Origin of the sequence: Janthinobacterium sp. YR213, from assembly GCF_900099875.1 — a bacterium.
GTDB classification, from domain to species: domain Bacteria; phylum Pseudomonadota; class Gammaproteobacteria; order Burkholderiales; family Burkholderiaceae_D; genus Janthinobacterium; species Janthinobacterium lividum.
Window position 1 is genome coordinate 510,555 of sequence record NZ_FNDA01000001.1, and the last position, 56,821, is coordinate 567,375.

Below are 56,821 nucleotides of genomic sequence, written 5' to 3' on the forward strand. Positions count from 1 at the left end.
CCAGTTGTAGCCCTGATTCTCCCAATACCCTCCCGGATACGTATTCGTGACGAAAATGGCCTGGATGTGCTTGGGATTCTTGTAGCCCAGCTTGGTCGGCATGCGCAGTTTCATCGGGTAGCCGTACTTGGGCGGCAATTCCTGGCCGTCGTAGGTCAGGGCCATGATGGTTTGCGGATGCAGGGCCGTGGCCATGTCGATGCTGGTGAAATAATCGTCGGCGCACTTGAAGCCGATGTATTTCGCCGTCGTGTCGGCGCCGATCCGCTTCAGGAAGTGGGCAAACGGCACGCCGCCCCACTTGCCGATGGCGCTCCAGCCTTCCACGCAGATGTGGCGCGTGATCTGGGTTTCCTGCGGCAAGGCGCGCAATTGCGGCAAGCTCCACGGCTTCCTGTCGGCGATCAAGCCGCTCAATTCCAGGCGCCAGGCGTCGCCATCGACTTCTTCCACTTCATCTTCGCCGTAATACGCGTTGAAGGGAAACGGCCGCGTGATCATGGAGTCCGGGTAGGTCGGCGCCAGTTTGGTCGGGTCGAACAGCCAGCCCTGTACCCTGTCGTTGAAGCGCGACACGGCCGTCAAGGCTGTCTCGATACCGGACGCGTCGCTGACGTTGCAACCAGTCAACAAGGACAGGCCGCCCAGGGTCAGGCTGCGCTGCAGGAACAAACGGCGCGACGGCTGCTTGATCTGGCGCAAGGCGTCGTCCAGCATGGCCTGGCCCTCTTCTTGCACGAGGATGGTTTTTTTCATGATCGTCTCCTTCAGCGGCCGCGCAGCATGGCGACCAGGGTGCGCGGCACCAGCGCCACCATCAGCAGGTGAACGCCGACAAAGCCCGTCAGCAGCGCCATGGCGATGAAGTGGACCCTGCGCGCACTCTCATAGCCGCCCATCAGCTCGCGCAGGAGGGGAAATTGCACGGACTTCCACAGCACCAGGCCGGACAGCACCAGCACGATGCAGTCGAGCATGACGAACAGGTAGGCGGCGCGCTGCACCATGTTGTAGTGGCGCGGATCCGCATGGGCCAGCTTGCCTTTCAGGGCAGCCATGAAATCGGCCAGCAACAAGCGCGGCGTCAGGGGAAAGAATTGGCGCCGCAGCCGTCCCGAAACGATGTTAATCGCCAGATACAGCAAGCCATTGGCCACCAGCAACCACATGGCGGCGAAATGCCATTGCAGGGCACCACCCAGCCAGCCGCCCAGGGTCAGCGCGCGCGGCAGCTCGAAGGGGAAAAATGGCGCCGCGTTATAGATGCGCCAGCCGCTGGTGGCCAGCACCACGACAGCCACGGCATTGAGCCAGTGCGTCAGGCGCAGCCAGGCGGGGTGGATCACGCTCGCTTGTCCGTTCATCACATCACTCCCTTCGCGCAGGATGCCGTGCTGACGGCTTGCAGGATGGCGCTGCTGTCGGCCCGCTGCACGAAGGCGACCACTTGCAGCTGCTCCGGACGCCAGCTGGCGGGCAGGTTGACTGCGCGGCGCAGCTGGGCGCGGCCTTGCGCCAGAGACACCGGCCCCAGCCACAGGCGTACGGCTGCATCGTGATGCAGGGTGGCGCCGCGGTTTTCGCCGCGCAGCACTTTCGAGACGATGGCGCTTTCGCTGATGGCCACATACAGCTGGCCGCCCGTCTGTGCGTCCGGCGCGCTGGCATTGGCTTCAAGCAATAATTTTCCACCCGCCCCTGGCGTGGCGGACAGGCTGATACTGACGGGCGCGGCGGTCGCGTTGATGCGGCGGATGGCGGCCGGCAGCTGCGTATCCCAACTGCGCAATTCCGTGCCGCCCACGAAAAACTGCGGCGTGTAGGCCACGTGGCGCGGCTGGTGGCGCAGCAGTTCGGCCTGGCGCGCATCGAATTGCGCCTGCGCCAGCGGGTCCGTCCAGCCGATCTGGTCCCAATAGGTGACGTGCAGGGCCAGCGGCACGATCAGGCTGGCCGAGCCCGCTTCCTTGCGCAAGGCGCTAAGGCGCTGGTCGGCGGGCGGGCAGCTGGAGCAGCCTTCGCTGCTGTACAACTCCACCAGCGCCGCCGTCTGCGGCCCGCTTTGCACGGCGCAGCGCTGGCCGGCGGCCAGCTGCGCCATGGCCGGGGATGCCACGACCGTGCCCAGCACGGGGAAAAGCAGTGTTGCAAGGCGGTGCTTGATGTCCATGGTCTTTCACCGGTATATTGAATTAAGAAGCGTGCTTGCCAGTCAATTCGCTGCCGCAGGCCGATTGGTTACAGCCGCCAGCAAAATAATCCGGGATTTATTTTTTTCAATGCCTGTCACCAAAGGCCTGCATGCAACGAATACCTGTAAGCGAACACCTGCATGGCACGGAATTGCGGCTGCATGGCTTGATGCTGCGCGGGCTCGATGGCGATGCGGCGGCCTATCGCAGTTTCTTGCAAGCCACCAGCGGCCATTTGCGCGCGTTCCTGCGGCGCCGCCTGCAGCGCTGGCCGGACGAGGTGGAAGACCTGGTGCAGGAGTGTTTGCTGGCTATCCACAACCAGCGTCTGACGTACGATACGGGCGTGCCGCTGACGTCGTGGATCCATGCGATCGCGCGCTACAAATTGATCGACTGGCTGCGCCGGCATGCGCGGCGCGAGGCGCAGCACTTGCCGTATGACGAAGAAGATGGCGCGCAGGAACTGTTTTCCAGCGCCGACGCCGAGGCGGCCGAAGCGAGCCGCGACCTGGGCAAGCTGCTGGCCAGCTTGCCGGCGCAGCAGCGCGACGCCATCGTGCATACCAAGCTCGACGGCTGGTCCGTGCGCGACACGGCGGCGGCCATGCAGATTTCGGAAGCCAGCGTCAAAGTGGCCGTGCATCGCGGCTTGAAGGCACTGGCGGCCAATTTAAGAACAGGCAATGAAGGAATTGCATCATGAAAACCGATGACTTGATCGCCATGCTGGCCAGCGGCCCCGACGTGGCTGCCGCGCGGCCACCGGGCGCCCGCTGGCGTGCCGCAGGCACCTTGGGCGCCGGCCTGCTGGCCAGCGTGGCGCTGATGGCCATGCTGCTGGGCGTGCGGCCCAACCTGGAACAACTGGCCCAGCTGCCCGATTTCTGGATCAAGGTGGGCTTTGTCGTCTGCCTCTGCCTGGCGGCCTGGCATGTCAGCCGCCGCCTGTGCGTGCCGGGCGCCGCCACCCGCGCCCTGCCGCTGCTGCTCGCCATGCCCCTGCTGCTGATGTGGGCGCTGGGCGCCATCATCCTGCAGGAAGCCCCGCCCGAGCAACGTGCCGAGCTGTTCTGGGGCGCCACCTGGCGCAGCTGCCCCTTGCTGATCGCGCTGCTCTCGCTGCCCATCCTGGCCGCCGTGCTGCGCCTGATGCGCCAGCTGGCGCCCACGCGACTGCGCTTGGCGGGCGCCGCTGCCGGATTTGCCGCCGGCGGCATGGCCGCGCTCGTGTATTGCCTGCACTGCCCGGAGCTGGCGGCCAGCTTCGTCGGCTTCTGGTATGTACTGGGCATGCTGGTGCCGACCGCCATCGGCGCGGCCATAGGGCCGAAAGTGCTGGCCTGGTAAGCCAATGACATCCTTTTCCCAGGAGTGAATCCGTTTTCTTCTCCCGCACGTACAAGTGAGGCAGCCTGCAGTTTCTTGGACTTGTCTGTCAACGCTAACAAAAATCGGGAGAATCGAAATGTCTTTGTCACACTCGAAAACCGCACTGGGCGCCGCACTCCTGGGCAACCTGCTGGCCTTGGCGATCGCGCCAGCGGCCTATGCCTCCAGCCACCGCGAAGCGCCATTCATCACGCAAAACCCGAAAGTCGACGCCACCGACTTCTACATGTTCCGCAGCTATGAAGCGGGCCGCGGGGCCTACACCACGCTGGTGGCCGACTACATTCCCCTGCAGGACGCGTACGGCGGCCCGAACTACTTCGCCATGGACCCCGCCGCCCTGTACGAAATCCATATCGATAACAATGGCGATGGCAAGGAAGACCTCACCTTCCAGTTCCGCTTCACCAACACCATCAAGGATGGCCAGTTCACCGTGGGCGGCAAGAAAGTCTCGATTCCGCTCGTCATCAACGGCGGCGCCATCGATTCCGTCAACCCGGCCGGCCTGAACGTGCGCGAAACCTACAGCGTGACGGTGGTGCGAGGCGACCGCCGTACGGGCACGAGGAGCGCAGTCACCAACGCCAGCGGCGGCGGCACGACCTTCGACAAACCCGTCGACAATATCGGCAACAAAGCCATCCCCAACTACGCCGCGTATGCCGCGCAGCATGTGTACGCCGTCAACATTCCCGGCTGTGCCACGCCGGCGCGCCTGTTCGTCGGCCAGCGCAAGGACCCGTTCGTCGTGAACCTGGGCGAAACGTTCGACTTGATCAACATCAAGGCGCCCGCCACGGAGTTTGCCGCGAATGCGGAGTCGGCCGCCAAGGATGACCTGGCGCGCAAGAACGTCACGGCCATCGAGATGGAAGTACCGACCACCTGCCTGACGGCCGGCAGCGACCCCGTCATCGGCGGCTGGACCACGGCCAGCCTGCGCCAGGGACGTTTGCTGAACCCGGCGCCGGGCACGGCCACCACGGCGTCGAAGGAAGGCGGCGCATGGGTGCAAGTGTCGCGCCTGGGCATGCCGCTGGTAAATGAACTGGTCATCGGCCTGAAGGACAAGGACCGATTCAACGCCAGCAAGCCATCGGGCGATGCGCAGTTTGCCGACTACGTCACCAACCCCACGGCGCCGGCCCTGGTAGAAGTGCTGTTTGGCTCGGCAGGCGCCAAGGCGCCCACCAACTTCCCCCGCAACGACCTGGTGGCCACCTTTTTGACGGGCATCAAGGGCGTGAACCAGCCCGTCACCGTGACGGCGTCCGAAATGCTGCGCCTGAACACCTCGATCGCGGCCACCAACGTCGGCGCCCAAAACCGCCTCGGCGTCATCGGCGGCGATAACGCGGGCTTTCCGAACGGCCGCCGCCCCGGCGACGACGTGGTCGACGTGGTGCTGCGCGTGGCCATGGGCAAGCTGTGCACCCTGAACATCGGCTGCGCCCCGGCCGACGCCCCGGCTGGCGCCCTGCACTTCACGGATGGCGCCTTCCTCGACGAAACCGCGTTCACGGCAGGTTTCCCCTACCTGAAAAATCCCGTGGCCGGTTCGCCGCAGCTGTAACGAGGAGAATGCGATGAAAAAGCTCCATGCAATCAGCGCCCTGGCGCTCACGGCCATGCTGGCCGGCTGCGGTGGCGGCGGTAGCAGCCACGGCGGCGACAACGGTGGCACCACGCCGCCGCCCGTGGTCCTGCTCGACGCCTTCTATGTGGCCGTCAGCAACGTCATCCTGACCACCAGCGATGACAAGGACGGTGTCGCCATCGACGCCATCATGGCGACCTCTCCGGAAAATACGGAGCCGGTACCGCTGTAACGCGCAGTAAGCAAGCGCGGGCGCCGGAGACCATGTTCTCCGGCACCCCGCCCTTGCTGCCCCACTCCACCGTCGATGGCGTCCACGATGAAAACACCGATTGCCCTGCTGTGCGCCTGCCTGCCGATGCTGGCATGGGCTGCACCCTACACGCCGAAAGACGGCAGCGCCGTCATCGAGCAATTGCCGCGCCGCGCCGATGCCGCGCAGCTGGCCTTGCGCGGCCTGCGCCAGCAACTGAATGACACGCCGCGAGACCTGGCCCTGGCCACCAGCCTGGCCCAGCGCTACATCGCCCTGGCCCGCAGCGAAACGGACCCGCGCTACCTGGGCTATGCGCAAGCGGCGCTGGCGCCCTGGTGGCGGCAGGCTGCGCCGCCCGCCCCCGTGCGCCTGCTGCGCGCCACCATTTTGCAAAGCACCCACCATTTCGCTCCCGCCCTGCAAGACCTCGACGCCGTCGTCGCGCAGCAGCCGCAAAACGCCCAGGCCTGGCTGACGCGCGCCACCGTCCTCACCGTGCAGGGCGACTACACCCAGGCGACAGCCAGCTGCGCCCGGTTGTCGGCATTGACGACACAGCTAGCCACCGTCACCTGCCTTGCCAATATCGCCAGCGTCACGGGCCGCGCCGCCAGCAGCGAGCGCCTGCTGGAACTGACCCTGCAACGCAGCGCCGGCGCGGCACCCGAGCTCGATAGCTGGGCCTTGACCCTGCTGGCGGAAATGGCCACGCGGCGCGGAGAGTCCACGCTGGCCGAAGCGCGCTACACCAGGGCGCTGGCGCAGCAGCCGCGCGACAGCTATCTGCTGGGTGCCTACGCGGATTTCCTGCTCGACCGCCAGCGCCCGCAGGAAGTCGTCAAATTGCTCAAAGACCAGCAGCGCATCGACGCCCTGCTGCTGCGTTACGCACTGGCCCTGCAGTCGCTGCCCGGCCAGCAGACGGCCTTCCAGGCGGCAAAGGCGGAACTGGCGGCCCGCTTCAACGCCGCCATGCAACGGGGCGACACCGTGCACCAGCGCGAACAGGCCCGCTTCGCCCTGTTTTTGCAACAGGATGTGCCGGCCGCCCTGCAACTGGCGCAGAAGAACTGGGCCATCCAGAAGGAAGTGCCCGACATGCGCATCCTGCTGGAAGCGGCCCTGGCCGCGCGCAACTACGCCGCGGCGCAACCCGTGCTGGCCTGGGTGGCGGCCAATGGCGTGGAAGACGTGGCCCTGCAGCGGCTCGCCAGGCAGCTGGGGCCGCAGGATGCGCAGAAGCTTAGCGCCGCAAAGAAAGCAGGTGCGCTGTGAACGCCCGCATGCTCGCGTTGCTGCTCACCCTGTGCGCCTGGCTCGCCCCCGCGCAGGCGCACAAGCCCAGCGACAGTTATTTGAGCCTGGCCGTGCACGGCCAGCAGATCGACGGGCAATGGGATATCGCCCTGCGCGACCTCGATTTCGCCATCGGCCTCGACGGCAATGGCGACGGCGCCCTGACCTGGGATGAAATCCGCGCGCGCCACGACGCCATCGCCGCCTACGCCTTGCGGCGCCTGCAGCTGGCCAGCGACCAAGGCGTCTGCCCCTTGAAAGCCGTCGAACAGCTGATCGACAGCCACACGGACGGCGCCTACAGCGTGCTGCGCTTCCAAGCCGCCTGCCCCGGCGCCAAAGCGCCAGCGACATTAAGCATCGGCTACACGCTGTTTGCCGACCTCGACCCGCAGCACAAGGGTCTGTTCAAGATCGCCAGCGGCGGGGCCACGCAAACGGCCATCTTCGACCCGGACAACCCGCGCCAGAGCATTTCCCTGACCACGCCCAATCGCCTGGCGCAGTTCGGCGCCTATGTGAAACACGGCATCTGGCATATCTGGATCGGCTACGACCATATTTTGTTTTTGCTGTCCTTGCTGCTGCCGGCCGTGCTGCTGCCGGGCTTGCGCGAACAGCCGCAAGGCCTGAAAACGGCTTTTTATGACGTGCTGAAGGTCGTCACGGCATTTACGCTCGCCCATTCCATCACCCTGAGCCTGGCCAGCCTGTCGCTCGTCTCGCTGCCGTCGCGCTGGGTGGAATCGGCGATTGCCGCCTCGGTGATCCTGGCCGCGCTGAACAACCTGCTGCCCCTGTTCCACGGCAAGCGCCCCGTGGCCGCCTTCGCCTTTGGCCTGATCCACGGTTTCGGCTTTGCCAGCGTGCTGCGCGACCTGGGCTTGCCGCAGGGTTCCCTGCTGGCCAGCCTGCTGGGTTTCAACGTGGGTGTGGAACTGGGCCAGCTGGCCATCGTCGCCGCCTTCCTGCCGCTCGCCTGGCTGCTGCGCAAGACGTGGCTGTACCGGCAAGTGCTGACCGTCGGCTCGCTGGCCATCGCGCTGGTGGCTTGCGTGTGGCTGGTGGAGAGAATTGCCGATATCAAGCTGATCAGCGCATGAGCGGGGCGATTCATTAGCCTGACTAATAAGACCATGCCGATTCCAGCGGCTTATCAACGAGTGGCTGACGCCGTAAAGTAGCTCCTGTCAATGATTGAAGGAGCCAGCCATGAACCGCGTCACCCTGAATAACGGCATCAGCATGCCCGTCGCCGGCTACGGCGTCTTCCAGATTCCCGACCCCGCAGAATGCGAACGCAGCGTGATCGACGCCATCGCCGCCGGCTACCGCCTGATCGACACAGCCGCGTCCTATATGAACGAGGCGGCCGTCGGCAAGGGCATCGCCCACAGCGGCGTGGCGCGCGAAGAGCTGTTCGTCACCAGCAAGCTGTGGGTGCAGGACACGGGCTATGAACGTACGCGCGACGCCATCGAGCAGTCGCTGCAACGCTTGCGGCTCGATTATCTCGATTTATTCCTGATCCACCAGCCGTTTGGCGACGTGCACGGTTCCTGGCGCGCCATGCAGGACGCTTATCGCAGTGGCAAGCTGCGCGCCATTGGCGTGAGCAACTTCCAGCCCGACCGGCTGATGGACCTCATCGCCTTCAACGACATCGCGCCCGCCGTCAACCAGATCGAGATCAACCCCTTCCACCAGCAGGCGGACAGCGTGGCCTTCATGCTCGAGCACGGCGTGCAGCCGCAAGCGTGGGCGCCATTCGCCGAGGGCCGCAACAACCTTTTCCACAATGAGTTGCTGCTGGGCATCGCCGCCAGACACGGCAAGTCCGTGGGCCAAGTCGTCCTGCGCTGGCTCACGCACCGGGGCATCGCCGTGCTGGCCAAGACCGTGCGCCGCGAGCGCATGGCGGAAAACCTGGCCATCGACGATTTCGACCTCGACGAAGCGGACATGGCCGCCATCGCCACCCTGGAAACGGCTACCAGCAGCTTCTTTTCGCACCGCGACCCGGCCATTGTCCGGTGGATGGCCGAACGCACGCTCGATATTTAAGGGAAAGCACATATGCCAACAGAAGATACAAGCACGGGCCGCCGCGGCTTCCTGCTGGCGGCCGGCAGCCTGGCCGCCACGCCATTGATCAGCTCGGCGCAAGGCCAGTCGGTGCAAACGACAGTGGCCGGGCGCCGCAAGCTGGGCACGCTGGAAGTATCGAGCCTGGGCCTGGGCGTGCAAAACATGAGCCGTACCTACCAGACAACCGTGCCCAGCCGTCCAGAGATGCACAAGATTATCCGCACGGCATTCGAGCGCGGCGTCACCTTCTATGACGCCGCCGAGGCGTATGGTCCGCACGAGGTGGAACGCATCCTCGGCGAAGGCGTGGCTCCGTTTCGCAACGACATCGTCATCGCTACCAAGTTCGGCTGGAATATCGACCAGCAGACGGGCGAGCGCCGGCCCGGCCTGAACAGCCGCCCCGCGCACATCAAGCTCGTGGTCGAAGGCATGCTCAAACGCCTGCGTACGGACCGCATCGACTTGCTGTACCAGCACCGGGTCGACCCGCAAGTGCCGATCGAGGACGTGGCCGGCGCCGTGCAGGACCTCATGCAAGAAGGCAAGGTGCTGCACTGGGGCTTGTCGGAAATGGGCTTGAACACCTTGCGCCGCGCCCATGCGACCCTGCCCGTCAGTGCCGTGCAAAGCGAATACTCGATGCTGTGGCGGGGGCCGGAAGACGGCGTGCTGGCCCTGTGCCAGGAACTCGGCATCGGCTTCGTGCCGTGGAGCCCGCTGGGCGTGGGCTTCCTGGCGGGCGCCATCGACGCCCGGACGCGCTTTGCCGATGGCGACATCCGCAAGATCGAGTCGCGTTTTTCACCGGAAAACCTGCCGCACAACCTGGCGCTGGCGGCCCTGGTGAATAGCTGGGCCACGCGCAAGCAGGTGACACCGGCGCAGATCGCCCTGGCCTGGCTGATGGCGCAGCGGCCGTGGATCGTGCCGATTCCCGGCACCACGCAGATGGCGCACCTGCTGGACAATATCGGCGCGGCGGGTGTGCGCTTGACTTCCGGAGAAGTGGCCGAGCTGAACCAGGCTGTCGCGGCCATTGCTATCCGGGGCGCGCGCCTGCCCGACGCCGTGCTGGCCTATTCGGGCGTGGAAGCGCCCCTCAGGGAAAAGTGATGAAGGTCTGCGGCACGGCGTCAGTCAGCCACACGCCGTTGTCGGACACGTAGAACACGTGGCCCTGCGCCCGCATGGCGGCCGCATCCACGGTCAGCACGACGGGCTTGCCATGGCGCCCGCCCACGGCCACGGCCGTTTGGTGGTTGCTGGACAGGTGCACATGGTTGCGCGATCCCGGCAGCAGGCCGCCGGCGCGGATCGCCTCGACAAAACGGCTGGCCGTGCCGTGATACAGCATGGCGGGCGGCGTAGTGGGCGGCAAGGCGATATCGACGGCCGCCAGCGAATGTCCCTGATTGGCGCGGATGCGCAAGCCATCGGCACTGATGGCATAGCGCGTCTTGCTGTCGCGCGCCACCACGTCATCCAATTGTTCACGGGAAAGGCGGCGGCCATGTTGGGCCGCCAGCGCCAGCAGCTGGCCGATGTCGGCCCAGCCTTGGGGATCGAGCGCGAGGCCGATTTTTTCAGGAGCGTGGCGCAGGATGAGGGAAAGGAATTTACTGGTATTTACCAAATGATCTGTCATGCCCCAGTCTACCGTTATCAGAACGCATATGACAAGGTCAGGCGCGCGGAACGGGGTTCCACCGGATGAAAATGCCGGTCATTCACACCGTCCGCCCCCTCGCCGGGCAGGCGCGACGCATAGTAGTAATCGATGTCGCTGGCGCGCTTGTTGAACAGGTTGAAGACGTCGAGCGACAGCCGCGTCTTGCGGTTAAGCTGGTATGCCACGCGCGCATACGCCAAGGTGGTCGAGGCGGAGCGCACGCTATTGTCCTCGATCAAGGGACGGGGGCCGAAATAGCGCAGCTGGAAGGCGCCCGACCATGGGCCCTGGTCCGTCACCGTCACGCCAAACGAGGCCACCTTGTCGATGGCGCCAGGGATATGCTTGCCGGCCGTATCATTTTCCGTATAGCGCGAGCGCGAGGCGGCCAGGTCCAGGTCGAACAGCAGCCACGGCGCGGCAATGTAATGGTTGTTCCACTCGATGCCGTGGCGGCGGCTGGCGCGGCTCGCTTCCGTTTCGCCCGCGTCGCCCACGAACAGCAGCTCCGACGCAATATCGAGGCGCCACAGGGCCAGCGAGCTTTGCAGGCCCGGCAGCCATTCCGTGCGCGCGCCCAGTTCCATGCCTTTGCTCGGCACCAGAGGGGTGACGGGCATGGCGGCCTCGCCATCGGCCAGGCGCGTCTGCGTCGTGCCGCGCGCATCGTTGCTATGAAAACCTTTTCCATAGTTCAGGAAGAATTCCGTCTTGCTCCAGGGCCCCAGAATCAGGGACAGCTTCGGCGAGACCACGTGATCGTTCGCCGCGCCGCTGTTGCCGGCTATGCTGCTGTCGACTTTGAAACGGTAGGCGTCGTAGCGCAAGCCCGCCACGGAACGCAGCCAGGGCAGCCATTGCACCGTGTTTTCGCCATACAGGCCGATGCTGGCCTCGTGCACCCTGTCTTCGCGCACCGTACTCTGCCGTACCCGATCCACCGTGGTGTACAGGCCCACGGGCGACAGCCTGTCGTAGCGCGCCTGCACGCCGAGCTTGTTGCGCAGGGGAAGACCGAACAGCTCCGTGGTCCAGCTTTCGCCGGCATTCACGCCGGCCACCGTGCGCCGCTCGCTTTGCTGGAACTGGTCGCCGGCGGCCGGGTTGGCCAGGAAGTAGGTGAAATCGCTGTTGAGTTCCAGCTGCGAGCGGATCAGGTAAGCGTCCAGCTCGAACAAGCGGTTCTGCGTGCGCTGGCGCATGGCGTAGGACAGGCTGGTGCGCGACGTGTCGCCGCCGTCGCTGGGCGCCAGCGAGCCGAAACGGCCGATCCGGCCCGATGCCACGGCGCGCAGCGGCACCTGGTCGGTGGCGTTCCAGCCATTCTTGTACGCCATGGCCGTCACACTGAAACCGTTGTCCGGCGTGCCCTGGCTGTAACGCAGCACGCCGCTATATTTGCGCACCCTTTCCGGCACATCCCAGGGGCCGTTGTTGCGGTTGACTTCCAGGCCGTACAGCAAGGTGCCTTGTCCTGCTGCAAAGGAATCGGCCACGACGCCGCGCACATAGCCATGCTGGCCGACGGACACGCTGGCCTGGCCCTCCGGCAATTTGTCGGCCAGGCGGATGCGCGCGCTGCCTGCCGAGGAAAAATCACCTTCGCTGGCGAAATACGGCCCCTTCTTGTAGTCGATGCGCTGCACCAGTTCGGGAATGAGGAAATTGAGGTCGGAATAGCCTTGCCCATGGGCATGCGTGCGCATGTTGACGGGCATGCCATCGACGTGGGTGGCGAAATCCGTCCCGTGGTCGAGGTTAAAACCGCGCAGGAAATACTGGTTGGCCTTGCCGTCGCCGCTGTGCTGGGTAACGATCAATCCCGGCACGAATTCCAGCAGCTCCCCCGTGCGCAAGGCGGGCCGGTTGACGATCAGTTCGCTGGTGATGACGCCCTGGCTGGCCGCGTCCGACGTGCCGACGGCGTTGTCGTAGTGGCCCGTCACGCGTACGGTGCGCGCTTCATTGGCAACGGCATCGGGCACCGCGGCGGCAGGCGATTCCGCCCATGCGCTGGCCTGGATGGCCAGCCAGGCCAATGCCAAAGGGATTTTCCTTGATTGCATCTCTTCTCCCGTTCATCCTGAAAACAACTGCTTGTGGCTCGCCCCTGAAGATACGCAAAACACCGGCGTTCGGATTCAAACATTTGCGCAAAATCAAGCTGCAAAACACATGTTTTCAAACAATAAAATAAATCGCGGCGAGTTATCTTTAGAGAGAATGTCGCCATATAAAAAGTGCATACTACCTGTCAGAATCCGCGCACAAGACCGGCCCGCCAGCATCTCCTGCCATGCCTGCCGCTCTTTCGCCCGCGCCGCTCCGCCGCGCGCATCAGGGCTGTCGCTGTGATTTCGCCGTCTACGCGACGCCCTGCCATGTCGACCACGCAGGCTGGCGCAGCCGCGGCAAAGTCTTTGGTTTTTTCCATATTGTCAGACACCGGCACGCCTGCACGGCGCGGCCTGGCGACCACTTTAAACTGGAGAACTACATGACATTGTTCCTGCCCTCTTCCACTCTGCTGACACCGGGCGACAATCCGGATGGCCAGCGCTTCGTGCTGGCCTCGCAGCAATGGATCGACCTGCAGACGCGCATCCAGGCCGTTCTCGCCCTGCCGTCGGATATCGGCGAATACGAACAGCGCTACGGCGACGCTTCGTCCGGTTCGCAAATGAAGGAATGCTTCGACGCCATGCGCAAGCTGCGCCAGACGGCCGAGCGCTACGGCAGTCCCAGCAGCCTGCGGGCAAAGATCCTGCACGACCCGAATTTCCTGGCCAACGGCACGCGCCCGAAAAACGATGCCTTTTCCGCCACCGTCTGGACCGTGGAGCGGGCGCACCGCGATGCCTTTACGCTGTCGTCGACCTTGCGCAGCATCCCGGAGATGGCGCGCCACGAATCGGCGGCCGACGCCACGGCCGGCATCAGGAGCCTGTTCCTCGACAATGGCCAGATACTCGACAATATGCAGGACACCATCGCGAAAATCGGCGAGTTGATCGCGGAGTTCGAACACATCGAAACAGCGCTGGACGACGCCCAGTTGCTGATGCGCACCTTCACCGAACGCTCATCCAAGACGCGCACTGAACTCGACAAGGAAATCGGCGCCCTGGAACAGAAAATCGGCGAACTGGAGCGCGCGCGCGACGCCGCCTATTCGAAATGGCTGGCATTGACTATTTCCGCCTGCATCGTGCCCGCCGTCATCGGCATCATCGGCATTGCCATCATGGTGATCCTGGCCGTACCCACGGGCGGCGGCAGCTTTGCCATCGGTTCGGCCGTCACGGGCGGCGGCGTGGCCCTCTCCGCAGCGGCGCTGGGCGCGGCGGCCGGCGTGGCGCGCGGCAAATACGATGGCCTGGTACAGGAAGTACACGAGCAGAGCGCCTTCCTCGCCAAGCGCGCGTGCTACCGCAGCGACCTGGGCGCGCTCGATGAACTGATGAAATTCTCGCTGCCGGCATCCAACGGCATCCTGGGCCAGTTGCGCAGCGTGCAAGCGGCCTGGAGCGCATCGGCGCGGGAACTGGGCGCGCGCGCCAGCGATTTGAGCGTGGACAACCTGCACACCGGACCATGGCTGCGCGAAGCCGAGATGGTCAAGGCTGCCGATGGCTGGCGCACGCTCGACAACGCCTTGAAGGCGTTTGTTACCGGGTCCTTTGTCGATGCCAACCTGATCGGCTTTGGCGCCAGCTTGCCGCCAGACCAGCCCGACTGGCAGCAGCAACTGACGGCCAGGCTTGCCGCCTGACGCCAGCGTTTTCAGTAGCTGTTTTCCGTACTTCCACGCAGTCTGACCTGATCACTGAAGGGAACTACCATGAGTGTTACCGCTATTAATACCGCCGCCACGCCATCGATCGACCCGCCGCCAGGCTTGACCACGCCGGCCAATCCCCAATCCGGACAAAAGAGCCAGTTTGCCCTGTTCAGCGATAGCTGGATCGAATTGCAAGCCTATGTGGGCTCGGCCACCGAATTGCCCATCACCAAAGGCGATTTCGAAAGCAAGTACGGCGCCGTCGATGGCTCGCAGACGGTACTCGATTGCATCGGCGCAATGAAAAGCGTGCAAAACGCCTCCACCGAATTCGGCAACCCGAAAAGCCTGCGCGCGGCCCTGATCAAGAATCCAGGCCTGCTGGCCACGCCGACGCCGCCGACAGAAATCTACACGCACACAGTATGGCTGGGCCAGCGCGTGCATGACACCTCGACCAAGCTGGTGAGCGGCTATCAAAGCGTGCTGGATGAACTGCCGGGCCTGCCGCCCAAGGAACAGGTGGAGAACCTGAAAGCCTATCTGTTCGACCAGACCATGGGGCCGATACCGCTGGCGCAAAAAATGTCGGCCGAAGTGGCGGCACTGATCAGGAAGCTGGGTCTGTTCGAACAGAAAATGAATGAATACAACAGCAAGCTGCAGGCATTTACCAGCAGTTCGTCGACGATGATCGCCAATGTCAACCGCACCATCGGCGGCCTGGAAACGAAGATCGTGGAGCTGGAGAAACTGCGCGATGCCGCCTACAAGGCCTGGCGCGACTTCACCATCGCCGCCGTCACGGCGTCCGTCGGCTGCGCGCTGATCGGCGGCCTGCTGGCGCCGTTCACGGGCGGCGTCTCGCTGCTGGTGGGCGGCGCAGCCGCCATCGCCGCCGGCGTCGGGCTGGGCATCAAGGCGGCGCAGAACCGCGCCGCCTACAACGAATATTGCACGCAGATCAGCAGCCAGACGCAGGAATTGCAAAAGAAACAGCGGCTGCGCAGCGACCTGGGCGACTTCAACACGCAGATGGCGCGCGTGGGACCGGCCATGTCCAAATTCCTCGGCAACCTGCAAACGGTGGAAGGCGTGTGGGTGCAGATGAATACGGACATGATCACGCTGGGCAACAGCATCACGGAATCGAACGTGGGCAGTATGCCTTTCCTCGTCAAGGCGAAAGCCAAGCTGGCCATCGATTCCTGGCAAGCCATCGATGACAGCGCCAAGCAGTTCACCGTGCAATCGCTGGTCGACTACGACAACCTCGCATTCGGCCAGCACCTGTCGGAAAACCAGCGCGCCGCTTGATGACAGTTGCCCCCCGGCTCAGGCACCGGGGGGCAAACATACCGATCGTTGGCTTCTAGAAAGGCAAACACCATGTCGAGACAATTCGGATATCCGCTGGCAGTGCAACAAGCGGCGCTGCGGCAAGCTGTTGATGAGGGCAATCCCCATCTGGCGTTTGAAGGCGGCAGCGCCTGGGATCACCTCACATACTACCTGGTCCAGGCGGACAAGCTGCAGCCCGGCCCGGACCAGCCGCTGGCAGCGGCGGCGCAAGCCGTAGCGGACGAGGCGGCCCGCTTTGGCACGCCGCAAAGCTTGCGTGCCCTGCTGGCCACATCGCCTGATGCCCTGGCGCAGAATACGCCGCCTGCCATGCTGTACGCGTGCCTGGTGTGGTTTGTCTTGCGCCTGAAAAATTCCGCTGCCAGCATGCTGTCGTATCAGCAATCACTGCTGGAGGCGGGTGTTAGCGCCAGCGACAGGCGCGAAGTACTGCATGCGCTGGGACCGATGGTGGAAGAAGCGCGCGCGTCCATTGCCCCCCTGCTGCAAGGCTTGAACAAATGGAAGGATGGCGTCTTGCCGGCGAATGCGGCGCTGGCCCAGCTGGCAACACAGGCGGGCACCGATCTGCAGGCACAGCAAGAGGCGCTGGGGCGCTTGCTGGCATCCATCGCATCGATAGAGGAACAATTGGCGCACCTGGGCCTGTTCAGCGGGCACAAGAAAAAGGAACTGGAGGCGCAGTTGCACGCCTTGCGCGAGCAGCTGACGCGCGACACGGCGCTGTCCGAGCAGCTGCGACTGCAACTGGAAGGCGTCAACCTGCTGCTGGCCAATGGCGGCTGGCTGGAAGCGGCTATCGATGAGCTAATCCACTGGCTGGACGGCTTGCGCACCGCGTGGAGCGCTCTCGGCTCCGGTACGACCCAGCTGGCGGCCGACGCCAGCGACGCGGAACTGGGCAACGACAGCTGGCTGGCGCAAACACTGGCCACCGCCATGGCCTTTCCCCTGTGGCAGGCGCTCATCACCGCCGCGCAACGCTACGCCACCAACGCGCTGGTCGACTTCCCCGCGCCGCCCAACGCGACGGGACGGCAGCCATGAGGCGCGCCGCCGCACGCCTGCTGCATCTGCTGGCCATGGCCACCCTGGCGCTGGGGCTGCTGCATGCGCCCGCCATGGCGCAAAACAGCAATACCGCCGCGCTGGAAAACGCGCTGCGCCAGCTGGCGCAATTCCAGCGCGAAGTGGCGAATATGCGCAATGCCGTGCGCCAGCCTCTGGGGCCGTACCCGCTTTACACGCAGTGCAGCTGGTGCAGCGAGCATGCGTGGTGGGGCCTGGGCATGTGCACCAAGACGACCACGGAAACATGGTCGCAGAATGTCGATTTCACATGGACGCGCAACCAGCTCGATCAAGTGCTGGCCCGCGCCGAACGCGATGCGGGCAACCTGGGCGCGGCATATGCGCCCACCCAGGCGTGGATAGACAGCTTGCCGGCCTTTAGCCGCGCCTTTGACGCGAACGCCGACCGCGTGCTGGCGGTGCAGGAGCAGATTCGCCAGGGAATCGGGCCCAACGACCAGCAGCGGCAAACGGCGACGCAGGCGCTGCAACAGCTGAGCAGCGACATGGAGCGCAGTTCGGCCCAGCTGAAGGCGGGCACGCAGGCGCTGGCGGTGTCGCTGCAGCAGCAGAGCGCCTATCGCGAACAGATCCGCCTGGCCATCGAGGGTGCCGACCGCTCGGCCCAGGAAGCGCTGCGACAGATTGAACAGGCGGCCCAGTCGCATCACTGCCAGGATGGCTTGCCGCAAAAGTTCAATGCCATCCGCGACGACTTCAAGCGTTCGATCCAGAGCATCTCGGCAGCTTTCCAGCAGCTCGATAACAGCAGCCGCGGCGCCGAGACCGGCCTGGCCGCACTGCTGGGCGCTGTCGTCACCTCGCAGACCGACATGCAATCCATCCTCGACCTGCTCAAGGCGGCGCAGAACGACAAGCTGGGCAGTTTCCTCGAGCGGCTGCACCTGAATGCGGCGAAACAGCAATGGCACGACCTGGCCAATGCCTATACGCGGGTGGCGCGCGAAGCGGCGCTGGCGCAAGGAGGCGGCTGACTAAGACTGACACTGCCAGGATGGCGCCGCTTTGCGCCATCTCAATGCCACGGCCGCCCTGCTTCCTATGATGAGCATATGCCGCATCCATTGGGGGGGCCGTGGGAAAATCGGATACCAGCAGCGTTAGCGCCAGTGCGCCGGCAGCGGTGCGCAAGAAAGATGCGCTGCCATTCATCCTGCTATACATCCTGCTGGCGGGCTTGCTGGCCGTGATAGGAGGGGCGGTACTGGCACCCCACTACCATGCCGTGCCGGCGCTGCTGTGGAGCCTGGGCTTTTGCGTCAGCGGCATGCTGCTGGGATTCCTGTTCGGCATACCGCGCAGCCTGCCATCGGGCACCGTCAACGCGGCGCCGCCCGACGAGCGGGCCAATGGCAAGGGCCGCCCCACGGACGAAGCGCCCGCCGCCGGAGCCGATGCGGCGACGGCCAACGCCGGCAACACCCTGTTCCTGGGCACGCCCACGCCCATGGAAGTCAATTCGAACCTGGTGGAAGTGTCGGACTGGCTGACGAAAATCATCGTCGGCGTGGGCTTGATCGAGCTCAAAAGCCTGCCCGGCAGCGCGCGCAGCATGGCCGCCTTCATCGCGCCCAGCCTGGCCACCGACACGCCGACCGCCATGGCCGTGGTGGGCGGCATCATGCTGTTCTTTTCCGTGCATGGTTTTTTGATCGGCTACCTGCTCACGCGCATTTACCTGTCCATCATGATCAAGCGGGCCGACAGTATGGTCAAGAACGAATCCGTGCGCCTGGAGAGCGGCAAGGAAATCGAAGTGACGGAACTGAGCCGCTTGCAGCAAAAATCGCTCGAAGACATGCAGGAAGCCGTGACGCAGCTGCTGCTGGCCCATCCGCCGGACGGGGGCGCGGCCGTCACGGCCCTGGCCGGCATGCCGGCGGAGAAAAAGCAGGCAGGCCTAGTGCTGTGGCTGGACGACCATCCGCGCAACAATACCTTGCTGGTGGAACAGCTGGAACGGGAAAACATCAAGGTAGACCAGGCGGTCTCGACGCAGCAGGCGCTGACCATGCTGCAACAGAAGCACTATGCGCTGCTCATCACGGACATGGCACGGGTGGAGAACCGCCAGCGCATCAAGGATGCGGGCGTGCACACGGTGCGCGAAGTGCGGCAGGCCCAGCCCGCGTTGCCCATCATCGTGTATTGCAGCAAGGATACGGTCGCCAGCTACGGCACGGAAGCGGAAGCGGCCGGCGCCCGTTTCATCACCACGTCGGGCACCAGCCTGCTGGCGGCCGTCAACAAGCTATTGCATGAGGAACGCCAGGACGGCGATCAATCCACCCGGTAACGGTAGCTGCCCACGTAATGGAGCGAACTGCGCTGCGGGTGCGCCAGCTGATTCGGCGCAAACACGCACACGCTCGTGTCGGCCAGCACGCCCTGCGCCTCCGCCTCCGCGCAGGCCTGCGCCAGCCAGCTGTCGCCATACGACACGCCATCGAGCAACTGCGCCAGCGGCACGGGCGACGCCAGCAGCGCGCTTTCAACACAGGCCGGCTCATAGCACGTGAGTCCCGTTTCCAGGAAGAACGGCGACGGCAATACATCGCCGTCTTCCGTGTATGTGGGCGCCAGGTAGGCCTGCAGCGCTTCCCAGCCGGGAAAGCGCCCGTTGCAGGCAAACACGTGGACGGTCGGCATGGTGGAAGACAAGCTTACAGCTTCTCCATCTTTTGCCGCACGGCCGGTGCCGTCGCAGCCGTCGGCGCCAGTTCCAGATAGGTTTTATAGGCCGCTTTCGCCTTGACGCCATCGCCGGCCTTGGCATACGCGTCGCCCAGATTCAGATAGGCGATGGCGCGCGACGGATCCATCTTGACCGTGTTTTCAAACCAGCGGGCCGCTTCGCGGTATTTTTCCTGCTTGTAGAAGACAAAGCCCAGGTTGTTCGCCGCGAGCGCGAAGTCGGGCCGCAGTTTCAGCGCTTCCGTAAATTGCGCTTCCGCCGCCGCATATTGTTTCTCCTTGTACAGCTGCAAGCCACGGTCGTTGGCCCGCTGCGCCAGCTGGCGCGCCGACGTCGGCACGGCGCCTGGCGTGACGATCTTCTGTTCGCCGCCCTGCAAATCCTTCACCGTCACGCTGGCCGCCGCCGGTTTGGCGTCGAGCTTGCTGTTCAGGGCAATGGCTTCCGTCGACAGCTGCGTCGTGTTCGGGCTGAGGAACTCCGTCTCGCCCGGCAATTCAAACACGAAATCGCCCCCTTCCGAGCCCGGCAAGCTGCCAAACGCGGGCGTCTGGTTCGATACGCTGGACACGGCCGGCGCCACGTAGGCCGCCAGTTCCGTCGCCGTAATGAGACCGTCGCCGTTCAGGTCGCCCTTGCCCGCCAAGCCTTGCAGCAAGGTCCACGTGAACACGGAATGGCCGTTCGGTCCGCCATCGGCCACCAGCTGGTCGCCGCCGCCAGCCGTCAGCATTTGCCTGCCGATGCGCTTGGCGTTGTCGCGCAGGAAGGAACTGGAACCGGCGCCGCGTGTCAGGCCCAGGCCGCTGTAGCAGGCATCCATGACGAAGAACGCGTGCTTGGCCGTCAGCGATTCCGCGATATTCTGGATTTCCGTCATCGGAATCGCATCCGTGGCGAACTGCGCCGGATCGGAATCGACGGGCACGATGTAGCCGAGGTCACGCCCGGAACTGAGCTTGCGCGTGGCGCCGTGGCCGGCGAAAAACACGAAGATGCGGTCATTCTTTTGCACGCCGCCATGCGCCAGCTTGTCGTGGAAGGCGGCCAGGATGTTGTTGCGCGTCGCTTCGCCATTTTTCAGGGTGACGACACGCTCGGGCGCGAAGGCAAACTTTTCAATCAGCGTTTCGCGGATGCCCTGGGCGTCGCGCACCGCATATTGCAGTTTCGGCCATTTCGCGTAGTCATCGATGCCGATCACCACGGCCCAGGAATTGGCATAACCGGTGGTCACGGGCACTTTTTCCGGCGCAGGCACCGAACTTTTCGCCACCTGGAAGCTAGTGCCATCCCAGCCCGCGAATTGATAGCCTTCCGCGATCAGCTTGTCGAGCACGGCCGGCAAGGCTTTCACCGTGCGTTCGTGGATGTCGTGGAACAGAATGATGCCGCGCCCCGCCTTGTCGACGGAGGCCAGCACCCGGTTCGTGATCGAGCTGGGCACGGGGTCGGCCCAGTCCAGCGAATCGATATTCCACATCACGGACTTCAAATGCGCATCGGCCAGCGCGGCCATGCCTTCGCTGTTGCGCGCGCCATATGGAAAGCGGAACAGCGCGGCCCGCTCGGGGCTGATGGCCTTCAACAGCGTATCGGTGCCGAGGATTTCACCCTTCAGCTTGTCGCCCGTCTGTTTCGACAACTGAGCGTGGCTGAAACTGTGGTTGCCCACGGCATAGCCTTCCTTCATCAGCTTGCGGCTCACTTCCGCGCCCGCGTTCAGCTTGGCGTGGCCTTCCGCATCCAGGCTGCCCAGGTTGCGGCCCACGTTGAAGAACACGGCCGGCACGCCATACTGTTTCAGGATGGCGCTGATTTCTTCCGTGTAGCGGCGGTGCGGGCCGTCGTCGAAGGTCAGCACGATGGTTTTCTTCGGCAAGCCCAGGCCAAAGATCTCCGCCTCATCTTTTTTTGGCACCGGCTTGGCTTCGGGCACGGAGCCAGCCGGCGGTACTGCATACGGTACGACGATGCCGTTTTCCTTGAGTATCTGTTCGCGGCTGTAGAGTTTTTTCAGCTGCACCACGTAATCGTCCCACCGTTCGCGCTTGAGTTCGATGGCGCGCTGGCCCAGGTTGCCGAAGATTTGCCGGATTTCCTTCTCGTAATTGCGCTCGATCTCGCCCAGCGCATCGAGGTCTTCGGAAATGCGCTTGTGCAGTTTGATCGCCGGCAAGGAGGAATCTTTGGCCACGTCGGCCAGCATGCTTTGCAGCAGTTCGCGGAAAGCCAGGCGGTCCGCGTCGTACAGGCCGGGATCGGATTCGACATACGTCAACAGGCTGTCGAGCGCCTCGAAGCGGCCCGGATTGGTGGGCGCCGTCAATTGATCCAGCACAAGATCGAGCTTGGCGATGCGCTCCTGGTTTTCATGGAACAGCGCCTGCCCCACCTTGCGGGCTTCATCGCGCGCGCCTTCCGGCAAGCTTTGCTCGTCGGCCAGCAGCACGATGATCTTGCGGAAATTGCCCAGCAAGTCGCGGAACTGGGCGGCCACGGCGGCCGTATCGACGGTCGATTGGGTCGCGGCGGCCGCGCTGCCCGAGGCGGGTGCGCCCGGCGTAGCGGTGGCGGCGGGACGGGTGTAGCTATAAATGCCGGCCCCAGCGGCGAGTGCCACGACAACGGTGGCGGCGATCTTGATCGGCTTGGAAGTCACAGGCTTGTCATTCCCTTCACATACTATGCATAGAATTCAGATGGCGCGGATGCGCCCGATGCATAATTGTAAAGCACGCTAGGCACAAGCTCAGCCCGCACGCTGAATTTGGGCAATAATATCGCTGAACACCTTCATAGATAGTGAAAACGGAAAAGACGATGCACAAGAAACTCTGCGCAGCCGCGCTGATGCTGGGCGTGGCCCTGATGCTGCTGCAACTGCGCGCGCATGCGGGCGATGGCACGGACAACGTTGTGGCCGGGCGCGTGTGCCTGCCGCACTGAACCACGCCTCACGCTGACGCTACACCTTGGCCGGCTCCCAGTAATTGGCCAGGCCCAGCTTTTTCAGGCCCGCCGCGACGAAACGCGGTTCCAGCAATTCTTCCGCCGTCAACGGTAGGCGGATCAATTTTTGTTCCTGCGCAAACGCCAGCACCCGGCGGTAATGGCGGTACACGGCGTCGTCGTACAGGGGCGACCAGCGCTCCTTCCACTGCAAGCCCGGATCGTCATAGCTGCGCCGCACCACGCTGTCGGGCGTGCCGTTGCGCGTGCCATCCTTGATGACCGCCTCGCGGTTGCCGTCCAAAGCCGCCCAGTGCTGGGCCCGCAGCCAGGCCGTGGCCACCAGCTCGGCGATATCGGGATGGGCTTGCGTAAAGTCGCGCCGCGCCCACAGTTCCGCCCGCATCTTGCGTTCCGGCAGTCCTTTGCTGGACCAGATGATGCGGCCGATGCCCTTGTCTTCCAGCGGATAGCCATTGATCATGAACAAGGCGTCGACGGCGCCCGTGGCCAGCGCGGCCGTGCCTGGTTTGAGGTCCATATTAATCAGGCGGAAATCCGTGGGCGACATGCGCTGGTCGGCGATCAGCTGGCGCAAGCCCAGTTCCCACGGCCGGCCCCGGTGCACGCTGATGCGCTTGCCTTTCAGCTCGGCCAATGACGTGGCGCGCGAACTGGTGGGCACCAGCAGGAACTGGTCCGTGCCCCGCCCCGCCGGCACGATCACCTGCGTGCGCACGCCGCCCGCGTTCAGGATAACGGACGGCAAGTCGCCATACGCGGCCATGTCGATGCGCCCGCTGGCGAACGCTTCATTCATGGTCGCCCCCGTGTCGCCCGTGACGGGCAGCCATTCCAGCCGCACGCCCCGCTGCTTGAGTTCGCGCGCCAGCCAGCCTTCCTGCTGCACCCGGTAAGCGATGCCGCCCAGTTCCGCCTTGCCGTTTTCCGCAAAACCCGTCGAGGCGATGCGCAAGGCCGCCGGCGGCGCCCCCGCCTTCGCCGCCGACACAGCCTGTCCCGCCAGGGGCAGCAAGGCCAGCCCGCCCATCACCGTGCGTCGCCGCATCGCATTCTCCTCATCATCATGCATGGCCACTGTTGACGTGCTTCCCGCTCAAGCCGCCCGGCGCGTCTGCGCCAGCGCCGCTTCGAAGGGACGGGGATCGATCCACGCGCGCACGTCGACCTTGCTGGGCAGGAAGTTCCAGCGGAACAGGAAATCGCTGAAATCCTGCAAACCCGCGACCGACGTTTCTGCCAGGTCCGTGTCCAGGCGCAGATGCGCATCCTTGCCGTAAGCCACTTGCACCCAGTGCTCGCTGGCATTCGATTCACGCGCGAGGAAGCGCCGCGTCTCGTCCGCATGGCCGCGCGCCCACGCTTCGGCCCGCAGCACCTGGTCGACCAGGGTCACGGCAGAGCTAAAATGATTGTCCAGCAGGTGCGCATCGACGCTCAGAGTGCGCGGCGTGCCGTTGTTAGCGCGGATCAAGGGTTCCGGATGGATGCCCGTGTCGATCACCGTGTGCAAGCCGAACTGCTGCGCCAGCTGGGCCGCCGAGGCGCCTTTCAGGAAGATGGCGTCCACTTCGCCCCGCAGCAGCCCCAGCAGTTCCGGGCTTTGGCCGCCGCGCCGCGCGCCGCTGAACAGATTCGTTGCCGCGCCCTTCTCCGGCGCCGCCTCGCTCTGGCCGGTGCTGACCACATAATCGACCAGTTCCACGTCCGCCACGGCCAGCCCTTCCAGGCTCAGCGCGTTTTCCAGGCCTCGCAAGGCTTGCGCGCGCGCAAAGTCGATCTGCGCCTTGCTCCATAATGGCAAGCCGAAACGCCGGCCCTTCAAATCGCGCACCGACTGGATGCCGCTGCCGGGCAAGGTCAATATCAGCTGCGTCTCATCCGACCACGACAGGCCGATCACGCGCGTCTCGCGTCCCGCCGCGCGCGCCCACAGGGCCGGGATATTGCCGCCGTGGCGCACGGAATTCCGCAGGGTGTGGTCGAAATGCGATTCGCGCACGGCTTCCTGGTCCGACTCTCGCAAGGAGCGCAAGCTGGTGCCGTCGGCGCGCAATGCCTCTTCCAGCCAGCCTTGCTGCAAGGCTATCCCCAGTCCCGTCGGGACGGGGCAGCGCGTGTACCACAGGGTGTCGAGTGCGTTGTTATTGCTCATCTTGTATCTCCAGAGTGGGTGGACCGGTCAAAAAGGAAACTACAGCGCCATCCTGCGCGCCCATTCATTGCCATCCCATGAGCTGCTGGGATCTACATCCTGCGCCACGGGCGCATGCGTGTCGTCCAGGTCGCTGAAATCCGCATGCAAGCCATCGCGGATGGCGACAAAGCCCGGAGATCCCCGCTGGCGCGGGTGGGCCAGCGGCACGTCCTGCACCCGGCGCACCTTGCCCGGACGCGCATCGAGCACGACGATGCGGTCGGCCAGGTAGACGGCTTCATCGATGTCATGCGTGACCATGACCATGGTGATGCCCTCGTCCTGCCACAGGCGGCGCAGTTCCTGCTGCAGGCGCAAGCGGGTCAGCGCGTCGAGCGCGCCCAGCGGCTCGTCCAGCAGCAGCACGTCGGGCCGCCCCACGAGGGCGCGGGCAATCGCGGCCCGCTGCGACATGCCGCCCGATAATTGATGCGGATACGCATCCGCATAGCCGTCGAGGCCCACGCGCGCAATTTCCGCCGCCACGCGCGATGCCCGCTCGGCCAAGGGCACACGGGTATTGCTGAACGCCACGGCCACGTTCTGCTGCACCGTCAGCCAGGGAAACAGGCGGTGATCCTGGAACACGAGGCCCCGGTGCAAGTCCGTGCCGCGGATGGGCACGCCATCGTGCAGCAGCAAGCCCGTGTAGTCCGTGTCCAGGCCAGCCAGCAGGCGCAGCAAGGTGGACTTGCCGCAGCCGGACGCACCGACGATGGCAACGAATTCGCCCGGGGCAATCGTCAGCGAAATATCGTCGAGCACCAGCAGCGGCGCGCCTTTCAGCGAAAACGACTTGCTCACGTGCTGCACTTGCAAGCCGCCGCTCAGGTGCTGCTGTTGCGGCGACAAGGCCGAAGGGGAAACGAAATCATTCATGGCGCACTCTCTGCGGTGGGGGCGAGGGAAGGAATGGCGGCGGGCGGCGCCCGGCGCAGCCAGCGGCTGCCGTGGAAAACCAGCCAGGCGGCCAGCCACGGCGCCAGCCAGATCAGGAATACATTGCGCAAGCCCGTCAGGTCGGCCAGGCGGCCCGCCGCCAGCGCGCCAGCCGTGCCGCCCACCATGCCGAACAGGGTCAAGTGGGCCGAGACCCTGGCCTTGTCGACGGGCGCGCGGGCGATATTGTCCGTATTGACGAGGTTATTCACGCCCAGGCCCAGTCCCAGCAGCACGGACGCGGCCAGGTAGGCGATGCTGTCCGGCCACAGGCCCAGGATCAGCAAGGCGGCCATGATGGCCAGGTGCGCGCCGCCATACAACTGCTCGCGGTAGCGGCTGGCCAGCACGAAGCGTCCCAGGAACAGCAGCACCAGCACGCAGCTGAGTCCCTGCACGGCCATCAGCCAGACGGAATGATGCGCAGGCCAGTGCAGCACGCGGATGGCCAGCAGGATGGAAAACACGCCCACGCTGGACGCCGTGAAGCTGGCGAGGATCTCGAACAGGTAAGTCACGCGCACGATGGGCAGGCGCAACAGTTCGCGCAAGCTGGCCGCACCGGGCAGCAAGGCTTGGCCTTCCAGCTTGCGCGGCGCCGTATTGCTGGGCAACACTTGCCAGCCCAGCACGGCGAGGATGGCGAACATCAGGGCCGAGATCAAGAAGCCCGCCTTCAGCCCCAGCTGCGCGATCAGGTAGTTGCCGCACAAGGGGCCGAGGAATTGCATGCCGAGAATTAATGTTCCCTTGTACCAGCCCGCCTTGCCCTGCCCCAGTTCCGGCAGGCGCACGAGAAACACGGTGCTCATGGCCACGATGCGCAGCGAGATGCACAGGCCCACCAGAAACATCAGCAAAGCCACCCACTGCCAGCCGGGCAGCCACGGCAGCACGCAGAACGCCAGCGCCAGGCTCAGGCTGACGCCCGCATACAGATGCTTCGGATTGCCGCGCGACAAGATGTAGCCGGCCGGTATGGTGCCCAGCGCCATGGCCAGGGTTTCCGCGCTGCTGATCGCGGCCAGCTGGAAATTGCTCACGTGCAGATGCAAGCCCAGCAAGGTGGCCAGCACCTTGTTCATGCCGATGGTCACGCCCGACAGCAGGGTCAGGCCGATAAAACGCAGCAAGAAGGCGCGCAGCTCGCCTTCGCGGGCGCTGACGGCCGCGTCTGGCTGGAATGGCAACGATTCACTCACTGCTGCGCCCCTTTACCAGCAGACGCGCAAGACGCGCAAACGCCACGTTCATCGCCTGCGCCAGCAAGGCGATCACGAGCACGGCCAGCAGGACGACGTCCATGCGGCCCGACACTTCGCCATTGAGCAGCAATGAACCCATGCCGGGACCGGCTGAAAACAGCAGCTCGCCGCCCAGGCAAGCGAGCCAGGCAAACGCCAGCGCATGCGTGACACCGGTGACGATGGCCGGCATGGCGCCCGGCAGCAAAATCTGGCGCAGGGTCTGCCAGCGCGTCAGGGTCAGCACCTGCCCCACTTCGCGCAAGCGTCCTTCCACCTGGCGCATGCCCGCATACGTGTTGAGCACGGTCGGGTAAAAGGCGGCGATGGCGATCACCAGCAGCTTGGCGCCGTCGCCATTGCCCACCCACAGCCCCAGCAAGGGTATCAGGCCCAGCAGCGGCACTTGGCGGATGCTGTGAAACAGCGGCCCGATCAGCCGGTCCGCCAGCGGCGACTGCGCCATCAGCGCGCCCGTGACGATGCCGGCGCTGCCGCCCAGCAGCAAGCCGGCCAGGGTGCGGCCCAGGCTGGCGCGCAAGTGCACCCACAGCTCGCCCGTGATCACCAGGTCGCGCAAGCTGTGCGCCAGGTCGCCCAGGGACACAAAGATGTAGGCGGCGGCCGCGCCCTGGCCGGAAGCCCATTGCCAGGCACCCAGCAAGGCCAGCGGCAGCAGCGCGCCTTTTATGAACAGTATCAAACGCTGCTTCATGCGGTGCCTCCCTTGCCATCGCCACTGCGTTTCCAGCGCATCAGCCTCGATTCCAGCGCGTGGCATAGCCGGTCCAGGCCGAAGCCGATCACGCCCGTCAGCACCACGCCCACCATCACCACGTCGAGGCGGAACATTTGGCGGCCCATTTCCATCATCTGCCCCAGGCCGCTGTCGGCAGCCAGCAATTCCGCGCCCACCAGCACCATCCACGAACGCGACAGGGCGATGCGCATGCCCGTCAGCGCGGCCGGCACGATGGCCGGCAAGACGATCAGGCGGATGCGCTGCCAGCGCGAGAAGCAATACACTTGCGCCACCTCAAAGTAGCGCTGCGACAAGTTGCGGATGGCGTCATGCACGGCCAGCGCGACGATGAAGAAACTGGCCTTGGCCACGATAAACACTTTAAAACTCTCGCCTATGCCGAACAACAAGATGAACAAGGGGATCAGGGCCACCGTCGGCAACTGGCGCAAGACATTGAAGGTGGGGTCGACGTAGCTGCGCAAGCCAGGCGACAGGCCCAGCACGACGCCAAAGGCCAGGCCGCAGCTGGCGCCCAGGCCGAAACCGGCCAGCAAGCGAAACAGGCTAATGCCCAGGTGCTGGCCCAGTTCGCCGCTCTCGGCCAGGTCGCGGGCCGTCAGCAGTACTTGCCATGGCGACATCAAGATGTGCGCAGGCATCCACTCGAACGTGGTGGCCGCCGTCCACAGCAGCAGCAAGGCCAGCGGCGAGGCCCACACGGACCACGGCGAGCGCACGAAGCGTCGCAGCCAGGGGATGGAGGCCGCACGCGCTGGCGCAGGGGCGCGGGGCAAGGCAATGGCGAGGGAAGTCATGGCGCCCAGTACGTTTGCAGCTTCAGCTGCGCCAGTGCCTGGTTGACGAACTGGGGCGCGAACAGGCTGTCGACTTGCAGGGGCCGCCCGATCAGGCCCGCGCTCCTCGCATATGCCGCCTCGCCCACGTAATGCTGGCGCAGGCTGGCCGTAAACAGGGGCGACCAGCGCGCCTGCCATGGCGTATGGTCGCCCGCCAGTTCGCGCCGCACGACGCTTTCCACCTGGCCCGCGGCCGCCTCCGTGCGCACGTATTCGTCTTCGCCTCCGGCGCCGGCGGCCCGGTGGTGCTCGCGCACATAGGCCGTCACCACCAGCTGGGCCAGTTGCGGATAGCGTTGCAGGAAACCGCTGTCGGCCCACAGTTCGGCGCGCATCTTCCAGTCCTGCGGCGGCGCCTTGCTGGCCCAGATGATCTTGCCCACCTTTTTATCTTCCAGCAGGAAGGCATCGCTGAGCGTGAAGAAAGCGTCGGCGCCGCCCGTCGCCACGGCTGCCGCGCCCGCCTGCGGATTCAGGTTGAGGATCTTGACGTCGCGCAAGGTCATGCCGTTCGCTTCCAGCAGGCGGGCAAACGGGTATTCCCACGGCCGGCCACGGTGCAGGGCGATCTTCTTGCCCTTCAAGTCCTTGATCGACTTGGCCGTGGAACCGTTCGGCACCACGAGGTAGGTGTTGTTGGCGCTGCCGCCGGGCAGGATCAGCCGCGTCTGCAAGCCCGAGGCATTGGCGATAATCGACGGCAAGTCGCCATACTGGGCCAGGTCGATCGAACGGTTGGCAAACGCCTCGTTGACTTGCGTCGCCACGGAATTGGTGGTGACGGGCACCCACTCCAGCTTCACTCCCAGCTTGCCAAGCTCGGCCGCCAGCCAGCCCGTTGACGCCACCTGGGCGGCCGAGCCGGCAAACACGGTCTTGCCGGACGGCGCCGTGCGGGCCACGACGGCGATGCGCACGGCGGCCGGCAGTGCTTCGGCGGCGGCGGCCATCGCTGGCGCCAGCAGGCTGGCCGCCAGGGTGGCGGCGAATGCTTTGCGCCAGATCAAACGTAAGAATTTCAATGACATTGCGGGCCTGTTCGTGAAAGGGTTACACCAGGTCGGTGGCGGGCAGCAGCGACAAGGCGCGCGCCGTGTCGATCAGCTTGCTCATCTTCCATTGCTGCAGCAGCACGCCGGGGCCGAAATCGCGCGAACCGCCGATGGCTTCGGCCGCGATCTGGATCTTCGCGCCCTCTTCCAGCAGCAGGATGAACTCGGCCAGCTTCAGCAAGCCCTGCTTGCCCCACACGGTGGCGCCGCCATTCGCTTCCAGGATGGCCGTCGCATGCGTGTTGCGGGCGATTTCACCGAGGATGAAATCGACTTCCGGCTGGCGGCGGTCGATATAGATGGGAATTTCGCGGATCAGCTGGAAGCGCTGCACGGGCACGTAGCGGATCGGCAGGGTGCGGTGTGTCTGCGCCCACGCGCCCAGCGACGGCGAATGCACGTGCGAGATCGACGTGACCTCGGGCCGCTCGCGGAACAGTTTCAGATAGCGCGCGCCGCCGTTGTTCGCGTCGCCCACGATCACCGTACCATCGAGCGCCAGCACGGCCGCCTTCAGGGGCTGGCCACGGCGGAACGGGCCCGGATCGTTGACCACCACGACCTTGTCGCCGCCGGGCGTGCGCTCGACGAAGCCCACCGTGCCATTGGCCGTCAGGCTGCCCGTTTCGCGCAAGCCGTCGAAGGCGATCTGCGCATCGCGGCGCACCTGCTCCACGAAGGCCAGTTCGGCCGCCGTCAACTCCTGCACCTGTACTTGTTGTGCTTCCGCTTGTGCCACGTCCGTCATGTCATGCTCCATTCGTTGGGGTTGGGATACGGGTCAGTCATGCCTCTACTTTCGCAAGACGCGTGCCAGCGCCGCGGCCAGTCAAATGGTGGAAGGCTGCTGCCTGCGCAACAGCGGCTGCTGGCGTGGCAGCAGCGGCGTGCGCACGCGCTGTCGGCAAGCCAGCAAGCGGCGCGGGCACGTTTCCTGCACGGTTCAAGGCTCCACCCACCACCAAGGAATTCCATGACTACCGCACCATCCCCTGCTGTCGATACCGTCTGGTTCACCCGCTGCCCCGTGCCCACGGCCACGGGCCTGGCCTATAAACTGGGCTGGCTGGACGAGGAATTCGCCCGCGACGGCATCGCCCTGAAAACCCTGCAGGAAGTGGGCGGCGAACTGGCGCGCCACCATTACGACCACGGCCTGTCCACGCTCGTGCGCGAAGGCGGCAACCTGCTGGCCCTGCCGGCGCGCGCGCAAGGGGCGCCCACACGCCTGATCGGCCTGACGTGGATCGATGAATGGCAAGCCATCCTCGTGCGCCCCGGTTCCGGCATCACGAAGCCCGCGCAGTTGCAGGGCAAGCGCCTGGCGCTGCCCGTGTTCCGCGCAGAGGACTTGCGCGAGAACCGGCGCGGGCGCAGCATCGCGCGCGGCATGAGCCTGGCCGGCTACAAGGGTGTGCTGGCGTCGGCCGGCCTCACGCTCGACGATGTGCAACTGGTGGAGGTGGGCGCCGACGCGCCAGCGCAAGCCAATCTGGGTGCGGGACTGTGGCAAGGCATCGCGCCGCTGCTGCGCGGCGAGGTCGACGCCGTCTACGTGAAAGGCGCGGCGGCGGCCGAAGCGGCCCGCGCGGCGGGATTGGAAGTGGGCATCGATATCGACGCCCTGCCCGACCGGCGCTTCCGCGTGAACAACGGCACGCCGCGCCCGATCACCGTGCATGAAACGATGCTGGAACAGCATTTCGAGCTGGTCGTGCGCTTCCTGACGCAAACCCTGCGCGCCGCCCACTGGGCGCGCAGCCACCAGGCCGACGTGCTGGCCATCCTGCAGGGCGAGACGCGGGCCGGCGCCGACGCCGTGGCCGAAGCTTACCGCGACGGTTTTCACCTGACCCTGGCGCCCGACCTGTCCGACGACAAGGTGGCGCTGTTCCGCCAGCAAAAGGATTTCCAGCTGCAGCACGGTTTCCTCGACCGCGACGTGGATATCGAGCGCTGGATCGACCGCCGGCCGTTGGAAGAGGCACAGCGCCGGCTGGACGCGCTGCTGCAAGTGGCGGCATAAAAGCACAAGGCCGGCGAATTCGCCGGCCTTTTTACATCAGGCCGCCACGCTCAGAACTGGATCGTGTACGACGCCCCCACCGTGCGGCCCTGGCCGATGATGACGGTGTCGCCATTGACGGCGCCCGGCACGAAGCTGGTGAGCGTATGGTTGCGGTAGACCTTGTCGGCCAGGTTGTTCGCATACGCCGTGATGCGGTGTTTGCCGCCCGGGAGCACATACGACAGGCGCGCATTGGCCAGCGCGAAGCCGCCCTGGTTCAGCAAGCCGCGCGCGTCGCTTTGCGGGTCGACATAGTAGTACTGCTTGGACGTGTAGCGCACGTCGCCGCTGAAGACCAGCTGCGCGCCATTGCCCAGCGGGTAGCGGTAATCGGCCGCCAGCAAGGCCGTCACGTGGGGCGAGCGCACGAATTCATTGCCGGAGCGGTCGCCGCCATTGTTCTGGATGGCGAAATCGTCGAATTCCGTGCGCAGCAGGCCGATATTGGCGTTGATGTGCAGGTTGTCCGTCGGCTGCGCCTCGAGCTCGAATTCCGCGCCATTCACGTGGGCCTTGCGCACGTTCTGCAGGTAATTGACGCTTTGCGTTGGGTCGCCGTTGTACACGCCCGTGATATTGACCTGCACGTTCTTGTAATCATAGTGAAAAACGTTGGCGTTGAAATTCAGGCGTCCATCCAGCCATTCCGACTTGATGCCCGCCTCGAACGAGTTCAGGGTTTCCGGCTTCACCGTATTCAATGCTCGCACGTCCGTGGCGCTCGTGTTGTAGCCGCCGGACTTGATGCCGTGCGCGTATTTCAGGTAGCCGCGCAGGGTGCGGCTGAAGCGGTATTCGGGCGTCACGTCGTAGGTCAGCGCATTCCACGTGGTGGACGGATTCGACGTGAAATTGTTGTTGGCCACCGAGGCGGCCGCGTAATTGCCGCCCCGGACCGTGTTCCACCAGTTGGCCGCATCGCCAAACGTCACCGTGTTCGATGCGGCCTGCACGCGCCGCAAATCGAGATCCTTGGTTTCCGTCGTCCAGCGCAAGCCAAACGTGGACAGGAACTGCTCGCTGAAGTTGACGGTCGTGCTGCCGAAGATGGCCGCGCTGCGCGCCTTGTGCTGATAGATGGTGCGGTTGTAGCCGACGGGCTGCGTGCTGCCCGCCAGCGCCGGCACGGTGCCGTTGGGCAGGCGCGCGCCGGCCGAATCGGAATCGATCTTTTCATTGAAGTAGAACAGCCCCGCGACCCAGCTCACGGCGCCGTTTTGCGGCGATGTGAGGCGCAGCTCCTGCGACACTTGCCGGCTGCTGGCCTTCGAACGGCTGCGGCCCACTTCCAGCGGCGTATTGTCGCTGTCGCCCGTCGCTTCGTTGCGGAAGTTTTCATAGCCGGTGATCGACGTCAGGGTCAGCTCGCCCAGCGCGTATTCCAGGTTCAGCTGCGCGCCGCCCTGCGTCACGTCGCTGTCGGCCGGCGCATTCGTGCTCACGTCATCGGGATTGGTGCTGGGGATGTAGCCGTTGCGGTAGACGCCATTCGCGCCATAGCTGGCCACCGTGGTGGTGGCGCCCTTGGTCGTGTAGTCGCGGTAATGCAGGTTCAGGTTCGCCGTCAGGTCGCGCCCGATCAGGGCCTTGAGCTGGCCGCGGATGGCGCTATCCTTGAGCTTTCCATCGCGCTCGCCCGTAAACTGGTTGTGGAAGCGGCCCTTGTCCTGCTGTTCCGTGTGGAAGGACAGGCGCCCCGCCAGCACTTCGTCGACCAGCGCGCCGCCGATGGCGCCTTCGGCCAGCTTGGTGTCGTAGCTGCTGTAGTCAAGCTTGGCGTAGCCGCTGGACTTGAACGAGGGCTTGCGCGAAATCACGTTGATGGCGCCGCCCGTCGTGTTCTTGCCCCACAAGGTGCCTTGCGGCCCGCGCAGCACTTCCACCCGGTCCAGGTCGAACAGGGGAAAGCCCGTGGCGCTGGAATTGCTGATGTAGACGTCGTCGAGGTAAAAGCCGACGGGGTTCGGAAAATCGATTTGCTGCTGGCCCGCACCGACGCCGCGTATCCACCAGCGCGGGCGGCCATGCTGCTGCGTGCCGGCCGAGGCGTTCGGCACGTAGTTGAGGATTTCGCTGGCCGAACGGCCGATGCCCGTATCGAGCAGCTCCTTGCCGCCCAATACAGTGATCGCGCTCGGCACCTTTTGCGCCGATTCCTCGCGCTTTTGCGCCGTCACCGTCACCGATTGCAGGGAGGCGCCCTCGCCCCCACCGTTCGCGTCGGCCGCGGCAATGACATCGGCGCCAGGCGTTTCCGCATGCGCCATGCCGTGGACGAGCATCAGCCCGCCGATGGCGAAGGCCGAGCGCAGCGCGCGGCGCACTGGCGTCAAATGAAGAGGAGATGGGGAGAAGGCGGCGGGGGCAGTCGAACGGCGCATGGGTGATTATCCTTGAGTAAAGTCAAAACGCGAGATGGTGATGACTGGTATTGCAAGGGGCATGCCCGCTGCCGCAGCGCAGCAAAATGGGAGTCAAGTGATTGATTTCAAAGGAAGACTATCGTGATGATAGTGCTGTTGATTTGGCAGCAGCGGCGCTGCCGCGTGCTGCCTGCGCGACAGCAGGCGGTGGCGCTGCTGTCGCGGCAACAGGGGGAATGCCTCAGGCGGCGCGCAAGAGTGCCGCCGTATGCCCGCGCACGAGGGGCAGCACTTCTTCGCCCACGCGATAGGCTTCCTCCAGGTGCGGCGTGCTGGCCAGGATGAAGGCGTCGGCGCCCAGCTGCACCAGTTCGTCCAGGCGTTCGGCCACCTGCTGGTAGCTGCCGACAATGCCCTGCGTCTGCCCGCCGCGCAGCAGATTGAAGCCGGACCAGATGTTCGGCGCCGTGATCAAGTCCTTGTAGCTGTTCAGGGTCGTCGGGCGGTTGCCGCGCTGGCGCGCCGCGCCCACGGAATCGCCGCCATCGGCGCCGAGGAACTGGCGCAGGGTGGCGGGATCGACGGCGTCAAAGCCCTTGCGCACCTCGTCCCATGCCTCTTCTTCCGTGGCGCGGGCCACGATGTCGACGCGCACGGCGCACTTGATCTTGCGGCCCAGCAGCGCCGTCTTTTCATGCACGCGGGCGAATTTCTCGCGCAGCTGCTCGAACGGTTCCAGCCACGTCAGGTAGTAGTCGGCGTGCTTCGAGGCGGAACCCAAGGCCGCGTCGGACGAGCCGGAAAAATAGATCTCGGGGAAATCCTGCTCCGACAGCGGCGTGGCCAGTCCCGCATCTTCCACCTGGTAGAACTTGCCCTGGTAGGAAAACGGCCCGCCGCGCCATACGCCGCGCACCACGTCGAGAAATTCCGTCGTGCGCGTGTAGCGGTCGTCGTGGCCGGCCGAATCACCCCACCACAGTTGCGCCGGACCGCCGCCGCCCGTGATGACGTTGTACAGGGCACGGCCGCCCGTGGCCCGCTGCAAGCTGGCCGTCATGCGCGCGGCCACCACGGGGTTCAAGAAACCGGGCTGGAACGGGATCATGAAGCGGAAGGTGCGCGTTTCGCGCGCCAGCAGCGCTGAAATCGCCCACGGTTCGTCCGTCATGGGGAAGGACGGGATCAGGCCGCCCTGGAAGCCCGATATTTCAGCGGCGCGGGCGATCTCGGCCAGGTAGTCGATGTAGGTAAAGCCGTCGGCGCCGCCGCCACCGAGGCCGGCCTGGCGCAGGTTGTCATTGCCGGGAAACCAGTCGCCGCGAAACGGCGTGCGGGCGCGATGCGAACTCGGTTCGCCATGCGTGGGGATGCGCCAGAAGAAATCGATAGCCATGCAGGTACTCCTTCAGTAGGTTGGATACAGGAACTCAAGCCGCTTGCAGCTGCGCGCTCAACGCTGCCCGCACGCGGGGCAGCACGTGCTCGCCGATGCGGTAGGCTTCCTCGAAATGGGGAATGGCCGCCAGCACGAAGCTGGACACGCCGGCCTGCGCGTACGCCTCCAGCGCGGCGCTCACCTGTGCATAGCTGCCGACCAGGGCGCCGTGGGCGCCCGTTTGCGCTTGCGCAAAGCCGGGCCAGAAGGCCGCGGCACTGCCGTCGAATGGCGCATCGTCGGGCAGCCCCGCACCGCCGCGGTAGCGGCGCGCGTCGCGCAAGGCTTCGTCGAAGGTTTCGCGCGCCAGCACGTCGATGCGCAAGCCCGCCGCCACGGCGCGGCCCAGCTGGCGCGCCTGCGCTTGCAGGCTGTCGATGACAGGCTGCAAATCCGCCTGCGGCGCCGCATCGAACACGTGCACATCGGCCTGGCGCGCCGACAGGGTCAGCGCTTCAGGCGACTCGCCGGTCAGATAGATGCCGTTGACGGGATGGTTCGCCAGCGGCCCCTTGAAGCCGCCGTCCTGCACTTCGAAGAACTTGCCCTTGAAGCTGAACGGCGACGTATTCTGCACGCCGCGCGCCACCGTGATGAATTCATCGATGCGCGGCAGGATGTCGGCCTCCGGTGCCGCATCGCCCTGGCGCCGGCGCGCTGCCGCATCGCCGCCATGGCCGATCTGCCAGGCGAAGCGTCCGCCCGTGAAGCGCTGGAAGCTGACGGCGTTCTTTGCCGCATACACGGCCGAACCCCAGGCGGCGTCGAATTCGGCGATCAGTTTCAAATGGCGCGTGCTGCGGGCCAGGTAGCCCGCGACGATCCAGCTTTCGTCGCCCTGCGTATCGTGGCGTATCTGGATGCCGTCGAAGCCGGAAAGATCGGCTGCGCGGGCGATCTGGTGCAGGTAATCGAAATAATTGAAGGGCGGACGCGCGCCGCGCGGGTCGCTCACGCCCGCCTGCAGGGGACTGGGCGCGCCGGCGGCCCGTTCGCCCCTGCGCGTGATGCCGGGTGCCGCGTAACGGCCATCGCCGCTGGTGGGCAATTGCCAGATGAATTCTATGGTCATGCATGGACTCCTGTCGTGGGTCGAAGAAAACACCGCTGGGCGCTTTGGATACCTGCGCGCAGCGGCCTGCCCTATCCTCCTCGCAGAAAACATGCCATGCCGCATACGCCGGCCAGCCCCATTCGCTGTTGATTTGGCAGCAACCGGCTGCAGCCAGGGCAGCAGCATGCTGCGCGCGCAGCAGCCATGAAAAAAGCCGGAGCCGCATCGCTGCGGGTCCGGCTCCAGGAAGTGCATCATGCGCCTAGTCGATGGCGCCCGCCTTTTTCAAAAAGGTGCGCAGGATATTGCGGCTCAGGTTCAGGTGCCTGGCCGTGCGCACCTGGTTGCGCTCATTGCGCTCCCACGCGACGCGCACCAGTTCCTGCTGCATGGCTTCGAATTCCACTGCCTCGCCCGAGTCGAGCAAGGCTTGCCAGGCGCGGGCGAAGCGCTCGGCCGCCAATAAATCGTCCTGGCCGGACGCGCCGTGGGCCGCATAGGCGATATCGGCACCGCCGGCCCAGGCGTCTGGAACAGGTATAGCGACCGGTGCTGCAGCAGGCGCCCGGTGCCAGCCTGACAAACTCAAGTCCTCGGCGCGCACGACGCCGCTGCGGCACACGAGCAGCGCGCGGTGGATGACGTTTTCCAGTTCGCGGATATTGCCCGGCCATGGATAAGCGAGCAAGGCTTGCTGCGCGTCGGGGCCCAGCTCCACCTCGCCCAGGTGCAATCGCTGCGCATAGATGGCCATGAAATGGCGCGTCAGCGGCATGATGTCGCCCGGGCGCTCGCGCAAGGGGCGTAGCGGCAGGCCGATCACCTGCAAGCGGTAATACAGGTCTTCGCGGAAGCGCCCGGCCCGCACGGCTTCGGCCAGATCCACGTTGGTGGCGGCGATCAGGCGCACATCGATGGGGATGGCGCGCCGCGCGCCCAGGCGCACCACTTCGCGCTCCTGCAGCACGCGCAGCAGCTTGACCTGCATCGCCAGCGGCAAGTCGCCGATTTCATCGAGGAACAGGGTGCCGCCGCTGGCCGTCTCGAACCAGCCGGGCTTGCCCTGCTGCGCGCCCGTAAACGCGCCTTTTTCATAGCCAAACAGTTCGCTCTCGACGAGGGTTTCGGAAAACGCACCGCAGTTGATCGCCACAAAGGTCTGTTCGGCGCGCCCGCTCAAGCCATGCACGTGGCGCGCAATGAGTTCTTTGCCAGTCCCCGTTTCGCCCGTGATCAGCACCGTCGCCTCGCTGGGGGCGATGCGTTCGATCAGCTCGTGCAACTGGCGCGAACGGGGGTCGGCAAAGACAAAGGCCGTGGCGCGCACCAGCAAGCTCATTTGCTGCGGGTCGCGGAAGGCGACCAGCGCCTCGCTGTCGCCGTCATCGCCGGCGCCACGGGCAAGGTGGGCGCTGCGCGCGAAATCGCTGCTGAAGTTGTGGGCTAAGAGTTCCATGGGCCGACTATACCGCGCTCCATCTCCAGGCGGGAACGAATGGTGCCGCGCTTGCTTATCCGGATTTTGCATATGCAGGCGCTGCTCCCATGCTGGCCCGGAGTTTGCTCAGGCTGGGGGGCAGGCAATGTCGCCTGCGCACCACGGAGCACCTCCCCATGCCAGCACGCCAGCTTGTCCTGAATGTTTTTTTACAACGCCACGGCCACCATCCGGCCGCCTGGCGCCATCCATCGGCCAGCGCCAGCGGCCGGCCCGACCTGGCCTGGTGGCTGCGCGCCGCCAGGCTGGCCGAGGCGGCCAAGTTCGACAGCTTCTTCATCGCCGACTTCATCGGCCGCGCCGGCGACGTCACGCCCGAGACTGGCCGCTCCGCCATCGGCCTGCCGTTCGAGCCGTTTACCCTGCTGTCGGCCATTGCCGCCGTCACCAGCCATATCGGCCTGATCGCCACGGTCAATACCAATTACGAGCACCCATACCACGTGGCGCGCAAATTCAGTTCGCTCGACCACCTGAGCGGCGGGCGCGCGGGCTGGAACGTCGTGTCATCGTTTGGCGAGCATACGGCGCGCAATTTCGGCATCGATGCAGCGCGCAGCCATGCGGAGCGCTATGCGCGGGCCGACGAATTCGTCGCCCTGTCCAGGGCCCTGTGGGATAGCTGGGATGACGACGCCTTCGACCGGCCAGACCGCGCCGCCGGCCAGTTCTATCAGCCGGCAGCGGGCCATGCGCTGGACTTCAACGGCGAATATTTCGCCTCGCAAGGCTTGCTGGACTTGCCCCGGCCCGTGCAGGGCCACCCCGTGCTGGTCCAGGCGGGCAATTCAGAGACAGGGCGCGAATTTGCCGCGCGCCTGGCCGAAATGGTGTACTGCTCCGCCACGTCGCTGCCCGTGGCGCAGGCGTATTACGCGGACGTGAAGGGCCGCATGGCAAAGTATGGCCGCGCCGAAGATCAATTGAAGGTGACGCCGGGCCTGTCGGTGGTGGTGGCCGAATCGGACCAGCAGGCGCAGGATCAATTTGGCGCACTGCAGGACCTGGTCGACTTCAGCAACCTGGAATTTGGCGGTTTTGACTTGTCCGGCTATCCGCTCGACGGCCCCCTGCCCGACCTGCCCTACCAGGCGGGCGACAACGGCAAGGGGCGTTTCCAGCAGCAGCTGGAGCTGGCCCGCCGCGAGAACCTGACCCTGCGCCAGCTGGTGCTACGCTTCAGGGTCGCGCGCGGTCACCTGCAAGCGATCGGATCCGCCAGGACGGTGGCCGATCTGATGGAGCAGTGGTTCGTGGAACGGGGCGCGGACGGTTTCAACGTCGTGCCGCCGCTGCTGCCGCAAGGCTTCGAAGCATTTACCCGGCTGGTGGTGCCGGAACTGCAGCGCCGGGGCCTGTTCCGCACGGAATACGCGGCCAGCACCCTGCGCGGGAACTTGGGACTGGCGCGGCCCGCCAACCCGCACACGGTGGCGCGGGCGCGGGCCGCGTGACGGCTATCCCTGCTCCGGGTCGAAATGCTTGCGCAAGCCTTGCCAGCACGCGAAATAGTCGTTTTGCAGCAGGCCGCCGTCCAGCGCGAATGGCGTGGGCTTGAGGATGGTGCGCGTCTCGAACATGAAGGCCATGGTGTCGGCCACCTTCACGGGCGCGGACGTGTCGCTGTGCGAGGCGCGTTCGAACGTCTGCGCATCGGGGCCGTGGCCGGACATGCAGTTGTGCAGGCTGGCGCCGCCCGGCACGAAACCGGCCGCCTTGGCGTCGTACACGCCGTGGATCAGTCCCATGAATTCGCTGGCCACGTTGCGGTGAAACCACGGCGGCCGGAAGGTGTGCTCGGCCGCCAGCCAGCGCGGCGGGAAGATGGCGAAATCGATAGCGCCGAACAGGGGATTTTCGCTGGGCGCCTGCAGCACGAGGAAGATCGACGGATCCGGGTGGTCGTAGCTGATCGAGCCGATGGTGTTGAAGCGGCGCAGGTCATATTTGTACGGCGCGTAATTGCCATGCCAGGCCACCACGTCCAACGGCGAATGGTCCAGGGTGGTGCGCCACAAATGGCCGCCGAACTTGGCCAGCAGCTCGCATGCGCCGTCGATGTCTTCAAACGCCGCGTGCGGCGTGAGGAAATCGCGGCTGTTGGCCAGGCCGTTCGAGCCGATGGGGCCCATGTCGGGCAGGCGGAAGGCCGTGCCGAAGTTTTCGCACACATAACCGCGCGCCTTGCCGTCCGGCAGGGTCACGCGGAAGCGCACGCCACGGGGAATCACGGCGATTTCCTGCGGCTCCAGCTCGATCAAGCCCAGCTCCGTGGCAATGGCCAGCCGGCCTTCCTGCGGCACGACCAGCAGTTCGCCATCGGCCGAATAAAAGAAGCGCTGCATGGACCGGTTGGCCGCATACACGTGGATGGCGCAGCCGCTCATCGCTTCGGCGCTGCCGTTGCCGGCCATGGTCTGCCAGCCATCGATGAAGTCCACCGGCGTGGCGCTGTCGGGCAGCGGCAGCGGGTCCCAGCGCAGCTGGTTGGGCGGCGTAGGCGGCATGGAGTGGAAATCGCTGACGATGCGGGTATTTTCAGCCAGGGTGAATGGCGGATGCTGGCTGGCGGGGCGGATGCGGTACAGCCACGAGCGCCGGTTCTGCGCGCGCGGCGCCGTGAAGGCCGTGCCCGAAAGTTGTTCCGCGTACAGGCCCAGCGGCGCCTGCTGCGGCGAATTCTGCCCCTGCGGCAAGGCGCCGGGCACGGCTTCCGTGGCAAATTCGTTGCCGAAGCCGCTTTGGTAGCCGGCGCCTATCATGCGCGCTCCCCCAGTCCGTCAGCCGCGTCGCGCAGCAAGCCTTGCACCACGTCGGCCTTGCCGATGGCGCCCATGGCCAGCAAGGCGAAGCGGGCGAGGAACAAGGGCGAACGCTGTTCCCCCAGGCCACCCATGGTGTGGCACAACTCGGTGTAAAGATTATCCAGTTCGATGTCGGTCATGTTATCTCCTTGTTACTTTGATCGGGCGATGCCGGCCTTCGCCAGCGCAGCCGCCACCTGCTCCGCCCGCGCCTGCCGCCAGCGTCCCAGCACGTGGCCGTCCGGGCGCACGAGGTAAAAACTGCCGGGCTGCGCGTCGAATAGCGAGAATACCTGCGCCGTGTGGTCCCAGGCGCACCCTTGCTCCCCGCTGCGGGAAATCGCCACGGTCGTCAGCGGCAAGGTGTCGCCCAGCGCCGCCAGTGCGGATGGTACAGACCCTTCCTCGCTGAAGTACAGTCCCGTGAAATGGCCATCAACGCGTTTCAGCAAATCGGTAATATACCCCGCTTGCTGCGCGCCGTCTTGCAGCAGCGCCAGCGGACACTCGGGCAAGACCGTGCCCGGCGCGGGGCCAGTGGAAAACACCTCCGATTCCGGCGCATTCAGGGGCGACTGCGCATACGCGATGGCGCTGGTCTGGCGCGGGTTGATCAGGGAGCGCACATGCGCATGCTTGCCCGCCAGGCCCAGCACGGCCGTGCGCATGAGGTCGAAGGCAAACGTGGGCGGCGCCATGAATTCCGTGCTTTTCGTGCCGTGGCGCAGGTTTTCACGGGCGGCGAACACGCGCTCGTCCGAATAACTGTCCAGCAAGGCATGCGGCGCCTGGCCCTTGACCACGTAGGCAAGCTTCCAGCCCAGGTTGTCCGCATCGTCGATGCCCGAGTTCGCTCCGCGCACGCCGAAGATGGGCACGAGGTGGGCCGCATCGCCCGCGAACAGCACGGGGCCATGCCGGTATTTTTCCAGCGTCAGCGCGTTGGCCTTATAGATGGTGATCCATACGGGATGCCACGGCGCCGTTTCTCCCATCATGGCCAGCAGGCTGTCCACGCGCGGTGCCACGTTTTCCAGCAGCACGGCCGCCTGCGCATCCTCGTCGTCGCGCAACTGGTAATCGATGCGCCAGATATCGTCGGGCTGCTTGTGCACCAGCACAGTCGAGCCGGGATTCGACGGCGGGTCGAAATACGCGAGGCGCTCCGTCGGACGGTCGCTCTTCAGGTGGATATCGACGATCACATAGCGCCCTTCATAGCTGGTGCCCTGCAGTTTCAAGCCCAGCGCCTCGCGCACGGCGCTGCGCCCGCCATCGGCCGCCACCAGCCAGTCCGCCTCGATCTGGTAGCTTGCATCGGGCGTGGCCACGGTGACGGTGGCACCGTCGGCGCGCTGGTCCACGCCAGTGACCCGCGTTTGCCAGCGGATATCGATCAGCTCCGGCTGGCGCTCGGCCGCATCGAGCAGGAATTGCTCGATATGGTATTGCGCCAGATTGACCATGGGCGGCAGCTTCTGGTTCGCGTCTTGCGGCATCGTGAAGTGCAGCACTTCCTCGTCGCGGTAAAAGCTGCGTCCGCCCGCCCACGGCAAGCCCTTGGCCAGAAATCCGTCAAGCGCGCCCAGACGTTCGATGATCTCCAGGCTGCGCCGCGAGATGCAGATGGCGCGGCTGCCCGTGCACACGCCATCGTCCGCTTCGATCAGCACGGAGCGCACGCCGTGGCGGGCCAGGCCCAGGGCCGTGGCCAGGCCCACGGGACCGCCGCCGACGATCAGCACCGGGACATGCTGCGTGGCGGCGCCTGCCGGTTTGCCAGGCGGATACACCTTCGGCACATGGGGGTAAGGGTGAAACGTGTCGCTCATGATGGGTCCTCTTCGATCAAGTATGGTCTTTGCCGCCGCGCGCAATCGGCAGGGTCAGCACGATGGCCGCGCCCGCCACCAGCAGCACGCTGGCGTACAGCAAGCCCGTGGCAAAGCTGTGCGTCAAATCCTTCAGCCAGCCCACGACGACGGGGTTCAGGGCCGAGCCGATATTGCCCGTGGCATTGATGACGGCGATGCCGATGGCGCGCGCGCCCAGGCTCAGGGCCCGGTCCGGCGTCGTCCAGAAGACGGACATGGCCGTGTAGGCGCCCGTCGAGGCCATGCACACGCCCAGCAATTGCACGATGGGGTTGGCTGAATACGCGGTGAACAGCCAGCCAAAGGCCGACAGCAGCATGGGCCAGACGATGTGCCAGCGGCGCTCCTGCATCCGGTCCGAGCGGCGCCCCCACAGGATCATGCCGATGACGGTACATACCTGCGGGATGGCCGCCAGCAGACCGATCTGCGTGTTGCTGGCGTCGCCGCTGAAACTTTTCACGATCAGCGGCGTCCACACGGCCACCATGGCCAAAGTATTCACCAGGCAAAAATAGGCGATGCCGAATTTCAATACCGTAGGCGAGCACATTTCCGCCAGTACCGAGCCTTTTTCCTTCGCTGCCACCGGCTTGTGCTCGGCCGCCAGCATGCGCGCCAGCACCTGCTGTTCCAGCTTGCCCAGCCAGTTTGCCTTGCTGGGAGAGTCGTCGAGGTAGCCATACACGGCCAGGCCCAGCAGCACGGATGGCATGCCTTCCAGCAGGAACAGCCATTGCCAGCCCTTCAAGCCCCAGTGCCCGTCCAGCCCCAGGATCAGGCCCGACAGGGCCGAGCCGATGGCGGCCGTGACGGGCATGGCGATCATGAACAGGGCATTGGCGCGCGCGCGGTAGGCGCTGGGAAACCAATAGGTCAGATAGAGCAACATGCCGGGCAGGAAGCCCGCTTCCGTCACGCCGACGAGAAAGCGCAGCGCGTACAGGCTGGCCGGGCCGCTGGCAAACAGGGTCGCCGTCGAGGCCAGGCCCCAGGCGATCATCATGCTGCCTATCCATTTACGGGCGCCGATGCGGGCCAGCACGATGTTGCTGGGAATGCTGCACGCGATGTAGGCGATGTAGAACAGGGTGGTGGCAAAGCCGAACTGGGTGCCGGACAGGCCCAGGTCTTGCATCATGGTCAGGCCGGCGAAGCCGATATTGATGCGGTCAAGAAAGGAAAACACGAACAGCAGGAACAAGAATCCCAGCAGGTGGCGCGACACCTTGCGCATCACTTGCTGTTCCAGTTGAACGGTGGCCGCGTCGAGGACGGGCGCCGGGGTGGCGGGGGTGGCCGCGTGGGCGATGGTCATGCTGGTCTCCATAAGGTGTCGCCCTCCCCTTGCTATTGTTATTGGGTGAGAGCGGCCGGATGCTCCGGCGTGCGACACAGTATGCAGACGACTACGCCGATGGTTGTCCCCATTTTGGGGACAACCATCGGCCAAAAGGACTAGCCGCGTTTCTTGATGGGCACGTTCTTGACCTTCTGCTGGTCGTAGCTGAAGGAGCCGTGGCCGCTCCAGTTGTTGTCGGTAACAAAGGTGGCTTCGAATTTGGCCAGGTAGCTGCCGATGGCCGGTGGCGGCACGGACACGACATATTCGCCGCTCAGGCTGAAAACGCGCGTGGCGTTGCCCAGGCCCAGGCCATGCACGGGGCCGCTGACGGGGCGGATCACCACGCGGCCATGCGGTGGCGTGACCGATTGCGTGATCAGGGCTTCGCCGCTGACGGTGCCGTCGTCGGGATTGTAAAACAGGGCCAGATTCAGGATGGGGGCGCCAGGCAGGCCCAGATTGCCGGCGATCAGATAGACGTGTTCTACCGCATTCAATTCAGTTGAGGACACAATGGACTCCTTCGGGGAATGATTCCTGAGCCATGAATACCGGAGATCGCGGGCGCGACAGGCACTGGCTATCAGCCTTGCCGATGGCCGTTATGCTTCGGCGCATCAGCACTCTGCAGATAGCATAGCCAGTATTTTCGTAGCAATATGCTCACATTATTGCCTTGAATTTCGGCAATTTTATGCAGCCCCTGGCATGCGCCTAGCGCTAGCATTTATCCAGCCTATACCCCTAGGCATAGCGCAAACAATTGGCGCTGGCTGGCAATGCCCAGGCGCTTATAGGCGCGCTTTTGATACGTGATCACGCTCGATGGCTGCACGCCCATGGTGTCGGCGATCTCCGCGGCCGTCAAGCCTTCGAGCACGCCGCGCAGCGCGTCGAGTTCGCGCTTGCTCAATTGCGGGCCATGCTGGCGCAGCCGGGCCAGCATCATGGGCGAGACGCCTTGCGCGGGCTGGCCGCTCAGGCTGTAGTGGTGTCTGGCCGCATAGGCGAACAGCGGCGACAGGGTTTCGATGGCGGCGATTTCGCCAGGCTGGAACTGCCCCTGGCTGCTGTCGCGGTAGAAATTGACGGACAGCCAGATATCGCTGGCCGGCTGCACCAGCAGCGACAAACGATCCGACACATTCGGCTTCTGGTAACACGCGGCGCGGTAGCCGGGATGGCGGATTTCGGCGCTGGCTTGCTGGTGCAGCACGATGGCGGGATCGAGCTTCGGCTGGCGCGCGGGCGCGATGACGCTCTGGTTGCCGTCGAGCGCATAATAATGGCGGGCGTAGCTGTCGGCGATATCCTGCAAAAAGCGTCCGCCGCGCCGGTCGGCCACGGCCACCGTGCGGGGCCGGTTGCCGAACTCATAAGCAAAGATCGTGCACTGGGCGATGGAAGCGGCCGCGCCGGCGGTTTTCAGGATGGCGCCCGCCATGGCATTGACGTCGGCATGGCCGATGGCCGCCACCAGATCGAGGGCGCGCCCCAGATCCAGCTGTCCCTCCGCCTGCCGCCGTTCCACCTGCCAATAGCGCATGGCCGTCTCCCCTGCCCGCCGGGCTTATTGCTGCCGCTGCGGCAAGACCCAGTCCGGCCGGATGTAATGGCAGGTATAGCCGTGCGGCAAGCGCTGCAGATAATCCTGATGCTCGGGTTCCGCTTCCCAGAACGGGCCGGCCGGCGCCACTTCCGTCACCACCTTGCCGGGCCACAGGCCGGAAGCGTCGACGTCGCGGATGGTGTCTTCGGCCACCCGTTTTTGCTCATTGCTGGTGTAATAAATGGCCGAGCGGTAGCTGCTGCCGCGGTCATTGCCCTGGCGGTCCGGCGTGCTGGGGTCGTGGATCTGGAAGAAGAATTCCAGGATCTTGCGGTAGCTGATGGTGTTCGGGTCGAAAATGATCTCGATGGCTTCCGCATGCGTGCCATGGTTGCGGTAGGTGGCGTTGGCCACGTCGCCGCCGCTGTAGCCCACGCGCGTGGCGATCACGCCCGGATAACGACGCAGCAAGTCTTGTACGCCCCAGAAGCAGCCGCCGGCCAGGATCGCGGTTTCATTGTCTTGTGCCATGGTGTCTTTCCCGTTCTAGTCAGAAGCAGCTATCTTACTCTGTCGCGCGACTTTCTTCAGCGGGCCAGCAAGCGCTTGAGCTGCGCCGCCTGGTAGGCGCCGATGGCGTCGTTGAACAGGCAGCGGATCAAGGGGTCGTCGACGATGTCCGCTTCCGCCAGTCCGGCCCGCGTGGCCGCATCGAATGGGCCATCGTTGATGCGCATGTACATCGACGTCAGCGATTCGCCCAGCACCAGCGCCGCATGGCATTTCACCAGCGGCACCTCGGTGGTCCAGCCGGGCGCCTCGCCCGTGTCCGGCACGAGATCGATCAAATCGCCGTGCGTGCGGTAATGCAGGACCGTGGCCGCGCCGTCGTGGCCGTACAGCGACAGCCGCCACACACGCGGGGCCTGGAAATAGCTGTCTTCGGGCAGCTCCATGTCGCGGTAGCGCTCAAGTAAACCGTTACGGCAAAAATCGAGCACCAGCACCGCATCATCCGCGCTCAAGGGGGAGAAACGGCGCGCGATGTCCGCCGTGGCGGGCGCAAGCGCCTCGGGGCGGTAGTCGAAATCCACGTCCTGCGGGCCCACGGGAATGACCCAGGGCAGTGGCGCGGCCGGTGCCATGCCGTGCGCGTCGAGCAGCACGGCCGTCGACGGGTCGAGGCGGAAGATGTGCGCCTCGGGCAGCGCGGCGCCGATTTCCTGCGCAAACTGGCGGTAGGTAATCGGGAACATCGCGTGGTTGTACCAGGACCAGTCTTCCTGCACGAACTGGCAGGAGCTGGGCACGATGTAACGGGGCGCCAGCGCGCGCAGCTGCGGCACCCAGTCGTCGGGCAGGTCGACCGGGCCAGGCTGCGCCTGCGACGGCGCGATGACGGCGATCTCGCGCATGGTCTGGAATGGCCATAGCACCATGTCCCAGGGCGCAAAGGCGGAAAGCTGTGCCAGCGTCTCCGGGCCGATCCAGGAATCGACGACATTGAGCACATTCAGCCCGGCCGCACACACCTGGAACAGCGAATCGACATCGTCGTCCAGCGCGCGGCGCGGGATCACTTCGATGGCGCCCACCCGCACCGGCACGTCGACGTGCAGCCGCTGCACGTGGGTAAAACCCAGCGCGCGCAGCATCGCGAACAGTTCATCGAAGACGCAGTACAGGTAGATGGGCGTGGCGCGGTCCAGCACATCGAGGCTGTCGAGCGAACAGTGGTCGTCGTGGAAGTGCGAGATGAAGACGGCATCCCAGCGCAGCCGGCGCACGGCATCGAGGTCGAAGCGCACGGGCGGAAACGCGTGGCAGTTGCGGCTGAACGGGTTTTCGACGATGGGGTCGAAGGCGATGGCCGTGCCTTCGCACTCGAAGACATAGCCGGCGTGCAGGATGCGGGAGATTTTCAGGGGCATGGATAAGCTAAATAAACCCAACGGCAAATTCCGGGGTCAGACCCGCCGGGTCTGACCCCAGCTCTTGCTTTGGGGGTGAAAACAAGCACTAACTTGATGGGAAATGTTTAATACGGATTATTCAGCACATCCATCGCGAAATACGTAAAGATCATGTCCGCGCCCGCGCGCTTGATGGCGCCCAGGGTTTCCTGCACCACGCGGCGCTCGTCGATGGCGCCCGCCTCGGCGGCGAACTTGATCATCGCGTACTCGCCGCTGACCTGGTAGGCGCCGATCGGCAAACGCGTCACTTCGCGCAGGTCGCGGATGATGTCCAGATACGCCCCGGCCGGTTTCACCATCAGCGCGTCGGCGCCTTCGGCTTCGTCGATCAAGGACTCGCGCACCGCTTCGCGGCGGTTCATCGGGTCCATCTGGTACGTCTTGCGGTCGCCCTTGAGGGTGCTGCCGGCCGCGTCGCGGAACGGGCCGTACAGGCCGGAGGCGAACTTGGTCGAATACGCCATCACGGGCGTGTCGTGGAAACCGGCCGCGTCAAGCGCGCTGCGGATCGCCGCCACCTGGCCGTCCATGGCGGCCGATGGGGCGATGATGTCGGCGCCCGCCTGGGCCGCGATGACGGCCTGCTTGCCCAAATTCAGTACCGTGCTGTCATTGTCGACCGTGTCGCCATGCAGGATGCCGCAATGGCCATGGTCCGTGTATTCGCAGAAGCAGGTGTCGGACATGACCACCATTTCCGGCACGGCATCCTTGATGATGCGCGACATGCGGGCCACCAGGCCGTCCGGATTCAGCGTGTCCGTGCCGTGGCTATCCTTGTGGTGCGAAATGCCGAAGGTCATGACGGAGCGCAGGCCGGCGCGCGCATAGCGCTCCACTTCCTGCGCCAGCTTCGCTTCGGGAATGCGGCGCACGCCGGGCATGGACTTGATGTCGATGAAATCGCTGCTGCCTTCGTCGACGAAGATCGGCAGGACCAGGTCGCGCGGATTGATCTCGGTTTCGCGGAACAGCTCGCGCAGTTGCGGGGTCGCGCGCAGGCGGCGCATGCGCGAAGTGGGGAATTGTGCTGGCATGGGGTGACTGGCTTCAGGTTAACAACGCCGATTAGTATACGCCGATCACGCCGATTGCGCCGGGCTGCCCGGCAAAAAAGCCGCGCAGGTCAAGAAACCCCGCCCTGCATCGTCATAGCGCGTGCAGCAGGGCCGCCACTTGCCAGCGCATGTCGGCCGCCAGCTGCACCAGCATGGCGCCGCGGCGCCGCGCGTCCGCGCGCTTTTTCGACGGCACCAGCTCCAGCTCCGGCATCCGGCATGGGCCGCATGGCAGGCGGTAATTGCCATCGCCGGTGGGCAGCGCGTGCAGTTCCCGCCACGCCTGGTCGTAGTCGCACGAGATATGGCGGCGCCGGCGCCAGTTCAGCGCGATGCGGTTGGCGTTGCTGACCAGGTCCAGGTGGCCGCAGCCGAAAAAGTCGCCCAGGTCGCGCAAGGCGGCCACCATCAGATTTTTCGGCCGGCAGCCGTGCAGCGCCCGCGTGGCCTCTTTTACCGCCTGCGCGCCGGCGGGCGAGCGCAAGCCCTGCAAGGCGCCCAGCTGGATGACGGCGCCGCCAGGCTGGGGCCGGAACAGGAAACTGGCCAGGTACAGCGGGACGCCATCGCGCGTCAGGCGCAGGCACAGTTCCCCTTCGCGGTGGCTATCGTGGATGGCCGTCAGCTGCAAGCGGTAGCTGGCACCATCCTTGCCCTCGATGGCGGCCAGCACCAGCGCGCGGCGCGCCGCGTATTCCACCAGCGGCCGTGCGCCCGCCTGCCACAGGAAGCGGTAATGCCCGCACAGCAGCGCCACCCTCGCCGCGCAGCACAACTGGCGGCTGGCATAGGGACGATAAATCTTGTACAGCAGGCTGGGATGGGCTTGCGCCAGCGCCGCCAGGCCCGGTGTGCCGGCGATGAACGCTTGCCAGCGCGCGCGCTGCAGGGGAAAGACGATGGCGCCCAGCGCGGCCTTGATACGGTGGCCATGCTGGCGCAGTGGCGCCTGTTGCGGCGCGGCGTTGTCGCCGGTGGCGGTAAAAGTATGCATGAAAACGGCTCTGCGACGGGTCGGGACTGGCAAGCCGCGGCAGGCCGCGGGCAGCCCGGAACAGGCGGCTGCGCGCACGCAGCCGCTCTACGCCGGGTAGAACGGATGATAGGGGGAGGCGAAAATGAAGGGGGTTACAAGTTGGTAATGTCGACTTGGCGTATGGCGCACAAGCACATTACGGCAGGGAGCCGACGGCAGGTTCCCTAAGGTCGCGCTTGAGCCGCCGCAGCAGCCAACGCCGCGCCGGCACTTCCAGCAAGCGGTAGCTGATGCTGCTGACAACGAGCAGGATGGCGGTGAAGATCGCCGCCTTCATCATGTAGTCCGCTATGCCCGTGCCAGGCAACATCAGGCGTAGCGGCTTTTGCAGCAGCATGGCCAGCGGCACATGCAGCAAGTAGATGGCATACGAGCAGTCGCCCAGGAAGGCGGCTGCCTGGCCCTCGAGTATCGCCGGCCGCAGCCTGGCGACAAGCCACACCGTCGCGGGCAGGACGCACATCACGACGAGGCCCAGCGGTATGACATCGCCGGCATCGCCTGCCGCATAAAAAGCGGCAAACACGCCTAGCGCCAGCGCCGCAAAATAGGCCAGTATCCAGGCATGCATGCGGCACTGGAACAACAGCAAGCCACCGGTAAAGCCCAGCAGGCCACGCAGCAAGCCTTCGTGTACATCATCCGACTCATAGCCAGTCAGGTAGCGGTTCATCCAGACGGCGAACCCCCATAGCAGCAGCGCCGAGCACAGGTGCAGCGCGAGCGTCCAACGCAAACCATGCATGCCCATGCGGACGGCAAAGAACCAGATCAAATTGATGGACACCTCGACGAAAATTGACCAGCTGGGTCCGTTCAAGGGGAAGCTAGGCCCGTCATCCTGCAGGCAGGGCAGCATCAGCGCATTGGGCACAAAGCATGCGATGTTCGCTGACGTGGCGCCGATGCGGCTCTTGACCAGGGTCACGGCAAGGGCCGCCAGTAGCGCGACGGCGTACAGCGGATACAGCCTGGCAAAGCGGTTATACAGAAAGTCGCTGAACGGCATGCCAAGGCGGATGCGCTCTTCATAGCTGTGTGCCATGACCCAGCCGGACAGGATGAAAAAGAAGTCGACCGCCAAGTAGGCGTGCGTGATCTTGAAGCCGAATATGACTGGCAGGTGATACACGGCGACCAGCATCGCGGCCAGGCCACGCAAGCCATCGAGAGAAACGATGCGGCCGCTGAAATGGCCACTCTTCATGCCGGCACCAATCATGCTTACTCCCGATATCCACCTGTCGAACTGGCGCACCGCGCCAGCAAAGAGAACCAGGCAGATATGGCGATCACTCGATGCGGCCGCACGACGACGGGCAGGATGCACCGTCCAATGGCGACGCCACAAAAGTGTCAAAATTGTATCATGATGCTTTATTAAAAAGTAAATATGACAACACTTATAGCAAAAAAAACACGGCGACCAGCAAGGCTGGGCTTAGCGGACAATAAAATCGGCCAGCCTGAAACGCAGGCGCAAGCCCGGCGCCGCATCCTCGATCTCCAGGGTGCCGCCATGCAGGGCGGCGATGGCTGCGACGATGGACAGTCCCAGGCCATTGCCGGGCAAATGGCGGCTCTTGTCGAGCCGGTAAAAACGCTGCGTCAGCTTCGGCAGTTCCTCCGTTGGTACGCCGGGGCCGTTGTCGCGCACGGCCAGCCAGCTGCCCTGCTCATCGCTGCCGGCCGACACTTCCACCGTGGCGCCCCGCCCCGCATACTTGATGGCGTTGTCGACCAGGCTGGCCAGCGCGCTGCCCAGCAGGTTGCGGTCGCCGCGCGCCGGCACGCCTTCGCCATACATCTGCACCAGCAGCACGCCCTGCTCGTCGGCCGTGGCTTCGTACATTTCCACGATGTCGGCGCCGATCTGCTGCAGGTCGATGTCGTTGAAATTCTCGGGACGCATACCCGATTCGGCTGCCGCGATCTGCAGCAGCTTGTCGAACACGCGCGTCAGGTCGTCGATGTCGTCGATGGCCGCCTGCGCCGCGCTCTCGTAGCCGGCCACGCCCTGCTGCTGGCGCAGGGCGCCATCGAGCTTGTTGCGGATGCGGCCCAGCGGCGTGCGCAAGTCGTGCGCGATGGCGTTCGACACGTGGCGCACGCCTTCCATCAAGTGCTCGATGCGGTCGAGCATGCGGTTGATGTCGCGGCTCAGCAAGCCGAACTCATCTTCGCTGGAAACGGGAATGCGACGGCTCAGGTCTCCCGCCTCGATTTCCCCCGCCGTGCGGCGGATCTGCCCGATGCGCGCCTCAAGCTGGCGGCGGAACAGCCAGGCGCCCGCCACCACCAGCAGAATGGCAACCCCGCCGCCGTAGGCCAGCGAGCGCAGCACCAGCGAACGGATCGACTTGCCCTCTTCCATGTCGCGCCCGACGAACAGGCGCGCGCCGCCCTCCAGGTCGCGGATCAGCATGCGCGCGGGCACCCTGCGCCCTTCGCGCGTGACGTCGCGGTGCAGCAAGCGGCCCACGGGGCTGCCCACGTCGGGCCAGGACGACAGATTGCCCGCCACGCGGCTGCCATCGGCGCCCACCAGCAGGAAGATTTCCGTGTCGCTGTCGGTGCGGTCGGTCAGCAAATGGGCGATTTCCGCCGTCGTACGGCTGGCATCGTCCTGCTGGTACAGGGCGGCGAGGCGCTCCGAGAGCAGGGTCAGCTTGCGGTCCACGCTGCGATCGAGCACGCCGATGGTGCCGAAATAGAACACGGCGCAGACGATGCTGATCGACACGACCACCAGCACGCCATAGCCGAGCGCCAGGCGGGCCGCGATCGAGCGGTGCCAGTTACGCACTGTCGATCACGTCCAGGGTGTAGCCGACGCCGCGCACCGTGTGGATCAGCGGCGGCGAAAATTCCTTGTCTACCTTGGTGCGCAAACGGCTCACCTGCACGTCGATGACGTTGGTCTGCGGGTCGAAATGGTAGTCCCACACGGCTTCGAGCAGCATGGCGCGCGTGACGGACTGGCCCTGGTGGCGCATCAGGTATTCCAGCAGGCGAAATTCGCGCGGCTGCAAGGCGATCTGCCGGTTGGCGCGCGTCACGCGCATGGTGCGCATGTCGAGTACCAGGTCGGCCACCTGCAGCTGCGTCGATTCGGGTACGGGCGCGGCGCGCCGCAGCAGCGCTTCGATGCGCGCCAGCAGTTCGGCGATGGCGAACGGTTTCGACAAATAATCGTCGCCGCCGCTGCGCAGGCCGCGCACGCGCTCGTCGACGCTGGACAGGGCCGACAGGACCAGCACGGGCGTGTTGCGGCCCATGCCGCGCAGGCGCGCGACGATGGCCAGGCCATCGATCTCGCCAGGCAGCAGGCGGTCGAGCACCAGCGCATCCCAGTCTTCGCCGCAGGCCAGGCGCATGCCGTCGATGCCATTGTCGCAGGCGGTGACGTCGTGGCCCGCCTCGCGCAGGCCGGCACAGATATAGCGGGAAGTTTCAGCTTCGTCTTCGATGACCAGGCAGCGCACGGGAGTTCCTTGTAAAAATCAGGGCAGCAGATAGGCGCAGCATACGCCAGGCGCGCGCCACTTGCCAGCCCCGCCGGCGTGCGGCGCGCGATGACAGGGTCGGGTACAATACAGCCTCGACAATTTTTGGCCGCGCCCCCGCGCGCATGTGCGCAGGTTTCATCGGCGCCTCGCGGCTTGCCGCGGCCTGCATAGCCACCACTGCCATTAACGAATATCAGGCGCGCCAGGCGCGCGCCACAGACCAATACAGCCATGAAATCGACCCACTCTCTCGCACTGGCGCTGGCCATGGCCATCACCTGCGGCAGCGCCGCCGCCAAAGACACCAAGCAAAGCCTGTTGTTTGATGAAATCCCCATCGGCAGCTGGAGCACGTCCGCCGAACTGGGCGCCATCACCACCTCCGGCAATACGGTCGGCACCTCCGTCACGGGCAAGATCGACGCGCGTCAGGAACTCGATGACTGGAGCAACCAGTACATCTTCAGCGGCTACTTCAAGGAAGACGAAACGACCAACGACGACGGCGAGAAAGTGCGCGAACGCTCGGCCGAGCGCTTTTCCGCCTCCGCCAAGGCCGCCTACAAGCTGATGGCCGACCATGAAAAACTGTTCGTGCTGGCCTCGCACGTGAACGACAAGTTCGGCGCCTACACCAAGTACTCGACCCTGGCCATCGGTCATGGCTCGCGCTGGTACCAGTCGAGCGACAAGAGCATCGACGTGGAAGTCGGTCCAGGCTATTTCAGCGGCACCAATGATGCGGGCGAATCGGAACACGGCCTGACGGTGCGCGGCGCGGCCGCCATGAAGTGGAAAATCAGCCAGTCGGCCATGTTTACGCAAACGGTCAGCGTGGAGCGGGGTACCTCGAACACCCACTCGATCGCCGAAACAGCCCTCAGCACCAAGATCAACGGCACCATGCAGATGAAGGCCGCCTTCAGCGCCCGCAACGATACGCGCGTGCCGGACGACAAGAAGAACACGGATACGCAAACCTCGCTGACGCTGGTCTACTCGTTCTAGACGCGGACCGGCCATGCTGATGCGACGTCTGCGCGTATGCGCCCTCCTGTGCGCCGCGGCGCTGCTGAGCGGCTGCGCCGCCGTCACCGTCAGCGCGATCTCGCCGGCCGACTACCTGCAGCAGCGGCGCGGCGACATCCTCACCACGGGCAAACTCAGTGCCTCGGCCAGCGAAGTGCTGCGCATCATCGGCAGCGACATCGCCGCCTGCGAAGCCAATACGGGCAGCTGCCGCGCCGATCTGGCCCGCTCCGAACTGCTCAGCGACGAGCAGCGCCTGGCCACCCTGTCCGAATTGTGGCTGGAAAGCGCCCTGGCGGAAGAAAAACAGGGCGGCCACCCGAGTGCCGAGCGGCTGGCCGCCTGGCTCGAATCGGCCCGCTATGCGTATGCCTACCTGTTCTACACGACGCGCACGCCGGGCCAGCGCGCCTTCGAGGAGCGCCAGACGCAAATCCGCGACTACTATAATTATGCCGTGCAAAAGGCCGTCGGCAACCTGTTCCGCCACCGCGGCGAATACCGCCCCGACGGCCATGTGATCCGCGTCGCCGGCTGGGAAATCGACAGCGAATTGTCGGCCCTGCGCCTGCCCGAAGACGGCACCCTGCCCGATGAACTGCTGCCGGCCACCTCGCTGTCGTTTTCCGGCCTGCGCAATGTGTACCGGCGCGATGGCTTCGGCGCCGACCTGGTGGCCGTCATGCCCAAGCCCCGGGCATCGAAAGACGAGTATGTCCCTTACCAGGAAACCCGCTTCCCCGTCGTCACGGCGCTGATCCGCTTCGACGGCAACAGCCTGCAGGAAGTCCTGGCCACGCAACAGCTGCTGGTGATGCTGGTCGACCCGACGCGCAGCGAATCGACGCGCATGGCGGGACAGGAACTGCCCGTGGCAGCCAATTTCACGGCCGGCTATGGCTTGTGGCTGGCCCGCTCCGGCTTCGGCGTGCAGGCGCTGCGCACCCTGTTCGGCCGTGCCGACGGCATTTCGCGCCCGCAGGTGCACCTGATGCAGCCCTACGACCCGAACAAGCGCACCATCGTCATGCTGCACGGCCTGGCCAGCAGTCCGGAAGCGTGGATCAACGTGGCGAATGAACTGATGGGCGACGAACAGCTGCGCCGCCGCTATCAGATCTGGCAAGTGTACTACCCGAGCAATGCGCCGCTGGCGGCCAACAACGCCGCCATCCGCCAGGCGCTGAACGCGACGCTGGCGCAGTTCGACCCTTCGGCCAAGGCCGATGCCGCGAACGACATGGTCTTGATCGGCCACAGCATGGGCGGCGTGCTGGCGCGCCTGATGGTCTCCGATGCCAGCAATACCCTGCTCGACGCCATCACGGAAGAATACAATTTGAAGGGCAAGAAGGCGGAAAAAGTGCGCGCCGGCCTGGCGCCCTACCTGAATTTCACGGCCATGCCGCAGGTGAACCGCGCCATCTTCATCGCCGCGCCGCACCGCGGCACCTCGTTCGCCAACCACAAGGTGGCGCGCTGGATCGCCAACCTGATCACATTGCCCATCAACATGCTCGACCAGTTGTCCGACGCGGCCGGCAGCCTGGCGCAGCTCGACACGGGCAGCAGCGAACCGCTGCGCATCCCCAACAGCATCGATAACCTCAGCGACAAGGACCCGTTCGTGCGCCTGGTGGCAGACCTGCCCATCAGCCCGAAAGTGCGCTACTACTCCATCATGGGCAACGACACGCCCGACCTGCCATTGGCCGAATCGAGCGACGGCGTGGTCCCCTACGCCAGCGCCCACCTCGATGGCGCCCTGTCGGAAAAAGTCATCCCGTCCTGGCACAGCGTGCAGGAAAGCCCGCAGGCGATTTTGGAGATACGGCGGATTTTGCGGCTGCCGGACAGTTTAGGCCTCGTCACGCCCGCAAGGCCGCCAGCGCGGTAACGGCCACGGCCAGCGCCGTCTCCGGCGGCGTGCCGTCTTCCAGGTGCCAGGCCGCCGACAGGCCTGCCCACGCGGCGCCCCACGCCAGCAGCCGCGCCGGATCGAGGCACGCCGCATCGGCGATCAACGCCGCCTGCCGCTCCAGCCGGCCCGGCGAAGTGGCCAGCGCGGCGTCCGGGTTGCACAGAATATTGGCGAAATCAAAACCCCGCTCGCCCACATAGCCTTTCGGATCGATGGCCAGCCAGCCGCGCGCGCCGCCATCGAGCACGTTCGCGTGATGCAGATCGCCATGCAGCACCACGCTGTCCTGCGGCGCCGCCAGCAAATCCTGCGCCACGGCATGGCATGCCGACAACACGCCGCCGCGCGCGGCGGCAGCGGCCAGCGCGGCAAAGCAGCCGGACAAGGGAGGCAAAAGTGGAGCGGATGGCCGCGGCGCATGCAGGCGTGCCGCCACGGCGCACAGGATACCGGTGGCGGCCGCATCGCCCGCCTCCCCCGCGCGCGCCAGCGCGGCCAGCGAACGGGAACCCATCGCCCGCTCAAGCAGCAGCGCATCATCCTCCGTGGAGGCGACAAGCACGCGCACGGCGCCGTCGCCATCCCACCAGCGCAGCACGGCGCCAGCGCGCCGCTCATCGTCACCTGTCGACAGCTTCAGCATTGCCGGCTGGCCACCGTGCAGCACCGGCAACAGGCATGCGCCGTGCGTGTGCACGGGCATGCCATCGGCTTGCAATGACCATTGCCGGAGATGGTCGGCAATTCGGTTGTCGTGATTCATGGGTAATCCTGCGATGACAGTCAGAACGCCACTATAAGGGAGATGCGCAAATGCTGGCTGATCGGCCCGTATGGATACTCACCCTGCATCCAGGAATTTCTCC

The 56,821-nt window shown here is 65.2% G+C and carries 52 protein-coding genes (1 of these 52 running past the window's edge); 19 read left to right on the plus strand and 33 right to left on the minus strand.

The genetic code is table 11. The annotated features are described in order from the left end of the window. The 3 genes in view from BLT98_RS02345 to BLT98_RS02355 are tightly spaced (at most 11 nt apart) and all read right to left on the minus strand, a layout consistent with a single transcriptional unit that may run on beyond the window. A protein-coding gene (locus BLT98_RS02345; protein ID WP_092605040.1) for a molybdopterin-dependent oxidoreductase crosses the window boundary here: on the minus strand, positions 1 to 756 show its 5' portion. 15 nt of this gene lie to the left of the window's left edge; 756 of the gene's 771 nt are visible here — the first part of the coding sequence; it begins with the start codon at positions 754 to 756; its stop codon lies beyond the left edge, outside the window. Between the two features lie 11 nt (positions 757 to 767). After that, a complete protein-coding gene (locus BLT98_RS02350) occupies positions 768 to 1,364 on the minus strand; it encodes a cytochrome b/b6 domain-containing protein (RefSeq protein ID WP_092605041.1) in 597 nt (198 codons plus the stop codon). Further along, positions 1,364 to 2,170, minus strand: coding sequence for a DUF1223 domain-containing protein (locus tag BLT98_RS02355; protein WP_244517356.1), 807 nt, complete (start codon positions 2,168 to 2,170; stop codon positions 1,364 to 1,366). Before BLT98_RS02355 ends, BLT98_RS02350 begins: the two co-directional genes overlap by 1 nt. A gap of 131 nt (positions 2,171 to 2,301) precedes the next feature. Here BLT98_RS02355 and BLT98_RS02360 point away from each other — a divergent pair, with 131 nt between their 5' ends. The 8 genes from BLT98_RS02360 to BLT98_RS02395 all read left to right on the plus strand — a co-directional run bounded on the left by BLT98_RS02360 (position 2,302) and on the right by BLT98_RS02395 (position 9,940). Then, entirely contained in the window at positions 2,302 to 2,898 is a 597-nt protein-coding gene (locus BLT98_RS02360) for a sigma-70 family RNA polymerase sigma factor (RefSeq protein WP_052140122.1), read from the plus strand. Continuing rightward, a complete protein-coding gene (locus tag BLT98_RS02365) occupies positions 2,895 to 3,542 on the plus strand; it encodes an NrsF family protein (protein ID WP_092605042.1) in 648 nt (215 codons plus the stop codon). Before BLT98_RS02360 ends, BLT98_RS02365 begins: the two co-directional genes overlap by 4 nt. A 118-nt stretch (positions 3,543 to 3,660) precedes the next feature. Beyond that, positions 3,661 to 5,160: a DUF4331 domain-containing protein gene (locus BLT98_RS02370; protein ID WP_092605043.1), complete on the plus strand. Its 1,500-nt coding sequence runs from the start codon at positions 3,661 to 3,663 to the stop codon at positions 5,158 to 5,160. 13 nt (positions 5,161 to 5,173) lie between these two features. Beyond that, positions 5,174 to 5,416 (plus strand): hypothetical protein, encoded by a 243-nt coding sequence (locus tag BLT98_RS02375; protein ID WP_092605044.1) that lies wholly within the window; start codon positions 5,174 to 5,176, stop codon positions 5,414 to 5,416. Positions 5,417 to 5,503: 87 nt separating this feature from the next. After that, positions 5,504 to 6,715 carry a tetratricopeptide repeat protein gene (locus BLT98_RS02380; RefSeq protein WP_092605045.1) on the plus strand — a complete coding sequence of 404 codons (1,212 nt, stop codon included), beginning with the start codon at positions 5,504 to 5,506 and terminating at the stop codon, positions 6,713 to 6,715. An 8-nt stretch (positions 6,716 to 6,723) separates the two neighbouring features. Further along, on the plus strand, positions 6,724 to 7,839 hold the full coding sequence (locus BLT98_RS02385; protein ID WP_092606791.1) for a HupE/UreJ family protein: 1,116 nt from the start codon (positions 6,724 to 6,726) through the stop codon (positions 7,837 to 7,839). Between the two features lie 109 nt (positions 7,840 to 7,948). Further along, a complete protein-coding gene (locus BLT98_RS02390; protein WP_092605046.1) occupies positions 7,949 to 8,800 on the plus strand; it encodes an aldo/keto reductase in 852 nt (283 codons plus the stop codon). Between the two features lie 12 nt (positions 8,801 to 8,812). Beyond that, positions 8,813 to 9,940 (plus strand): aldo/keto reductase, encoded by a 1,128-nt coding sequence (locus BLT98_RS02395; RefSeq protein WP_092605047.1) that lies wholly within the window; start codon positions 8,813 to 8,815, stop codon positions 9,938 to 9,940. Here the strand turns inward: BLT98_RS02395 and BLT98_RS02400 are convergent. Together BLT98_RS02400 and BLT98_RS02405 are read right to left on the minus strand one after the other, a co-directional pair. After that, the gene (locus BLT98_RS02400) at positions 9,927 to 10,472 is read right to left on the minus strand and encodes an RNA 2'-phosphotransferase (protein ID WP_092605048.1); all 546 of its coding nucleotides are present in this window, start codon (positions 10,470 to 10,472) and stop codon (positions 9,927 to 9,929) included. The two genes, BLT98_RS02395 and BLT98_RS02400, sit on opposite strands and share 14 nt — an antisense overlap. Before the next feature lie 17 nt (positions 10,473 to 10,489). After that, the gene (locus tag BLT98_RS02405) at positions 10,490 to 12,562 is read right to left on the minus strand and encodes a TonB-dependent receptor (protein WP_092605049.1); all 2,073 of its coding nucleotides are present in this window, start codon (positions 12,560 to 12,562) and stop codon (positions 10,490 to 10,492) included. Between BLT98_RS02405 and BLT98_RS29055 the strand changes: the two genes are divergently transcribed. The 6 genes from BLT98_RS29055 to BLT98_RS02430 all read left to right on the plus strand — a co-directional run bounded on the left by BLT98_RS29055 (position 12,519) and on the right by BLT98_RS02430 (position 19,027). Further along, positions 12,519 to 12,851, plus strand: a complete 333-nt coding sequence (locus tag BLT98_RS29055) for a hypothetical protein (RefSeq protein ID WP_170846239.1) — start codon at positions 12,519 to 12,521, stop codon at positions 12,849 to 12,851. The two genes, BLT98_RS02405 and BLT98_RS29055, sit on opposite strands and share 44 nt — an antisense overlap. Positions 12,852 to 12,993: 142 nt before the next feature. Continuing rightward, positions 12,994 to 14,268, plus strand: a complete 1,275-nt coding sequence (locus BLT98_RS02410; protein WP_092605050.1) for an alpha-xenorhabdolysin family binary toxin subunit A — start codon at positions 12,994 to 12,996, stop codon at positions 14,266 to 14,268. Between the two features lie 69 nt (positions 14,269 to 14,337). Next, positions 14,338 to 15,594, plus strand: a complete 1,257-nt coding sequence (locus tag BLT98_RS02415; RefSeq protein WP_034782366.1) for an alpha-xenorhabdolysin family binary toxin subunit A — start codon at positions 14,338 to 14,340, stop codon at positions 15,592 to 15,594. Positions 15,595 to 15,666: 72 nt separating this feature from the next. Further along, positions 15,667 to 16,686, plus strand: a complete 1,020-nt coding sequence (locus BLT98_RS02420; RefSeq protein ID WP_092605051.1) for a hypothetical protein — start codon at positions 15,667 to 15,669, stop codon at positions 16,684 to 16,686. Next, positions 16,683 to 17,705, plus strand: a complete 1,023-nt coding sequence (locus BLT98_RS02425; RefSeq protein ID WP_092605052.1) for a hypothetical protein — start codon at positions 16,683 to 16,685, stop codon at positions 17,703 to 17,705. The genes BLT98_RS02420 and BLT98_RS02425 overlap by 4 nt, the downstream gene beginning before the upstream one ends. 101 nt (positions 17,706 to 17,806) lie before the next feature. Beyond that, positions 17,807 to 19,027, plus strand: coding sequence for a response regulator (locus BLT98_RS02430; protein WP_092605053.1), 1,221 nt, complete (start codon positions 17,807 to 17,809; stop codon positions 19,025 to 19,027). Here the strand turns inward: BLT98_RS02430 and BLT98_RS02435 are convergent. Beyond that, positions 19,012 to 19,392: an immunity 22 family protein gene (locus tag BLT98_RS02435; protein WP_139178983.1), complete on the minus strand. Its 381-nt coding sequence runs from the start codon at positions 19,390 to 19,392 to the stop codon at positions 19,012 to 19,014. The two genes, BLT98_RS02430 and BLT98_RS02435, sit on opposite strands and share 16 nt — an antisense overlap. 2 nt (positions 19,393 to 19,394) lie before the next feature. Next, entirely contained in the window at positions 19,395 to 22,088 is a 2,694-nt protein-coding gene (locus BLT98_RS02440) for a polysaccharide deacetylase family protein (RefSeq protein WP_092605055.1), read from the minus strand. Between the two features lie 161 nt (positions 22,089 to 22,249). On the opposite strand from BLT98_RS02440, the gene BLT98_RS29630 reads away from it, so the two are divergent. Beyond that, on the plus strand, positions 22,250 to 22,375 hold the full coding sequence (locus BLT98_RS29630; protein WP_256608825.1) for a hypothetical protein: 126 nt from the start codon (positions 22,250 to 22,252) through the stop codon (positions 22,373 to 22,375). 19 nt (positions 22,376 to 22,394) lie between these two features. Here the strand turns inward: BLT98_RS29630 and BLT98_RS02445 are convergent, their stop codons facing one another. From BLT98_RS02445 to BLT98_RS02480, 8 genes are read right to left on the minus strand one after another with little or no spacing between them, the layout of a single operon-like run. Continuing rightward, entirely contained in the window at positions 22,395 to 23,447 is a 1,053-nt protein-coding gene (locus BLT98_RS02445) for an ABC transporter substrate-binding protein (RefSeq protein WP_170846264.1), read from the minus strand. A gap of 48 nt (positions 23,448 to 23,495) precedes the next feature. After that, complete coding sequence (locus BLT98_RS02450; RefSeq protein ID WP_092605057.1) at positions 23,496 to 24,554, minus strand: ABC transporter substrate-binding protein; 1,059 nt, start codon at positions 24,552 to 24,554, stop codon at positions 23,496 to 23,498. A gap of 39 nt (positions 24,555 to 24,593) precedes the next feature. Then, positions 24,594 to 25,475 carry an ABC transporter ATP-binding protein gene (locus BLT98_RS02455; protein ID WP_092605058.1) on the minus strand — a complete coding sequence of 294 codons (882 nt, stop codon included), beginning with the start codon at positions 25,473 to 25,475 and terminating at the stop codon, positions 24,594 to 24,596. Further along, positions 25,472 to 26,737, minus strand: coding sequence for an MFS transporter (locus BLT98_RS02460; RefSeq protein WP_092605059.1), 1,266 nt, complete (start codon positions 26,735 to 26,737; stop codon positions 25,472 to 25,474). The genes BLT98_RS02455 and BLT98_RS02460 overlap by 4 nt, the downstream gene beginning before the upstream one ends. Beyond that, positions 26,730 to 27,494, minus strand: a complete 765-nt coding sequence (locus tag BLT98_RS02465) for an ABC transporter permease (RefSeq protein ID WP_092605060.1) — start codon at positions 27,492 to 27,494, stop codon at positions 26,730 to 26,732. Before BLT98_RS02465 ends, BLT98_RS02460 begins: the two co-directional genes overlap by 8 nt. Next, positions 27,491 to 28,339 carry an ABC transporter permease gene (locus tag BLT98_RS02470; RefSeq protein ID WP_092605061.1) on the minus strand — a complete coding sequence of 283 codons (849 nt, stop codon included), beginning with the start codon at positions 28,337 to 28,339 and terminating at the stop codon, positions 27,491 to 27,493. The genes BLT98_RS02465 and BLT98_RS02470 overlap by 4 nt, the downstream gene beginning before the upstream one ends. Continuing rightward, entirely contained in the window at positions 28,336 to 29,409 is a 1,074-nt protein-coding gene (locus BLT98_RS02475; RefSeq protein WP_092605062.1) for a PhnD/SsuA/transferrin family substrate-binding protein, read from the minus strand. Before BLT98_RS02475 ends, BLT98_RS02470 begins: the two co-directional genes overlap by 4 nt. A gap of 22 nt (positions 29,410 to 29,431) precedes the next feature. Beyond that, positions 29,432 to 30,181, minus strand: a complete 750-nt coding sequence (locus BLT98_RS02480) for a class II aldolase/adducin family protein (protein ID WP_092606793.1) — start codon at positions 30,179 to 30,181, stop codon at positions 29,432 to 29,434. Between the two features lie 225 nt (positions 30,182 to 30,406). Here BLT98_RS02480 and BLT98_RS02485 point away from each other — a divergent pair, with 225 nt between their 5' ends. Further along, positions 30,407 to 31,459 carry an ABC transporter substrate-binding protein gene (locus tag BLT98_RS02485; protein ID WP_092605063.1) on the plus strand — a complete coding sequence of 351 codons (1,053 nt, stop codon included), beginning with the start codon at positions 30,407 to 30,409 and terminating at the stop codon, positions 31,457 to 31,459. Between the two features lie 50 nt (positions 31,460 to 31,509). Here BLT98_RS02485 and BLT98_RS02490 read toward each other — a convergent pair whose 3' ends face one another. From BLT98_RS02490 to BLT98_RS02505, 4 genes are all read right to left on the minus strand, one after another. Then, positions 31,510 to 33,882, minus strand: a complete 2,373-nt coding sequence (locus tag BLT98_RS02490) for a TonB-dependent receptor (protein WP_092605064.1) — start codon at positions 33,880 to 33,882, stop codon at positions 31,510 to 31,512. Between the two features lie 223 nt (positions 33,883 to 34,105). Then, on the minus strand, positions 34,106 to 35,260 hold the full coding sequence (locus BLT98_RS02495) for an LLM class flavin-dependent oxidoreductase (protein ID WP_034785817.1): 1,155 nt from the start codon (positions 35,258 to 35,260) through the stop codon (positions 34,106 to 34,108). A 34-nt stretch (positions 35,261 to 35,294) separates the two neighbouring features. Continuing rightward, complete coding sequence (locus BLT98_RS02500; protein ID WP_092605065.1) at positions 35,295 to 36,374, minus strand: LLM class flavin-dependent oxidoreductase; 1,080 nt, start codon at positions 36,372 to 36,374, stop codon at positions 35,295 to 35,297. 244 nt (positions 36,375 to 36,618) lie between these two features. Continuing rightward, complete coding sequence (locus BLT98_RS02505; RefSeq protein WP_244517434.1) at positions 36,619 to 37,695, minus strand: sigma-54 interaction domain-containing protein; 1,077 nt, start codon at positions 37,693 to 37,695, stop codon at positions 36,619 to 36,621. 275 nt (positions 37,696 to 37,970) lie between these two features. On the opposite strand from BLT98_RS02505, the gene BLT98_RS02510 reads away from it, so the two are divergent. Continuing rightward, a complete protein-coding gene (locus BLT98_RS02510; protein WP_092605067.1) occupies positions 37,971 to 39,308 on the plus strand; it encodes an LLM class flavin-dependent oxidoreductase in 1,338 nt (445 codons plus the stop codon). A gap of 3 nt (positions 39,309 to 39,311) precedes the next feature. Here the strand turns inward: BLT98_RS02510 and hmgA are convergent, their stop codons facing one another. The 13 genes from hmgA to BLT98_RS02575 all read right to left on the minus strand — a co-directional run bounded on the left by hmgA (position 39,312) and on the right by BLT98_RS02575 (position 52,981). Further along, positions 39,312 to 40,616, minus strand: coding sequence for a homogentisate 1,2-dioxygenase (gene hmgA / locus BLT98_RS02515; protein WP_092605068.1), 1,305 nt, complete (start codon positions 40,614 to 40,616; stop codon positions 39,312 to 39,314). Next, positions 40,613 to 40,798 (minus strand): DUF2783 domain-containing protein, encoded by a 186-nt coding sequence (locus BLT98_RS02520; RefSeq protein WP_034785812.1) that lies wholly within the window; start codon positions 40,796 to 40,798, stop codon positions 40,613 to 40,615. Before BLT98_RS02520 ends, hmgA begins: the two co-directional genes overlap by 4 nt. Positions 40,799 to 40,810: 12 nt before the next feature. Continuing rightward, positions 40,811 to 42,490 (minus strand): FAD-dependent oxidoreductase, encoded by a 1,680-nt coding sequence (locus tag BLT98_RS02525; protein ID WP_092605069.1) that lies wholly within the window; start codon positions 42,488 to 42,490, stop codon positions 40,811 to 40,813. Positions 42,491 to 42,506: 16 nt separating this feature from the next. After that, the gene (locus tag BLT98_RS02530; protein WP_244517357.1) at positions 42,507 to 43,850 is read right to left on the minus strand and encodes an MFS transporter; all 1,344 of its coding nucleotides are present in this window, start codon (positions 43,848 to 43,850) and stop codon (positions 42,507 to 42,509) included. 140 nt (positions 43,851 to 43,990) lie between these two features. Continuing rightward, on the minus strand, positions 43,991 to 44,389 hold the full coding sequence (locus BLT98_RS02535) for a DUF1842 domain-containing protein (RefSeq protein ID WP_034785805.1): 399 nt from the start codon (positions 44,387 to 44,389) through the stop codon (positions 43,991 to 43,993). A gap of 224 nt (positions 44,390 to 44,613) precedes the next feature. Next, positions 44,614 to 45,423 (minus strand): helix-turn-helix domain-containing protein, encoded by an 810-nt coding sequence (locus BLT98_RS02540; RefSeq protein WP_070257028.1) that lies wholly within the window; start codon positions 45,421 to 45,423, stop codon positions 44,614 to 44,616. 24 nt (positions 45,424 to 45,447) lie between these two features. Beyond that, positions 45,448 to 45,957: a peptide-methionine (S)-S-oxide reductase MsrA gene (gene msrA, locus BLT98_RS02545; RefSeq protein ID WP_092605070.1), complete on the minus strand. Its 510-nt coding sequence runs from the start codon at positions 45,955 to 45,957 to the stop codon at positions 45,448 to 45,450. Between the two features lie 56 nt (positions 45,958 to 46,013). Continuing rightward, positions 46,014 to 47,357: an MBL fold metallo-hydrolase gene (locus BLT98_RS02550; RefSeq protein WP_092605071.1), complete on the minus strand. Its 1,344-nt coding sequence runs from the start codon at positions 47,355 to 47,357 to the stop codon at positions 46,014 to 46,016. 107 nt (positions 47,358 to 47,464) lie between these two features. After that, positions 47,465 to 48,439, minus strand: coding sequence for a porphobilinogen synthase (gene hemB, locus BLT98_RS02555; protein ID WP_034785799.1), 975 nt, complete (start codon positions 48,437 to 48,439; stop codon positions 47,465 to 47,467). 112 nt (positions 48,440 to 48,551) lie between these two features. Beyond that, positions 48,552 to 49,454, minus strand: a complete 903-nt coding sequence (locus BLT98_RS02560) for a VirK/YbjX family protein (protein ID WP_092605072.1) — start codon at positions 49,452 to 49,454, stop codon at positions 48,552 to 48,554. Between the two features lie 178 nt (positions 49,455 to 49,632). Continuing rightward, complete coding sequence (locus BLT98_RS02565) at positions 49,633 to 50,718, minus strand: acyltransferase family protein (RefSeq protein WP_092605073.1); 1,086 nt, start codon at positions 50,716 to 50,718, stop codon at positions 49,633 to 49,635. A gap of 219 nt (positions 50,719 to 50,937) precedes the next feature. Next, complete coding sequence (locus BLT98_RS02570) at positions 50,938 to 52,302, minus strand: sensor histidine kinase (protein ID WP_092605074.1); 1,365 nt, start codon at positions 52,300 to 52,302, stop codon at positions 50,938 to 50,940. Next, positions 52,295 to 52,981, minus strand: a complete 687-nt coding sequence (locus BLT98_RS02575; RefSeq protein WP_092605075.1) for a winged helix-turn-helix domain-containing protein — start codon at positions 52,979 to 52,981, stop codon at positions 52,295 to 52,297. Before BLT98_RS02575 ends, BLT98_RS02570 begins: the two co-directional genes overlap by 8 nt. Before the next feature lie 255 nt (positions 52,982 to 53,236). On the opposite strand from BLT98_RS02575, the gene BLT98_RS02580 reads away from it, so the two are divergent. Together BLT98_RS02580 and BLT98_RS02585 are read left to right on the plus strand one after the other, a co-directional pair. Further along, positions 53,237 to 54,013, plus strand: a complete 777-nt coding sequence (locus BLT98_RS02580) for a DUF481 domain-containing protein (protein ID WP_034785793.1) — start codon at positions 53,237 to 53,239, stop codon at positions 54,011 to 54,013. Between the two features lie 13 nt (positions 54,014 to 54,026). Next, positions 54,027 to 55,931: an esterase/lipase family protein gene (locus BLT98_RS02585; RefSeq protein ID WP_092605076.1), complete on the plus strand. Its 1,905-nt coding sequence runs from the start codon at positions 54,027 to 54,029 to the stop codon at positions 55,929 to 55,931. Here the strand turns inward: BLT98_RS02585 and BLT98_RS02590 are convergent. Continuing rightward, positions 55,903 to 56,718 (minus strand): aminoglycoside phosphotransferase family protein, encoded by an 816-nt coding sequence (locus tag BLT98_RS02590; RefSeq protein WP_092605077.1) that lies wholly within the window; start codon positions 56,716 to 56,718, stop codon positions 55,903 to 55,905. The genes BLT98_RS02585 and BLT98_RS02590 overlap by 29 nt on opposite strands. Positions 56,719 to 56,821: the final 103 nt, after the last annotated feature.

Coding starts and splice junctions, on each gene's coding strand:
- BLT98_RS02585 (WP_092605076.1), top strand. CDS start 54,027: ATGCTGATGCGACGTCTGCGCGTATGCGCCCTCCTGTGCGCCGCGGCG.
- hemB (WP_034785799.1), bottom strand. CDS start 48,439: ATGCCAGCACAATTCCCCACTTCGCGCATGCGCCGCCTGCGCGCGACC.
- BLT98_RS02540 (WP_070257028.1), bottom strand. CDS start 45,423: ATGCGCTATTGGCAGGTGGAACGGCGGCAGGCGGAGGGACAGCTGGAT.
- BLT98_RS02375 (WP_092605044.1), top strand. CDS start 5,174: ATGAAAAAGCTCCATGCAATCAGCGCCCTGGCGCTCACGGCCATGCTG.
- BLT98_RS02505 (WP_244517434.1), bottom strand. CDS start 37,695: ATGAGCTTGCTGGTGCGCGCCACGGCCTTTGTCTTTGCCGACCCCCGT.
- BLT98_RS02490 (WP_092605064.1), bottom strand. CDS start 33,882: ATGCGCCGTTCGACTGCCCCCGCCGCCTTCTCCCCATCTCCTCTTCAT.
- BLT98_RS02395 (WP_092605047.1), top strand. CDS start 8,813: ATGCCAACAGAAGATACAAGCACGGGCCGCCGCGGCTTCCTGCTGGCG.
- BLT98_RS29055 (WP_170846239.1), top strand. CDS start 12,519: ATGGCCAGCCAGGCCAATGCCAAAGGGATTTTCCTTGATTGCATCTCT.
- BLT98_RS02350 (WP_092605041.1), bottom strand. CDS start 1,364: ATGAACGGACAAGCGAGCGTGATCCACCCCGCCTGGCTGCGCCTGACG.
- BLT98_RS02400 (WP_092605048.1), bottom strand. CDS start 10,472: ATGACAGATCATTTGGTAAATACCAGTAAATTCCTTTCCCTCATCCTG.
- BLT98_RS02390 (WP_092605046.1), top strand. CDS start 7,949: ATGAACCGCGTCACCCTGAATAACGGCATCAGCATGCCCGTCGCCGGC.
- msrA (WP_092605070.1), bottom strand. CDS start 45,957: ATGGCACAAGACAATGAAACCGCGATCCTGGCCGGCGGCTGCTTCTGG.
- BLT98_RS02405 (WP_092605049.1), bottom strand. CDS start 12,562: ATGCAATCAAGGAAAATCCCTTTGGCATTGGCCTGGCTGGCCATCCAG.
- BLT98_RS02510 (WP_092605067.1), top strand. CDS start 37,971: ATGCCAGCACGCCAGCTTGTCCTGAATGTTTTTTTACAACGCCACGGC.
- BLT98_RS02415 (WP_034782366.1), top strand. CDS start 14,338: ATGAGTGTTACCGCTATTAATACCGCCGCCACGCCATCGATCGACCCG.
- BLT98_RS02420 (WP_092605051.1), top strand. CDS start 15,667: ATGTCGAGACAATTCGGATATCCGCTGGCAGTGCAACAAGCGGCGCTG.
- BLT98_RS02485 (WP_092605063.1), top strand. CDS start 30,407: ATGACTACCGCACCATCCCCTGCTGTCGATACCGTCTGGTTCACCCGC.
- BLT98_RS02525 (WP_092605069.1), bottom strand. CDS start 42,490: ATGAGCGACACGTTTCACCCTTACCCCCATGTGCCGAAGGTGTATCCG.
- BLT98_RS02500 (WP_092605065.1), bottom strand. CDS start 36,374: ATGACCATAGAATTCATCTGGCAATTGCCCACCAGCGGCGATGGCCGT.
- hmgA (WP_092605068.1), bottom strand. CDS start 40,616: ATGATAGGCGCCGGCTACCAAAGCGGCTTCGGCAACGAATTTGCCACG.
- BLT98_RS02560 (WP_092605072.1), bottom strand. CDS start 49,454: ATGCATACTTTTACCGCCACCGGCGACAACGCCGCGCCGCAACAGGCG.
- BLT98_RS02450 (WP_092605057.1), bottom strand. CDS start 24,554: ATGAGCAATAACAACGCACTCGACACCCTGTGGTACACGCGCTGCCCC.
- BLT98_RS02475 (WP_092605062.1), bottom strand. CDS start 29,409: ATGTCATTGAAATTCTTACGTTTGATCTGGCGCAAAGCATTCGCCGCC.
- BLT98_RS02580 (WP_034785793.1), top strand. CDS start 53,237: ATGAAATCGACCCACTCTCTCGCACTGGCGCTGGCCATGGCCATCACC.
- BLT98_RS02470 (WP_092605061.1), bottom strand. CDS start 28,339: ATGACTTCCCTCGCCATTGCCTTGCCCCGCGCCCCTGCGCCAGCGCGT.
- BLT98_RS02410 (WP_092605050.1), top strand. CDS start 12,994: ATGACATTGTTCCTGCCCTCTTCCACTCTGCTGACACCGGGCGACAAT.
- BLT98_RS02355 (WP_244517356.1), bottom strand. CDS start 2,170: ATGGACATCAAGCACCGCCTTGCAACACTGCTTTTCCCCGTGCTGGGC.
- BLT98_RS02380 (WP_092605045.1), top strand. CDS start 5,504: ATGAAAACACCGATTGCCCTGCTGTGCGCCTGCCTGCCGATGCTGGCA.
- BLT98_RS02360 (WP_052140122.1), top strand. CDS start 2,302: ATGCAACGAATACCTGTAAGCGAACACCTGCATGGCACGGAATTGCGG.
- BLT98_RS02455 (WP_092605058.1), bottom strand. CDS start 25,475: ATGAATGATTTCGTTTCCCCTTCGGCCTTGTCGCCGCAACAGCAGCAC.
- BLT98_RS02465 (WP_092605060.1), bottom strand. CDS start 27,494: ATGAAGCAGCGTTTGATACTGTTCATAAAAGGCGCGCTGCTGCCGCTG.
- BLT98_RS02495 (WP_034785817.1), bottom strand. CDS start 35,260: ATGGCTATCGATTTCTTCTGGCGCATCCCCACGCATGGCGAACCGAGT.
- BLT98_RS02370 (WP_092605043.1), top strand. CDS start 3,661: ATGTCTTTGTCACACTCGAAAACCGCACTGGGCGCCGCACTCCTGGGC.
- BLT98_RS02385 (WP_092606791.1), top strand. CDS start 6,724: ATGCTCGCGTTGCTGCTCACCCTGTGCGCCTGGCTCGCCCCCGCGCAG.
- BLT98_RS02425 (WP_092605052.1), top strand. CDS start 16,683: ATGAGGCGCGCCGCCGCACGCCTGCTGCATCTGCTGGCCATGGCCACC.
- BLT98_RS02365 (WP_092605042.1), top strand. CDS start 2,895: ATGAAAACCGATGACTTGATCGCCATGCTGGCCAGCGGCCCCGACGTG.
- BLT98_RS02550 (WP_092605071.1), bottom strand. CDS start 47,357: ATGCCCCTGAAAATCTCCCGCATCCTGCACGCCGGCTATGTCTTCGAG.
- BLT98_RS02565 (WP_092605073.1), bottom strand. CDS start 50,718: ATGATTGGTGCCGGCATGAAGAGTGGCCATTTCAGCGGCCGCATCGTT.
- BLT98_RS02480 (WP_092606793.1), bottom strand. CDS start 30,181: ATGACGGACGTGGCACAAGCGGAAGCACAACAAGTACAGGTGCAGGAG.
- BLT98_RS02520 (WP_034785812.1), bottom strand. CDS start 40,798: ATGACCGACATCGAACTGGATAATCTTTACACCGAGTTGTGCCACACC.
- BLT98_RS02590 (WP_092605077.1), bottom strand. CDS start 56,718: ATGAATCACGACAACCGAATTGCCGACCATCTCCGGCAATGGTCATTG.
- BLT98_RS02530 (WP_244517357.1), bottom strand. CDS start 43,850: ATGACCATCGCCCACGCGGCCACCCCCGCCACCCCGGCGCCCGTCCTC.
- BLT98_RS29630 (WP_256608825.1), top strand. CDS start 22,250: ATGCACAAGAAACTCTGCGCAGCCGCGCTGATGCTGGGCGTGGCCCTG.
- BLT98_RS02445 (WP_170846264.1), bottom strand. CDS start 23,447: ATGCGGCGACGCACGGTGATGGGCGGGCTGGCCTTGCTGCCCCTGGCG.